The 57,671-nt window shown below is 71.2% G+C and carries 47 protein-coding genes and 1 tRNA gene (1 of these 48 running past the window's edge); 24 read left to right on the top strand and 24 right to left on the bottom strand.

Annotated features, from left to right (window positions below; translation table 11 throughout):
- The 3 genes from coaE to rpsA all read right to left on the bottom strand — a co-directional run.
- Positions 1–290, bottom strand: the start of a protein-coding gene (coaE, locus tag JL475_RS17630) for a dephospho-CoA kinase (protein ID WP_202278677.1). The gene continues 331 nt to the left of window position 1, outside the view; the window shows 290 of its 621 coding nt (coding positions 1–290); the start codon lies at positions 288–290; the stop codon falls past the left edge of the window.
- 50 nt (positions 291–340) lie between these two features.
- Complete coding sequence (locus JL475_RS17625) at positions 341–1,279, bottom strand: PAC2 family protein (RefSeq protein WP_202278676.1); 939 nt, start codon at positions 1,277–1,279, stop codon at positions 341–343.
- A 228-nt stretch (positions 1,280–1,507) separates the two neighbouring features.
- Positions 1,508–3,007 (bottom strand): 30S ribosomal protein S1, encoded by a 1,500-nt coding sequence (rpsA, locus tag JL475_RS17620; protein ID WP_202278675.1) that lies wholly within the window; start codon positions 3,005–3,007, stop codon positions 1,508–1,510.
- Between the two features lie 405 nt (positions 3,008–3,412).
- On the opposite strand from rpsA, the gene JL475_RS17615 reads away from it, so the two are divergent.
- On the top strand, positions 3,413–4,234 hold the full coding sequence (locus tag JL475_RS17615) for a class I SAM-dependent methyltransferase (RefSeq protein ID WP_237407432.1): 822 nt from the start codon (positions 3,413–3,415) through the stop codon (positions 4,232–4,234).
- 4 nt (positions 4,235–4,238) lie between these two features.
- Positions 4,239–6,800, top strand: a complete 2,562-nt coding sequence (gene hrpB / locus JL475_RS17610; protein WP_202278673.1) for an ATP-dependent helicase HrpB — start codon at positions 4,239–4,241, stop codon at positions 6,798–6,800.
- A gap of 63 nt (positions 6,801–6,863) precedes the next feature.
- On the opposite strand, the gene JL475_RS17605 is transcribed toward hrpB, so the two are convergent.
- Entirely contained in the window at positions 6,864–8,666 is a 1,803-nt protein-coding gene (locus JL475_RS17605) for a lytic transglycosylase domain-containing protein (RefSeq protein WP_202278672.1), read from the bottom strand.
- 275 nt (positions 8,667–8,941) lie between these two features.
- On the opposite strand from JL475_RS17605, the gene JL475_RS17600 reads away from it, so the two are divergent.
- Positions 8,942–9,802, top strand: a complete 861-nt coding sequence (locus JL475_RS17600) for a DUF4184 family protein (protein ID WP_202278671.1) — start codon at positions 8,942–8,944, stop codon at positions 9,800–9,802.
- Here the strand turns inward: JL475_RS17600 and JL475_RS17595 are convergent.
- Together JL475_RS17595 and polA are read right to left on the bottom strand one after the other, a co-directional pair.
- Positions 9,720–10,142, bottom strand: a complete 423-nt coding sequence (locus JL475_RS17595; RefSeq protein ID WP_202278670.1) for a hypothetical protein — start codon at positions 10,140–10,142, stop codon at positions 9,720–9,722. The genes JL475_RS17600 and JL475_RS17595 overlap by 83 nt on opposite strands.
- Positions 10,143–10,293: 151 nt before the next feature.
- A complete protein-coding gene (gene polA / locus JL475_RS17590; protein ID WP_202278669.1) occupies positions 10,294–13,020 on the bottom strand; it encodes a DNA polymerase I in 2,727 nt (908 codons plus the stop codon).
- A 183-nt stretch (positions 13,021–13,203) separates the two neighbouring features.
- Here polA and JL475_RS17585 point away from each other — a divergent pair, with 183 nt between their 5' ends.
- The 8 genes from JL475_RS17585 to JL475_RS17550 all read left to right on the top strand — a co-directional run bounded on the left by JL475_RS17585 (position 13,204) and on the right by JL475_RS17550 (position 23,068).
- Positions 13,204–15,513: an FdhF/YdeP family oxidoreductase gene (locus JL475_RS17585; protein ID WP_202278668.1), complete on the top strand. Its 2,310-nt coding sequence runs from the start codon at positions 13,204–13,206 to the stop codon at positions 15,511–15,513.
- An 86-nt stretch (positions 15,514–15,599) separates the two neighbouring features.
- Complete coding sequence (locus tag JL475_RS17580; protein ID WP_202278667.1) at positions 15,600–16,103, top strand: PaaI family thioesterase; 504 nt, start codon at positions 15,600–15,602, stop codon at positions 16,101–16,103.
- A gap of 121 nt (positions 16,104–16,224) precedes the next feature.
- Entirely contained in the window at positions 16,225–16,641 is a 417-nt protein-coding gene (locus JL475_RS17575; RefSeq protein ID WP_237407431.1) for a hypothetical protein, read from the top strand.
- A gap of 703 nt (positions 16,642–17,344) precedes the next feature.
- Complete coding sequence (locus JL475_RS17570; RefSeq protein WP_202278666.1) at positions 17,345–18,580, top strand: branched-chain amino acid ABC transporter substrate-binding protein; 1,236 nt, start codon at positions 17,345–17,347, stop codon at positions 18,578–18,580.
- Between the two features lie 108 nt (positions 18,581–18,688).
- Positions 18,689–19,621, top strand: a complete 933-nt coding sequence (locus JL475_RS17565; RefSeq protein ID WP_202278665.1) for a branched-chain amino acid ABC transporter permease — start codon at positions 18,689–18,691, stop codon at positions 19,619–19,621.
- A gap of 5 nt (positions 19,622–19,626) precedes the next feature.
- Positions 19,627–21,450 carry a branched-chain amino acid ABC transporter permease gene (locus JL475_RS17560; RefSeq protein WP_202278664.1) on the top strand — a complete coding sequence of 608 codons (1,824 nt, stop codon included), beginning with the start codon at positions 19,627–19,629 and terminating at the stop codon, positions 21,448–21,450.
- Between the two features lie 5 nt (positions 21,451–21,455).
- A complete protein-coding gene (locus JL475_RS17555) occupies positions 21,456–22,355 on the top strand; it encodes an ABC transporter ATP-binding protein (protein WP_202278663.1) in 900 nt (299 codons plus the stop codon).
- Positions 22,352–23,068, top strand: coding sequence for an ABC transporter ATP-binding protein (locus JL475_RS17550; protein ID WP_202278662.1), 717 nt, complete (start codon positions 22,352–22,354; stop codon positions 23,066–23,068). Before JL475_RS17555 ends, JL475_RS17550 begins: the two co-directional genes overlap by 4 nt.
- 76 nt (positions 23,069–23,144) lie before the next feature.
- Here JL475_RS17550 and JL475_RS17545 read toward each other — a convergent pair whose 3' ends face one another.
- Positions 23,145–23,801, bottom strand: coding sequence for an ANTAR domain-containing response regulator (locus JL475_RS17545; RefSeq protein ID WP_042166083.1), 657 nt, complete (start codon positions 23,799–23,801; stop codon positions 23,145–23,147).
- A 104-nt stretch (positions 23,802–23,905) separates the two neighbouring features.
- Between JL475_RS17545 and JL475_RS17540 the strand changes: the two genes are divergently transcribed.
- Together JL475_RS17540 and JL475_RS17535 are read left to right on the top strand one after the other, a co-directional pair.
- Positions 23,906–23,980: transfer RNA gene (locus JL475_RS17540), tRNA-Leu, on the top strand.
- A 106-nt stretch (positions 23,981–24,086) separates the two neighbouring features.
- Positions 24,087–24,872 carry a helix-turn-helix domain-containing protein gene (locus JL475_RS17535; RefSeq protein ID WP_202278661.1) on the top strand — a complete coding sequence of 262 codons (786 nt, stop codon included), beginning with the start codon at positions 24,087–24,089 and terminating at the stop codon, positions 24,870–24,872.
- A gap of 18 nt (positions 24,873–24,890) precedes the next feature.
- Here JL475_RS17535 and pyk read toward each other — a convergent pair whose 3' ends face one another.
- The 3 genes from pyk to JL475_RS17520 form a co-directional block, all read right to left on the bottom strand.
- The gene (pyk, locus tag JL475_RS17530) at positions 24,891–26,327 is read right to left on the bottom strand and encodes a pyruvate kinase (protein ID WP_202278660.1); all 1,437 of its coding nucleotides are present in this window, start codon (positions 26,325–26,327) and stop codon (positions 24,891–24,893) included.
- 209 nt (positions 26,328–26,536) lie between these two features.
- A complete protein-coding gene (gene pepN / locus JL475_RS17525; protein ID WP_202278659.1) occupies positions 26,537–29,050 on the bottom strand; it encodes an aminopeptidase N in 2,514 nt (837 codons plus the stop codon).
- 104 nt (positions 29,051–29,154) lie between these two features.
- A complete protein-coding gene (locus JL475_RS17520; RefSeq protein WP_202278658.1) occupies positions 29,155–29,517 on the bottom strand; it encodes a chorismate mutase in 363 nt (120 codons plus the stop codon).
- 134 nt (positions 29,518–29,651) lie between these two features.
- On the opposite strand from JL475_RS17520, the gene JL475_RS17515 reads away from it, so the two are divergent.
- The 3 genes from JL475_RS17515 to JL475_RS17505 all read left to right on the top strand — a co-directional run bounded on the left by JL475_RS17515 (position 29,652) and on the right by JL475_RS17505 (position 32,567).
- Positions 29,652–30,569: a hypothetical protein gene (locus JL475_RS17515; protein WP_202278657.1), complete on the top strand. Its 918-nt coding sequence runs from the start codon at positions 29,652–29,654 to the stop codon at positions 30,567–30,569.
- A gap of 166 nt (positions 30,570–30,735) precedes the next feature.
- On the top strand, positions 30,736–31,665 hold the full coding sequence (locus JL475_RS17510; protein ID WP_202278656.1) for a rhomboid family intramembrane serine protease: 930 nt from the start codon (positions 30,736–30,738) through the stop codon (positions 31,663–31,665).
- 53 nt (positions 31,666–31,718) lie between these two features.
- Positions 31,719–32,567: a chitosanase gene (locus JL475_RS17505; RefSeq protein WP_202278724.1), complete on the top strand. Its 849-nt coding sequence runs from the start codon at positions 31,719–31,721 to the stop codon at positions 32,565–32,567.
- Between the two features lie 161 nt (positions 32,568–32,728).
- On the opposite strand, the gene JL475_RS17500 is transcribed toward JL475_RS17505, so the two are convergent.
- The 3 genes from JL475_RS17500 to JL475_RS17490 all read right to left on the bottom strand — a co-directional run bounded on the left by JL475_RS17500 (position 32,729) and on the right by JL475_RS17490 (position 40,005).
- Entirely contained in the window at positions 32,729–34,192 is a 1,464-nt protein-coding gene (locus JL475_RS17500) for a glutamate synthase subunit beta (RefSeq protein ID WP_202278655.1), read from the bottom strand.
- Positions 34,185–38,738, bottom strand: coding sequence for a glutamate synthase large subunit (gene gltB, locus JL475_RS17495; RefSeq protein WP_237407429.1), 4,554 nt, complete (start codon positions 38,736–38,738; stop codon positions 34,185–34,187). Before gltB ends, JL475_RS17500 begins: the two co-directional genes overlap by 8 nt.
- Positions 38,739–39,273: 535 nt before the next feature.
- Positions 39,274–40,005 (bottom strand): VIT1/CCC1 transporter family protein, encoded by a 732-nt coding sequence (locus tag JL475_RS17490; RefSeq protein WP_202278653.1) that lies wholly within the window; start codon positions 40,003–40,005, stop codon positions 39,274–39,276.
- A 281-nt stretch (positions 40,006–40,286) separates the two neighbouring features.
- Here JL475_RS17490 and JL475_RS17485 point away from each other — a divergent pair, with 281 nt between their 5' ends.
- Genes JL475_RS17485 through JL475_RS17460 form a run of 6 tightly spaced genes read left to right on the top strand, consistent with a single transcriptional unit; the run spans position 40,287 to position 47,123 of the window.
- Positions 40,287–41,324, top strand: coding sequence for an ADP-ribosylglycohydrolase family protein (locus tag JL475_RS17485; protein ID WP_202278652.1), 1,038 nt, complete (start codon positions 40,287–40,289; stop codon positions 41,322–41,324).
- The gene (locus JL475_RS17480; protein ID WP_237407448.1) at positions 41,219–42,460 is read left to right on the top strand and encodes an ADP-ribosylglycohydrolase family protein; all 1,242 of its coding nucleotides are present in this window, start codon (positions 41,219–41,221) and stop codon (positions 42,458–42,460) included. Before JL475_RS17485 ends, JL475_RS17480 begins: the two co-directional genes overlap by 106 nt.
- A 7-nt stretch (positions 42,461–42,467) precedes the next feature.
- Positions 42,468–43,649, top strand: a complete 1,182-nt coding sequence (locus tag JL475_RS17475; protein ID WP_202278650.1) for an ADP-ribosylglycohydrolase family protein — start codon at positions 42,468–42,470, stop codon at positions 43,647–43,649.
- On the top strand, positions 43,637–45,055 hold the full coding sequence (locus JL475_RS17470) for an ADP-ribosylglycohydrolase family protein (RefSeq protein ID WP_202278649.1): 1,419 nt from the start codon (positions 43,637–43,639) through the stop codon (positions 45,053–45,055). The genes JL475_RS17475 and JL475_RS17470 overlap by 13 nt, the downstream gene beginning before the upstream one ends.
- Positions 45,052–46,260 (top strand): CaiB/BaiF CoA-transferase family protein, encoded by a 1,209-nt coding sequence (locus JL475_RS17465; protein WP_202278648.1) that lies wholly within the window; start codon positions 45,052–45,054, stop codon positions 46,258–46,260. The genes JL475_RS17470 and JL475_RS17465 overlap by 4 nt, the downstream gene beginning before the upstream one ends.
- A complete protein-coding gene (locus JL475_RS17460) occupies positions 46,257–47,123 on the top strand; it encodes a CoA ester lyase (RefSeq protein ID WP_307825078.1) in 867 nt (288 codons plus the stop codon). The genes JL475_RS17465 and JL475_RS17460 overlap by 4 nt, the downstream gene beginning before the upstream one ends.
- A gap of 76 nt (positions 47,124–47,199) precedes the next feature.
- Here JL475_RS17460 and lgt read toward each other — a convergent pair whose 3' ends face one another.
- The 11 genes from lgt to hisI all read right to left on the bottom strand — a co-directional run bounded on the left by lgt (position 47,200) and on the right by hisI (position 56,338).
- The gene (gene lgt / locus JL475_RS17455) at positions 47,200–48,252 is read right to left on the bottom strand and encodes a prolipoprotein diacylglyceryl transferase (RefSeq protein WP_202278647.1); all 1,053 of its coding nucleotides are present in this window, start codon (positions 48,250–48,252) and stop codon (positions 47,200–47,202) included.
- 77 nt (positions 48,253–48,329) lie between these two features.
- A complete protein-coding gene (locus JL475_RS17450) occupies positions 48,330–49,145 on the bottom strand; it encodes a thioredoxin domain-containing protein (RefSeq protein ID WP_202278646.1) in 816 nt (271 codons plus the stop codon).
- A gap of 137 nt (positions 49,146–49,282) precedes the next feature.
- On the bottom strand, positions 49,283–50,101 hold the full coding sequence (gene trpA / locus JL475_RS17445; RefSeq protein ID WP_202278645.1) for a tryptophan synthase subunit alpha: 819 nt from the start codon (positions 50,099–50,101) through the stop codon (positions 49,283–49,285).
- Positions 50,098–51,438, bottom strand: a complete 1,341-nt coding sequence (gene trpB / locus JL475_RS17440; RefSeq protein WP_202278644.1) for a tryptophan synthase subunit beta — start codon at positions 51,436–51,438, stop codon at positions 50,098–50,100. The genes trpA and trpB overlap by 4 nt, the downstream gene beginning before the upstream one ends.
- Before the next feature lie 58 nt (positions 51,439–51,496).
- Complete coding sequence (gene trpM / locus JL475_RS17435; protein ID WP_202278643.1) at positions 51,497–51,748, bottom strand: tryptophan biosynthesis modulator TrpM; 252 nt, start codon at positions 51,746–51,748, stop codon at positions 51,497–51,499.
- Positions 51,749–51,770: 22 nt separating this feature from the next.
- Positions 51,771–52,580 carry an indole-3-glycerol phosphate synthase TrpC gene (gene trpC, locus JL475_RS17430; protein WP_202278642.1) on the bottom strand — a complete coding sequence of 270 codons (810 nt, stop codon included), beginning with the start codon at positions 52,578–52,580 and terminating at the stop codon, positions 51,771–51,773.
- 180 nt (positions 52,581–52,760) lie between these two features.
- Complete coding sequence (locus JL475_RS17425; RefSeq protein ID WP_202278641.1) at positions 52,761–53,213, bottom strand: DUF2752 domain-containing protein; 453 nt, start codon at positions 53,211–53,213, stop codon at positions 52,761–52,763.
- Positions 53,214–53,294: 81 nt separating this feature from the next.
- Entirely contained in the window at positions 53,295–53,546 is a 252-nt protein-coding gene (locus JL475_RS17420; RefSeq protein ID WP_202278640.1) for an HGxxPAAW family protein, read from the bottom strand.
- 145 nt (positions 53,547–53,691) lie between these two features.
- Entirely contained in the window at positions 53,692–54,339 is a 648-nt protein-coding gene (locus JL475_RS17415; protein ID WP_202278639.1) for a TIGR02234 family membrane protein, read from the bottom strand.
- 62 nt (positions 54,340–54,401) lie between these two features.
- Complete coding sequence (locus JL475_RS17410; RefSeq protein ID WP_202278638.1) at positions 54,402–55,910, bottom strand: anthranilate synthase component I; 1,509 nt, start codon at positions 55,908–55,910, stop codon at positions 54,402–54,404.
- Between the two features lie 11 nt (positions 55,911–55,921).
- Complete coding sequence (gene hisI / locus JL475_RS17405) at positions 55,922–56,338, bottom strand: phosphoribosyl-AMP cyclohydrolase (RefSeq protein WP_202278637.1); 417 nt, start codon at positions 56,336–56,338, stop codon at positions 55,922–55,924.
- Positions 56,339–56,435: 97 nt separating this feature from the next.
- Between hisI and JL475_RS17400 the strand changes: the two genes are divergently transcribed.
- Positions 56,436–57,071: a TIGR03085 family metal-binding protein gene (locus tag JL475_RS17400; protein ID WP_202278636.1), complete on the top strand. Its 636-nt coding sequence runs from the start codon at positions 56,436–56,438 to the stop codon at positions 57,069–57,071.
- Between the two features lie 63 nt (positions 57,072–57,134).
- Entirely contained in the window at positions 57,135–57,533 is a 399-nt protein-coding gene (locus tag JL475_RS17395; RefSeq protein ID WP_202278635.1) for a VOC family protein, read from the top strand.
- The last annotated feature ends 138 nt before the right edge of the window (positions 57,534–57,671 follow it).

Below are 57,671 nucleotides of genomic sequence, written 5' to 3'. Positions count from 1 at the left end.
TCACGGGAGCGGGCGCCCACCAGGGGGTGGACGATCGCGTTGAGGACGGCGAGCTTCTCCGGGTCGGCGAAGACGATCGATCCCAGTCCCGGCCGGTCCAGGCTGCCGTCCTCGGCGAGTACCCCCTCGCCGAAGGACTTCACGACCGCCGTGAGTCCGGGTGTCCCCGGTGCGACGACCTCGCGCGCGATGCGGTCCGCGTCGATCAGTACGGCTCCGCACTCGACGAGCAGCCGCGACACCTCGCTCTTGCCGGCTCCGATCCCGCCGGTCAGGCCCACCGTCAGCATGACCCGAAGCTTAGGGCCTGCCACCGACGACGGCGGTGGCAGGTCCTGTCTCAGTTGTCGCCTTCGCGCTCCGCGAGGAACCGCTCGAACTCGAGCCCGATCTCGTCCGCCGAGGGGATCTCCACCGGCTCGGCGAGCATGTTGCCCCTGGTCTCGGCGCCCGCGGCGGCGTCGTACTGGTGCTCGAGGCCCTGGATGAGGGCCGTGAGCTCGTCGTCGCCCTCCCGGACCTGGCGGTCGATCTCGGTCTGCGTGCGGTGGGCGTCGGTGCGCAGGGAGTGCGCCACACCCGGCAGGACCAGGCCGGTCGCGGCCGTGATGGCCTCCAGGGCGGTCAGCGCCGCGTCCGGATAGGCGGAGCGGGCGATGTAGTGCGGCACGTGCGCGGCGACACCCAGCACGTCGTGCCCGGCCTGCATGAGCCGGTACTCGACGAGTCCCTCGGCACTGCCGGGCACCTGCGCTTCCTCGAAGGGGCCGGTGCGGCCGGGGACGAGGTCGGTGCGGTTGCCGTGCGGGGTGATGCCCACCGGTCGCGTGTGCGGGACGCCCATCGGAATGCCGTGGAAGTTCACCGACAGGCGGACGCCGAGCCGCTCCACGATCTGCCGCACCGCGGCGGCGAACCTCTCCCACTCGACGTCCGGTTCGGGCCCGGACAGCAGCAGGAACGGAGCCCCGGTGGCGTCCTGGACCAGCCGCACCTCGAGGGCGGGCACCTCGTAGTCGGTCCAGCGGTCGCGGGTGAAGGTCAGCAGCGGACGCCGGGCCCGGTAGTCGATGAGCCGGTCGTGGTCGAACCGGGCGACCACCTGGTGGGGCAGCGAGTCGAGCAGCCGCTCGGCGATCTGGTCGCCTGTCTCGCCCGCGTCGATGTACCCGTCGAAGTGGTAGAGCATGACAAGTCCGGCCGATTCCTGGGCGAGCGCCATGTCGACCACGGCCAGCCCCTTCGGCTCCCATGCGTACAAACCCTGCGGATCAAGCACCGTGACCGCTCCTCCTCGTGTTCCTAGTGGACAACGTGACGCGCGGCACCTGCATTCCCGGATGAGGACAACTCCCCGCGGGGCACGGGGCCGTGTCGGCACGCGGCTCCACCGTGACGAGCTCCCACCGGCCCGCGGGCGACGCCCGACCCCGAAGCGCAGCACTGAGGGGCCGCACCTCGAAAGGTGCGGCCCCTCAGTCACCGGCTAGAGCTCAGCGGCCGGATTTCAGCTCTGGCCGCCGGCCAGCTTCTCGCGCAGCGCGGCCAGCGCCTCGTCCGAGGCCAGGGCGCCGGAGTTGTCGCCGCCCTCGGAGGAGTACGAGCCGCCACCGGACGCGGCCGGAGCCGCACCCTCGGTGTCGCCACCCTCGGCAGCGGCCTTCTCGTCCGCCTCGCGGGACTTGATGACCTGCGCCTGGTGCTGCTCGAAGCGGGACTGCGCCTCGGCGTACTGGGTCTCCCACGCCTCGCGCTGAGCCTCGTAGCCCTCGAGCCAGTCGTTGGTCTCGGGGTCGAAGCCCTCGGGGTAGATGTAGTTGCCCTGGTCGTCGTAGGACGCGGCCATGCCGTACAGGGTCGGGTCGAACTCGACCGCCGTCGGGTCGGCGCCGAAGGCCTCGTTGGCCTGCTTCAGCGAGAGGCTGATGCGACGACGCTCGAGGTCGATGTCGATGACCTTGACGAAGATCTCGTCGTTGACCTGGACGACCTGCTCCGGGATCTCCACGTGGCGCTCGGCCAGCTCGGAGATGTGGACCAGACCCTCGATGCCCTCGTCCACGCGGACGAACGCACCGAACGGAACCAGCTTCGTGACCTTGCCGGGCACGACCTGGCCGATCTGGTGGGTGCGGGCGAACTGCTGCCACGGGTCTTCCTGGGTCGCCTTCAGCGACAGGGAGACACGCTCGCGGTCCATGTCGACGTCGAGCACCTCGACGGTGACTTCCTGACCGACCTCGACGACCTCGGAGGGGTGGTCGATGTGCTTCCAGGACAGCTCGGAGACGTGCACCAGGCCGTCGACGCCACCCAGGTCCACGAAGGCACCGAAGTTGACGATCGAGGAGACGACGCCGGAACGGACCTGACCCTTCTGGAGGGTGGTGAGGAACGTCTGGCGGACCTCGGACTGGGTCTGCTCCAGCCAGGCACGGCGGGACAGGACCACGTTGTTGCGGTTCTTGTCCAGCTCGATGATCTTCGCCTCGAGCTCCTTGCCCACGTAGGGCTGGAGGTCGCGGACGCGGCGCATCTCGACCAGGGAGGCCGGGAGGAAGCCGCGGAGGCCGATGTCGAGGATGAGACCACCCTTGACGACCTCGATGACGGTACCGGTGACGATGCCGTCCTCTTCCTTGATCTTCTCGATGGTGCCCCAGGCACGCTCGTACTGGGCGCGCTTCTTCGAGAGGATCAGGCGGCCTTCCTTGTCCTCCTTCTGGAGAACAAGGGCTTCGATCTCGTCACCGACGGCGACGACCTCGTTGGGGTCGACATCGTGCTTGATCGAGAGCTCGCGGCTCGGGATGACACCTTCGGTCTTGTAACCGATGTCGAGCAGGACCTCGTCCCGGTCGACCTTCACGATGACGCCGTCGACGATGTCGCCGTCGTTGAAGTACTTGATCGTCTCGTCGATCGCGGCGAGGAAGGCTTCCTCGTTACCGATGTCGTTGACCGCAACCTGCGGGGTGGTGGCGGTGGTCTCGGTGCTGCTCGTCATGTGGGAAAGGGCTCCGGTACGGACAGTGAGTCGTAGGTACTGCTACGCCGGAGCCCGTTTCGCTCTGCAGAAGCCGGACAGCAAAAGAAGCGCCGTTCCATCACCGGGTACACCGGTGGCGCCTCGAGAACCGAGGGGACATACAACAGATGCGAGCGCAGCCTGCTATGTCTGAGGTGCGCAGGCCCGCAGCGCAACTTGTAGCATACGGGGGCAGCCGGGCAGGGTCAATGCGCGAAGCCCCCCACCCGGGGCGGATCGCCGCATAACCGGCACAATTCCCCCTTCTGGGGGTAGCGCCGCACGCCAGACGCCGCCTCGAGGCCACACAAGACCCCACGCCACGCAGGACCTCGCGCGCCCCCTGTGGCGACAGCTGGGGCAACTGGACGGAAGAGTACGACGATGGAGCCGATCATCCAAGAGCCCGAAGCGTCCGAACCCGAGGCGACCCGACGGAACGCCGGCGTCACCGAGAGCTCCCGCGCCAACCGGGGCTGGTGGGACCGCAACGCGGACGAGTACCAGATCGAGCACGGCACGTTCCTGGGCGACGACCGCTTCGTGTGGTGCCCCGAGGGGCTGGACGAGGTGGAGGCCGAGCTGCTCGGCCCGCCGGAGGACCTGAAGGACCGCGACGTCCTGGAGCTCGGCGCCGGCGCGGCCCAGTGCTCACGCTGGCTGGCCGCGCAGGGCGCGCGTCCGGTGGCCCTGGACATCTCGCACCGGCAGTTGCAGCACGCGCTGCGCATCGGGGGCCCGTTCCCGCTGGTGTGCGCCGACGCGGGCGCCCTGCCGTTCGCGGACGGCTCCTTCGACCTGGCCTGCTCGGCGTACGGGGCGCTGCCCTTCGTCGCCGACCCGCGGCTGGTGCTGCGCGAGGTGCGCCGGGTGCTGCGGCCCGGGGGCCGGTTCGTCTTCTCCGTCACGCATCCGATCCGCTGGGCGTTCCCGGACGAGCCCGGCCCGGAGGGACTGAGCGTCTCCGGGTCCTACTTCGACCGCACGCCCTACGTCGAGCAGGACGAGCAGGGCCGCGCGGTGTACGTGGAGCACCACAGGACGCTGGGCGACCGCGTCCGCGACATCACCGCCTCGGGCTTTCGCCTGGTGGACCTGGTGGAGCCCCAGTGGCCGGAGTGGAACACCTCCGAGTGGGGCGGCTGGTCCCCGCTGCGCGGCCACCTGATCCCGGGCACGGCGATCTTCGTGTGCGTACGGGACTGAGTGCGTGATCCGTCACGACGCTCTCGACGCCCTCCCGGTGCGCGAGGCCCTTCCCGCGCTGACCGACGCCCTGGAGGCTCACGGCACCGCCGTTCTCGTCGCACCGCCCGGCACCGGCAAGACGACCCTCGTGCCGCTGGTGCTGGCCGGGCTGATCGGTGGCGGGCCCGCGCGGCGGGTGGTGGTCGCCGAGCCCCGGCGGATCGCGGCGCGGGCGGCGGCCCGGCGGATGGCCTGGCTGCTGGGCGAGAGGGTCGGTGGGTCCGTGGGTTTCACGGTGCGCGGGGAGCGGGTGGTCGGGCGCCGCACGCGCGTCGAGGTCGTCACGACCGGCGTGCTCCTGCAGCGGCTGCAGCGGGACCAGGAACTGACCGGGGTGGACGCGGTGGTGCTCGACGAGTGCCACGAGCGGCATCTGGACGCGGACACGGCGGCGGCGTTCCTGTGGGACGTGCGCGAGACCCTGCGGCCGGAGCTGCGGCTGGTGGCCGCGTCGGCGACGACCGACGCGGCGGGCTGGGCGCGGCTGCTGGGCGACGCGCCCGTGGTCGAGGCGCACGGCACGGCCCATCCGGTGGAGGTGGTGTGGGCCCCTCCCACGCGTCCGGTACGGCCGCCGCACGGCATGCGGGTCGACCCGGCGCTGCTGACGCATGTGGCGTCGGTGGTTCGGCGGGCGCTGGCCGAACGGGACGGTGACGTGCTGGTGTTCCTGCCCGGCGTGGGCGAGATCGCCCGGGTCGCCGCGCAGCTGGGGCAGCCGGGGCAACTGGGACAGCTGGGACAACTCGGAGCGGTCGAGGTGCTCCAGGTCCACGGGCGGGCGCCGGCATCGGTGCAGGACGCGGTGCTGGCACCCGGACAGCGGCGCCGGGTGGTGCTGGCGACCTCGGTGGCGGAGTCGTCGCTGACGGTTCCGGGGGTTCGGGTGGTCGTGGACGCGGGACTCGCGCGTGAGCCCCGCGTCGACCACGCGCGCGGGCTGAGCGCGCTGACGACGGTACGGGCCTCGCAGGCGGCGGGCAGGCAGCGGGCGGGGCGGGCCGGACGTGAGGCGCCGGGCGCGGTGTACCGGTGCTGGGCGGAGGCCGAGGACGCGCGGCTGCCCCGGTTCCCCGCTCCCGAGATCAAGGTGGCCGACCTGACGGCGTTCGCGCTGCAGGCGGCCTGCTGGGGCGACCCGGACGCCTCCGGGCTCGCGCTGCTCGATCCGCCGCCGCGCGGGGCGATGGCGGCGGCCGGGGCCGTCCTGACGGCGGTCGGGGCCGTCGGCGCCGACGGGCGGGCCACGGAGCGGGGCACGCGGCTGACCCGGCTGGGCCGGCATCCCCGGCTGGGGCGGGCGCTGCTGGACGCGGCGCCGACCGTGGGTCGCGCGCTCGCCGCCGAAGTGGTCGCGCTGATCGGCGAGGAGGCGCCGCGCGGCTACGGGGACGACCTCGCCGAGGCGCTGCGCGCCGCGCGGCGCGGGGACGACGCCTATGCGCAGCGGTGGCGGGCGGAGGCGCGCCGACTGCGGTCGCTCGCCTCGGAGGTCTCCCCGGAAGCCGTCCACGCCGCGCCGCCCGTGCCGACGGGCGCAGTGGAGGGCGGGGAGGGCGCCCGTGTCGGGCTGGTGGCCGCGCTCGCGTTTCCCGAGCGGATCGCCCGCGCGGAGGGCGGTTCGTATCTGATGGTGTCCGGGACGCGGGCCGAGACCGGCGAGGGCACCGGGCTGCGGGGCGCTCCCTGGATCGCGGTCGCCGCCGCCGACCGGCCGGTGGGGCGGGGGCACGCGCGCGTGCAGCTCGGCGCGGTCGTCGACGAGGAGACCGCGCGGTGGGCGGCCGGGGCCCTGCTGGAGACACGCGAGGAGGTGCACTGGGCCGACGGCGATGTCGTCGCCCGTCGTGTCGAGCGGCTGGGGGCGGTGGAGCTGGCGGTACGGCCCCGCACCGACGCGGAGCCCGCCCTCGTGCGGGCCGCACTGCTGGACGGACTGCGGCGGGAGGGGTTCGGGCTGCTGCGGTGGCCGACGGGAGCGGCCGTGCTGCGGCAGCGGCTGGCCTTTCTGCACGGCCGGCTCGGCGACCCCTGGCCCGATGTGTCCGACGACGCGCTCCACGCGCGTGTGGAGGAGTGGCTGGAGCCCGAGCTGAGCCGCGCCCGGCGCCGGGCCGATCTGGCGCGGATCGACGCCGGCCAGGCCCTCGGCCGGCTGCTGCCGTGGGCGTCCGGGCAGGCCGCCCGGCTGGACGAGCTGGCCCCCGAGCGGACCACCGTACCCAGTGGGTCCGCGATCCGGATCGACTACTCCGACGTCGGGCAGCCGGTGCTCGCGGTGAAACTCCAGGAGATGTTCGGGCTCCAGGAGACGCCGCGGGTGGCCGGGGTGCCCCTGCTGGTGCACCTGCTCTCCCCGGCCGGGCGGCCCGCCGCCGTCACCTCCGACCTCGCCTCCTTCTGGAAGGACGGATACAAGGGCGTACGGGCCGAACTGCGCGGCCGTTACCCCCGGCATCCGTGGCCCGAGGACCCGGCTGCCGCCGAGCCGACCCGGCACACCAACGCACGGCTCAGGCGGTGACCCGCTCCTGCTCCGCCTCCGGCCCGGACCCTGTGGGGACCGGGCCGGCAGGGGTACGGCCGGCTATGAGCCGGCGGTGGGGCCCGGAGAGGCCGTCTCGGCGGCGGCCACGGTCAGTTCGACCGTGAGGGTCGCGCCGCCCGCGGTGGTGACGCGGAGCAGGAAGGTGCCGGTGGTGTCGTCCGCGTGGAGCTGCGGCAGCGTCAGGAGGCCGTCCGCGTCCGTCTCCAGACCGCTCAGGGTGCGGACGGCCTTGCCGTCGCCGTCCTTGAAGTAGGGGCCCTCGTCGTTGACGGCCGGGTCGTCGGCCGACGTGATCAGCGTGGCGGTGGCCGCGACCTTGCCGGCCGGGGCGCCGTCGTGGGTGGCCCGGATCTCGACCCGGTGGGCGAACTCGCCGCCCGGGGTGCAGGTCAGTGCCTCGTCACCGGTGCGCACGACGGTGTCGGCGGTGCGCTCGGTGACGGTGGCCCGGTAGTCGAGGCCCGGGACGATGCGGCCGACGACGGTGGCGCGGACGGTGACGCGGCCCGTCTTCTCGCCCGCCCGGAGCGCGGGCGCCACGGCGACACCGGCACTGTCGGTGACGACGGTGGCCACGCTCTCGCCGCCGGTGAAGGTGGTGTCGGTGTCGCCGAGGACGGTGAAGCGGATCCGCACCTTCGCGACGGCCTTGCCGTCGTCCGTCTCCGCGCGAGCGCGGATCCTCTCGGTGAACGCGTCGCCCGCCCTCGCGGTGAGCTTGCCCGTGCCGGCGTTCTCCAGGTGGTCCACCGTGTCGGTGGGCGTGGGGCGGGTGCTGGGCGGCGGTGTCGTGCTCGGCGGTGCACTCGGCGTGCCCGGGGAGGTGGTCGGCGGCTCGGGGCTCGGGCTGCTGCTGCCGCCCGGTTCGTCGGGCCCGGTGCCGGGCTTCGGGGACGTGCCCGGGGTCGACGGGGTGGCGCCCGGCTGCGTCGGCGTTGTGGGCGGCTTCGGGGTTTTCGGGGTTTTCGGCGTCGACGGCGTTGTCGGGGAGGGGCGCGTGGTGTGGTCGTCGCTGCGGTCGCCGGGCAGGGCGCCGGTGCCGTCCGGGATCTCGTGCGTGCCCTTGCGGTAGTACTCCAGCCACGACAGGACGGTGTTCAGGTAGTCCGTCGACTGGTTGTAGCTGAGGATCGCCTTGTCGAGGTCCGCCCGGTCGGACAGGTCCCAGCCGAAGCGGCACAGGTAGTGGCCGGCGGCCAGGGCGGCGTCGTAGATGTTGTTGGGGTCCTTGCGGCCGTCGCCGTTGCCGTCGCGGCCCGCCCATGCCCAGGTGGACGGGATGAACTGCATGGGGCCGACGGCGTTGTCATAGGTGCTGTTGCCGTCGTACACGCCGTTGTCGGTGTCCCGGATGAGCGCGAAGCCGTTGCCGTCGAGCTGCGGGCCGATGATCGGGGAGAGGGTGGTGCCTTCGGCGTCGACGCGCCCGCCGCGGGCCTGACCGGACTCCACCTTGCCGATGGCGGCGAGCAGTTGCCAGGGCAGGTTGCAGCCGGGCTTGGACTCGCGCAGTGCCGCCTCGGCCTTCTTGTAGGCGTCGAGGACGGTCGCGGGTATGCCCGCCTCGGAAGCGCCCGGCGTGCGCGGGTCGGTGCTCGCGGACGGGGAGGGGTTGGGGCTGTTGAGCGGCGGCAGGTCCGTGTAGTAGGGCGAGTTGCCGGTCGCACCGGGGCCGTCGGCGCTTCCCTCGGGTGCCGTGGCGGCGTCCGAGGCGGCCCGTCCGCCCGGGTCGCCGATCGTCGCACCCGGGGCCTGGGACGCGGACAGGGCCGCCACCGCGGCCGCCGCCACGGCGGTGGTTGCCGCTCCCTTGCGCAGCCTCCTGCCGAAATGCGCCGCCATAGAGTGAACCCCTCCCCGCGGACACCGGAGCATCCGTCAACGTCTGTCACACTCGCCCGGTTGTGACGATTCAGTCCGCCCGCCGGTTGCACCTGGCACGGCGACTCTCGCGACCCTACGGCAACATCCTTTGCCCGCACACCCGTTCATGCCCGGTATTCACCGGTTGACCGCAATCGTCCCCACACGGGCACGGCCGACGGTGTCGCGCATACTGTGGTCCGCCGAGCACCGGGACCGACCAGCCCGGTCAACGAACCCTCCGAGGAGCCGAGTTGCCCTTCACGTTGAGCCATGCGGCGGCGGTCCTGCCCGCTGTGCGAACCGACGGGACCGGCCGGGGCTCCCTGGTGCCGGCCGTTCTCGTGGCGGGCAGCCTCGCCCCGGACCTGACCTACTACGCGGCCAGTGTCCTGTCCGGAGCAATGGAGTTCGGAGACTTCACCCACTCGTTCCCGGGCGTCCTCACCATGGATGTGTGCATCGCCTGGGCGCTGGTGGGTCTGTGGCTCCTGATCCGCGAACCGCTCGTGGCGCTGCTGCCGCGGCCCCGGCAGGGACGTACGGCCGCCCTGCTGCGCTGCGGCACGCCCCCCGCGCGCGTGCGGGCCTCCCTGGTGGCGCGCTGGTACGTCTCGGCCGTGCTCGGTGCGCTGACGCACGTGGTGTGGGACGCCTTCACGCACCTCGACCGGTGGGGGATGCGGGTCTTCCCCGTCCTGGGACGGGAGATCGCGGGCTCACCGCTGTACTGGTACCTGCAGTACGGCGGTTCGGCGGTGGCCACGGTGGTGCTCGTCGTGTTCCTGGCGCGGGCGCTGAAGCGAGCGGCGCCCCGGCCCGCGCCGACGGGGGTGCCGTCGCTGTCCCCGTCCGACCGGTGGGGGGCCGCCGCGCTGCTCGGCGGTTGTGCGCTGGTGGGGGCCGTGCATCGAGCCTCGCGGTGGTGGGACTACTGGGGTGCGACCGCGAAGCCGTGGGAGTTGATCCCCACGGTGTGTTTCGGGGCGGGCGCCGGGCTCGTGGTCGCGCTGCCGCTGTACGCCGTGGCGGTCAGGGCGCTGCGTCCGGCCCCGGCCACCGGGGACCTTGATGACGCCGGTACGGGGCGGCCGAGCCGTACGGCCGCACGCTGAGGGTCTCCCCTGCCGCCACGAACACGGTGACGATACGGACGGGGCGGGGGCGGGGCAGCAGGGTGAGGGCGAGCGCCAGATAGCTGCGGGGCAGCTCGGCCCACAGTCGCCACGGGGGCGGCTCGCCGACGCCGGGCGACGGGGCGGACGGTGCGACGGTGGCCCCGCGGCCGGTGCGCCGTCGGCCGGTGCGGCGCAACGCGGTCGTGAGGGGGGCGGGAGTACGGGCGGTACTTGCGGTGGCCGCGAAGACCGGAACCGGCGAGAACGCCTCGAGGGTGGGTCCGTCGGCGTCGGTCGGCGGGGGCCCCGCTCTGCGGTGAAGCATGCGTATACCCATGCCCCGCATCCTGGCTTCCGGCCCCCGCGACGGCCCGCCCGCGAGGTCCACGCGAGTGAGGCCCCTCAGGGCGACGGAGACAAGGACGGGGCCGTTACGGAGGCGCCCGCCGGGCGCCTCCGTGATGACCCACTGCCTCCGCCCGGCAGGGCTAGTGCGCCGCCGACTCCCAGTCCGGGCCCGCGCCGACCGAGACGCCCAGGGGGACGCGGAGCCGGACCGCGGCGGCCATCTCCCGGCGGATCAGCTCTTCCGCGGCCGGGCGCTCGCCGGGGGCGATCTCCAGGACGATTTCGTCGTGGACCTGGAGGAGCATCCGGGACTTGAGGTCCGCCTCGCGCAGCGCTCGGTCCACGTTCAGCATGGCGATCTTGACGATGTCCGCCGCCGTGCCCTGGATCGGCGCGTTCAGCGCCATGCGCTCGGCCGCCTCGCGGCGCTGGCGGTTGTCGCTGTTGAGGTCGGGCAGGTAGCGCCGGCGGCCGAAGAGGGTCGCCGTGTAACCCGTCGCCCGAGCCTCGTCGACCACGCGGCGCAGGTAGTCCCGCACCCCGCCGAACCGCTCGAAGTACGCGTCCATCAGGGCGCGGGCCTCGGCCGTCTTGATGTTCAGCTGCTGGGACAGACCGAAGTCGGACAGTCCGTACGCGAGGCCGTACGACATCGCCTTGATCTTGCGGCGCATCTCCGCGTCGACCGCGGACTGCTCGACCGCGAACACCTGCGCGGCGGCGGTGGTGTGCAGGTCCTCGCCGGAGGTGAACGCCTCGATGAGTCCGGCGTCCTCGGAGAGGTGGGCCATCACCCGCAGTTCGATCTGGCTGTAGTCCGCCGTCATCAGCGACTCGAAGCCTTCCCCGACGACGAACCCGCGACGGATCGCACGGCCCTCGTCGGTACGGACCGGGATGTTCTGCAGGTTCGGATCGGTCGACGACAGGCGGCCGGTGGCGGCGACCGTCTGGTTGAACGTGGTGTGGATGCGGCCGTCCGCGGCGATGGTCTTGATCAGCCCCTCGACGGTGACGCGCAGCTTCGCCTGTTCACGGTGCCGGAGCATGATCACCGGCAGCTCGTTGTCGGTCTGGCCCGCCAGCCAGGCCAGGGCGTCGGCGTCGGTGGTGTACCCGGTCTTGGTCTTCTTCGTCTTCGGCAGGCCGAGTTCCCCGAAGAGGACCTCCTGGAGCTGCTTGGGCGAGCCCAGGTTGAACTCGTGTCCCGCCGCCGCGTGCGCTTCCTGCACGGCCTGCTGCACGGCGCCCGCGAACATCTGCTCCATGCCCTCGAGGTGGGCCCGGTCCGCCGCGATGCCGTGCCGCTCCATGCGGGCCAGCAGGATGGACGTCGGCAGTTCCACGTCCCGCAGCAGATCCGCGGCGCCCACCTCCGTCAGGCGGCCTTCGAAGGCCTCGCCCAGGTCGAGGACCGCGCGGGCCTGCACCATCAGCGCCTCGGCCTCGGCGGTGTCGTCCGCGCCGAAGGCCAGTTGGCCGTCGGCCGCGGCGGCGGGCGCCAGCTCGCGGTGCAGGTACTCCAGGGACAGCGCGTCCAGGTCGAAGGAGCGGCGGCCCGGCTTGACCAGGTAGGCGGCGAGCGCGGTGTCCATGGCGACGCCCCGGATACTCCAGCCGTGCTCGGCGAAGACCCGCATCGCGCCCTTGGCGTTGTGGAACACCTTGGGCCGCTCCGCGTCGGCGAGCCATGCGGCGAACGCCTGCTCGTCGCCCTCGTCCAGCTCGGCCGGGTCGAACCAGGCGGCCGGTCCTGCGGCCGCGGCCAGGGCGATCTCGGCGACCGAGCCGGTCCCCAGCGCCCAGGTGTCGACCGTGGCGACGCCGAGGGGCGCGGTGCCGTGCTCGGCGAGCCAGCCGGCCAGCTCGCCCGCGCCCAGGACGGCGCCGTCCAGCTCCACCCCGTCCGCGACGACCGGGGCGGCTTCGGACTCCTGCGCGCCCGGGTCGACGGCGAAGAGCCGCTCCCGCAGCGACGGGTTCCTGATCTCCAGGGTGTCCAGGATCATCGCGACGGCCTTGCGGTCGTAGGCGGTCCGCTCCAGGTCGGCGACGTCCCTGCCCAGCTCGACCTGCCGCTCCAGCTCGGTGAGGCGGCGGTTGAGCTTGACCGACTCCAGGTGGTCGCGCAGGTTCTGCCCGGCCTTGCCCTTGACCTCGTCGACGCGCTCGACGAGGTCCGCGAAGGAACCGAACTGGTTGATCCACTTCGCGGCCGTCTTCTCGCCGACGCCGGGAATGCCGGGCAGGTTGTCGGACGGGTCGCCGCGCAGCGCCGCGAAGTCCGGGTACTGCGCGGGGGTCAGCCCGTACTTCTCGACCACCTTCTCCGGGGTGAACCGGGTCAGCTCGGAGACGCCCTTGGTCGGGTACAGCACCGTGGTGTGCTCGGAGACCAGCTGGAAGGAGTCCCGGTCGCCGGTGACGATCAGCACGTCGAAGCCCTCGGCCTCGGCACGGGTGGCGAGCGTGGCGATGACGTCGTCCGCCTCGAAGCCCTCGACGGCGAAGCGCGGGGCGCGCATCGCGTCGAGCAGCTCACCGATCAGCTCGACCTGTCCCTTGAACTCGTCCGGTGTCTTGGAGCGGTTCGCCTTGTACTCGGGGAACTCCGCCGACCGCCAGGTCTTGCGGGAGACGTCGAAGGCCACCGCGAAGTGGGTGGGCGCCTCGTCGCGCAGCGTGTTCGCCAGCATCGACGCGAAACCGTAGATCGCGTTCGTCGGCTGGCCCGTCGCGGTCGTGAAGTTCTCCGCGGGCAGCGCGAAGAACGCGCGGTAGGCCAGCGAATGCCCGTCCATGAGCATCAGTCGCGGACGGGCCTCGCCGGAGGTCTGGTCGGTCTTCTTCGCTGCTGTCTCTGCCACGCCCACGATCCTGCCACGCGCCACTGACACTCGGTCCCGCCCCCGTGCACCGGGACGCCCCGCGGCACCGGAACCGCCCGTACCGGCCCGAATCCTCCGGCCTCCGCCCGGCCCCGTCGTCGTCTCCGCCGCGTGCGAGGATCGGAGGCGTACGTCACACGTGTACGCGAAGAGGAGTGCGCGATGGCCACCAAGCCGCCCAAGGGTGATCCGGTCCAGGACGCGCCGCAGGTCACCGAGCCGAAACACGCGGCCGCGGGCCTCACGGCGATCGGCCACAGCCTGCGTATGGCGCACCGGCAGATGGGCGTGAGACGCACGGCGCTGACCCTGCTCAACGTCAACCAGAAGGACGGCTTCGACTGTCCGGGCTGCGCGTGGCCGGAGCCGGAGCACCGGCACACCGCGGAGTTCTGCGAGAACGGTGCGAAGGCCGTGGCCGAGGAGGCCACCCTGCGCCGGGTCACCCCCGAGTTCTTCGCCGCGCACCCCGTCGCCGACCTGGCCGGCCGCAGCGGCTACTGGCTGGGCCAGCAGGGCCGCCTGACCCACCCCGTGTACCTCCCCGAGGGCGGCGACCGCTACGAGCCCGTCACCTGGGAGCGTGCCTTCGACATCGTCGCCGAGGAGATCGCCGCCCTCGGCTCCCCCGACGAGGCCCTCTTCTACACCTCCGGACGCACCAGCAACGAGGCCGCCTTCCTCTACCAGCTCTTCGCGCGCGAGCTCGGCACCAACAACCTGCCCGACTGCTCGAACATGTGCCACGAGTCCTCCGGCTCCGCCCTGTCCGAGACGATCGGCGTCGGCAAGGGCAGCGTCCTGCTGGAGGACCTCCACAAGTCCGACCTGATCGTCGTCGCCGGACAGAACCCCGGCACCAACCACCCCCGCATGCTGTCCGCCCTGGAGAAGGCCAAGGCGAACGGCGCACGGATCATCACCGTCAACCCGCTGCCCGAGGCGGGCCTGGAGCGCTTCAAGAACCCGCAGACCCCCAAGGGCCTCACCACCGGCGCCGCCCTGACCGACCTGTTCCTGCAGATCCGCCTCGGCGGCGACCAGGCCCTCTTCCGCATCCTCAACAAGCTGATCGTCGACACGCCCGGCGCCGTCGACGAGGACTTCGTCCGCGAACACACGCACGGCTACGAGGAGTTCGCCGAGGCCGCCCGCGCCGCCGACTGGGACGCGACACTCGCCGCCACCGGCCTCACCCGCGAGGACATCGAGACGTGCCTGCGCATGGTCCTCGAATCGAAGAGCGTCATCGTGTGCTGGGCGATGGGCCTCACCCAGCACAAGCACTCCGTGCCCACGATCCGCGAGATCGTCAACTTCCTGCTGCTGCGCGGCAACATCGGCCGCCCCGGCGCGGGCGTCTGCCCGGTGCGCGGCCACTCCAACGTGCAGGGCGACCGCACCATGGGCATCTTCGAGAGGCCCGCACCGGAGTTCCTGGACGCCCTGGAGAAGGAGTTCGGCTTCGCGCCCCCGCGTGAGCACGGCTACGACGTCGTACGGGCCATCCGCGCGCTGCGCGACGGGAAGGCGAAGGTGTTCTTCGCCATGGGCGGCAACTTCGTCTCCGCCTCCCCCGACACGGAGGTCACCGAGGCCGCGATGCGCCGGGCCCGGCTGACCGTGCACGTGTCGACCAAGCTGAACCGCTCGCACGCCGTCACGGGCGCGCGCGCCCTGATCCTGCCGACCCTGGGCCGCACCGAACGCGATCTGCAGGACAGCGGCGAGCAGTTCGTGACGGTCGAGGACTCCATGGGCATGGTGCACGCCTCCCGCGGCCGCCTCGAACCGGCGAGCGGGCAGCTGCTGTCCGAACCGGCCATCGTGTGCCGGCTGGCCCGCCGGGTCCTCGGCGCGGACAGCAAGGTCCCGTGGGAGGAGTTCGAGAAGGACTACGCGACGATCCGCGACCGCATCGCACGCGTGATCCCCGGCTTCGAGGACTTCAACGCGCGCGTGGCGCACCCCGGAGGGTTCACCCTCCCCCACGCCCCGCGCGACGAACGGCGCTTCCCCACGGCCACCGGCAAGGCCAACTTCACCGCCGCGCCGGTGGAGTACCCCGAACTGCCCGAGGGGCGGCTGCTGCTGCAGACGCTGCGCTCGCACGACCAGTACAACACCACGATCTACGGCCTGGACGACCGCTACCGGGGCATCAGGAACGGCCGCCGCGTGGTGCTCGTCAACCCGCAGGACGCGCGGGAACTGCGGCTGGCGGACGGCTCGTACGTCGACCTGGTCAGCGAGTGGAAGACCAACGACAACAACGACAACGCCGACAACGCCATCGTGGAGCGCAGGGCGCCCGGTTTCCGCGTGGTGCACTACCCGACGGCCCGCGGCTGCGCCGCCGCGTACTACCCGGAGACCAACGTGCTGGTGCCGCTGGACGCGACCGCGGACACCAGCAACACCCCGGCCAGCAAGTCCGTCGTGGTCCGTCTGGAACAATCGGCGACCGACTGAGCGTTTGCTCAGCGGCCACCGCCGCAGTACGGCGGTGGCCGCAGTGCCGTATGCCGCAGCGATCACGACGAACGGAGCCGGGCCCCATGGGAGAGCAGCAGCACGTGAAGTTCCCGCAAGAGGTCATCGACGAGTACGCCGCGCTCGGCGTGGATCTGCAGGCACTCTTCTCCGCGGGCCATCTCGGTACGCGCATGGGCGTGCAGATCCTGGAGGCCTCGGCCGAGCGGGTCGTCGGGACGATGCCGGTGGAGGGCAACACCCAGCCCTACGGGCTGCTGCACGGCGGCGCCTCCGCGGTACTGGCCGAGACCCTGGGCTCGGTGGGGTCGATGCTGCACGGCGGCAGCTCCAAGATCGCCGTGGGTGTCGACCTCAACTGCACCCATCACCGTGGCGCCCGCTCCGGCCTGGTCACCGGTGTCGCCACCCCGGTGCACCGGGGGCGGTCCACGGCGACGTACGAGATCGTCATCAGCGACGAGGCCGACAAGCGGGTGTGCACCGCGCGCCTGACCTGTCTGCTGCGGGACGTGAACCCGGGCGACAACGCGGGCGACGCCGAGCGGGCGGCCGGCGTCGCGAACTGACCGGCGCGTGAGGGTGCGGGGGCGGCCGTACGGCCGCCCCCGCAGCCGTTTCCCGGCCCGGCCTCATCACGGCCCCGCACCGCCGTTGCCCGCGGGCGGCGGGCGCTCCACCGTTTCGGACATGGAGCGGGGAGGCGTCTTCCGGCCCGCGGGCCGGGCACTCGGCCCCCTGCTCACCGCGCCACCGCTCCTGACGGTCGTCCTGGCCACCGGCTGCGGCCCGTCCGGAGCCGGCCACACCGGCACCCCGCTCCCGCCCCCGCCGTCACCCTCGGCGACCTCCGCCGAGGACGTCTGCGTGCGCCTCGTCGCCCACTGGTCCCGCGAGGTACTGGAGGGCACCCCCTACGGCGACCACCAGTCGACGGGCCTGTCCGACGGCCCGTACGCCACCCTGCGCGAAGCGGTGGACGCCGCACGTCCCGTCAGAAAACGCCAAGTCCCGCGAGCCGCCCATGCGGTGATCGTCCGTCAGGTGCGCGAGGCCTGCGCCGAACGGTACCGCACCGGCGCACCGGACCCGGATCCCCGGCGATGAGCGGGGCGGCCCCGTGGAACCACGCCCACCACCCTCCCCGGCGCCCCGCTGAAACCGCAGGTCACGCCACCTGAAGCAGGGAAACGGAACCTCATATTCAATTCCGGAATCCGGGCGGAATCCGGTGCTACCGCCACTGTTACGGCGATACCCCGGCCATACACGACCTTTCCGCGATCCCCACCCCACGCACCCCTCTTTTCAGACAAAGATCCGGCCATCTTCCGCAAGATCACCGCCAGGCTTGCGCGCCACGGAGTGCAGAAACGTTTCACTGAACGTCGAGCCTCCCTTCCCGGTCGTAACTCTACGTATTACGTGTGCAATACAGGTATTCCGCTTCGCCCCTGGATCACGCCACGCACAGGACTTCCCCCAGGCCACACAGGTAGCCTGCAGCAACGAATTCGAGTAATCACCAAAACGGCTGATACACCTGAACGCCCCCCGCCGGGTCCTGCGGTTTCTCATGATGCGGACGGGGCAAAACGGCGAGAATTCCGCCGTTCCCCCCATCGAGTACCGCTCCGCAATACGCCGTGTCATAACAAGAGAGTCACAGCCTCGGCCAGACCCTCCTCCATATTCCCCACACCCGCTTAGAGTCACGGCCAGTCACCGCGCCGCCTGATTGTCACTTCGGCCCAGCGCTCGACTCGGCCGTTTCCACCGGGAAACAGCCGTCAGGGGAAAGGACTGGATCGTGCGTCAACGTTCGCTCATCGCCATCACCGCCACACTGGCGGCGGGAGCACTCACCCTCACCGCCTGCGGCTCACGCGACGACAACGGCGGCGGCAGCTCGGGCTCCGGCAGCGGTGGCACCACCGTGGTCATCGGCGTCGACGCGCCGCTGACCGGCGACCTGTCCGAGCTGGGCCTCGGCATCAAGAACTCCGTGGACCTCGCAACCAAGATCGCCAACAAGAAAAAGTTCGTCGAGGGCGTCACCTTCAAGATCGAAGCCCTCGACGACCAGGCACAGCCCTCCTCCGGCCAGCAGAACGCCACCAAGTTCGTCGCCAACGACCAAGTCCTCGGCGCAGTCGGCCCGCTGAACTCCTCCGTCGGCGAATCCATGCAGAAGGTCTTCGACGACGCCAAGCTCGTCCAGGTCTCACCCGCCAACACCAACCCCTCCCTCACCCAGGGCCCCGACTGGCAGAAGACCAAGACCCGCCCGTACAAGGCGTACTTCCGCACCGCGACCACGGACGCCATCCAGGGCCCGTTCGCCGCCCAGTACCTGTACAACGACTCCAAGAAGCGCAAGGTCTTCGTCATCGACGACAAGAAGACCTACGGCGCCGGCCTCGCCGCCACCTTCACCGCCGAGTTCAAGAAGCTCGGCGGCAAGGTCGTCGGCACCGAGCACATCGACCCCGAGACCAAGGACTTCTCCGCGGTCGCCACCAAGGTCAAGTCCTCCGGCGCCGACGTCGTCTACTACGGCGGCGAATACCCGCAGGCCGGCCCGCTCAGCAAGCAGATCAAGGCAGCCGGCGCCAAGATCCCGCTCGTCGGCGGCGACGGCATCTACAGCGCCGACTTCATCAAGCTCGCCGGCGCCAGCGGCACCGGCGACCTCGCCACCTCCGTCGGCGCCCCCGTCGAGGAACTCCCCTCCGCCAAGGAGTTCGTCGCCAACTACAAGGACGCGGGCTACAAGGAGGACTACGCGGCCTACGGCGGCTACAGCTACGACTCGGCCTGGGCCATCATCGAGGCCGTCAAGAAGGTAGTCGAGGACAACGACGGCAAGCTGCCCGACGACGCCCGCGAAAAGGTCACCGCCGCCATGCAGGACGTCTCCTTCGACGGAGTCACCGGCAAGGTCTCCTTCGACGAGTTCGGCGACGCCACCAACAAGCAGCTCACCGTCTACGCCGTCGAGAACGGCGACTGGAACGACGTCGAGTCCGGCACCTACACCGGCTGACCCAACCGCACCCACCGAGCCGCGCGGGGCGCCGCACCACAGGCGCCCCGCGCGTACTCACATCCGGCCCCATCCATCGAACTTTCCGAACGTCTCGGAGGACATGCGGTGAACGAACTGCCGCAGCAGCTGGTCAACGGCCTGCTACTGGGATCCATGTACGGGCTGGTCGCCCTCGGCTACACAATGGTCTACGGCATTGTCCAGCTCATCAACTTCGCCCACGGCGAGATCTTCATGACCGGCGCCTTCGGCGCACTCACGGTCTACGTCTACATCCTGCCCGACGGCACCTCCATGCTGATCGCCCTGCCCCTCATGCTCATCGGCGCCATGATCGTCGCCACCACCGTGGCCGTAGGGGCGGAACGGTTCGCCTACCGGCCCCTGCGCGGCGGCCCCCGCCTCGCCCCCCTCATCACCGCCATCGGACTCTCCCTCGCCCTCCAGCAAGCCGTATGGGCCTGGTACCCCGAAGCGAAATCCGCCCGCACCTTCCCCAACATCCCCGGCGGACCCTTCGAAATCGGCAACGTCACCATCCAGACCGGCGACATCTTCGTCCTCTGCGCCGCCCCCCTCAGCATGGCCATCCTCGGCTACTTCGTCATGCGCACCCGCACCGGACGCGGCATGCAGGCCACCGCCCAGGACCCCGACACCGCCAAGCTCATGGGCGTCAACACCGACCGCATCATCGTCGTCGCCTTCGCCCTCGGCGCCGTCTTCGCCGCCGTCGGCGGCGTCGCCTACGGCCTCAAGTACGGCCAGATCGACTTCCGCATGGGCTTCATCCTCGGACTCAAGGCCTTCACCGCCGCCGTCCTCGGCGGAATCGGCAACATCTACGGAGCCATGCTCGGCGGCCTCGTCCTCGGCATCGCCGAAGCCCTGTCCACCGCCTACATCTCCGACATCCCCGGCATGCAGCAGTTCGGCAGCCAGTCCTGGGCAAACGTCTGGGCCTTCGTACTCCTCATCCTCGTGCTCCTCTTCAGGCCCCAAGGCCTCCTCGGCGAGCGCGTCGCGGACAGGGCGTGACACCGATGACCACACAAACCACCACGCAGACCCCCGGCTCCCCCACCGCCGAACCCCCCAAGGGCCTCATCGGCATCCCGGAGAACACCGGCCGCGCCCTCGCCACCGCCGGCGGCGCCCTCACCGTCATCTCCACCTTCCTCGCCTGGACCTGGACCTCCGCCTTCCCCGGCGACCTCACCGTCTACGGCTACCCCGGCGGCCTCCAGGTCCTCGTCCTCATCGGCGGCGCCCTCGCCACCCTCCTCGGCCTCGCCTCCTACAACACCAAGGGCCTGCGCTGGCTCACCCCCGCAGGTGCCGACAGCGCCATCAAACTCGCCGCCACCGGCACCTTCGCCACCGCCTGGTACACGATCATCGCCATCAGCGCCACCCTCGGCGGAATCGTCCACCTCGAACCCGGCGCCTGGATCGCGGCCGTCGCCACCCTCACCGCACTCCTCGGCGCCTTCGCCCTCCCCTTCGAACGGCCCGAACCCGACCCCCACGACCCGGACGACACCGGCTGGGAACAGTTCCGCCACCACACGCGGCACGCCTTCACCACCCTGCGCGCAGCCGTCGCCAGCGGCCACACCCGGCCCGCCCGCCCCCTGCCCGCCTACGCCGAGACCCTCATCATCGTCGCCGCCCTCGCCGTCGGCCTGCTGGTCTTCACCTACGGCATCGGCACCTCCTACGACGAACTCTTCGTCGGCTTCCTCATCACCGCCGGCTTCGGCTTCGCCGCCCTCGCCAAAGCAGGACTGATCGACCGCGTCTCCGCACTCACCGCCAAACACCGCAACGTCACCCTGATCGGCGCCTTCGTCGCAGCCGCCGCCTTCCCCTTCACCCAGTCCGACGACCAGTACGCCACCATCGGCGTCTACATCCTGATCTTCGCCACCGTCGCCCTGGGCCTCAACATCGTCGTCGGCCTCGCCGGCCTCCTCGACCTCGGATACGTCGCCTTCCTCGGCGTCGGCGCCTACACCGCCGCCATGGTCTCCGGAAGCCCCTCCAGCCCCTTCGACATCCAACTCCCCTTCTGGGCCAGCGCCCTCCTCGGCGCAGCCGTCGCCATGGTCTTCGGCGTCCTCATCGGAGCCCCCACCCTCCGCCTCCGCGGCGACTACCTCGCCATCGTCACCCTCGGCTTCGGCGAGATCTTCCGCCTCACCGTCCTCAACACCGACGGCACCTCCGGACCCGACATCACCAACGGCTCCAACGGCATCTCCTCCATCCCCAACATCAACATCCTCGGCTTCGACTTCGGCCAGGAACACACCATCGCCGGCTTCACCATCGCCCGGTTCGCCAACTACTTCCTGCTGATGCTCCTCATCACGCTGATCGTCGTCGTCGTCTTCCGACGCAGCAGCGACTCCCGCATCGGCCGCGCCTGGGTCGCCGTCCGCGAAGACGAAACCGCCGCCCGCGCCATGGGCATCAACGGCTTCCGCGTCAAACTCATCGCCTTCGCCCTCGGCGCCACACTCGCCGGCCTCGCCGGCAGCGTCCAGGCCCACGTCACCTACACCGTCACCCCCGAGCAGTACATGTTCGCCCACGTCGTCCCGCCCAACAGCGCCTTCCTCCTCGCCGCAGTCGTCCTCGGCGGCATGGGCACCATCAGCGGACCCCTCGTCGGCGCCGCCCTGCTCTACCTCATCCCCGCCAAGCTCCAATTCCTCGGCGACTACCAGCTCATCGCCTTCGGCCTCGCACTCGTCCTCCTCATGCGCTTCCGGCCCGAAGGCCTCATCCCCAACCGACGTCGCCAGCTCGAATTCCACGCAGAGGCCGAAGCACCCACAGTCCTCAGCAAGGCAGGGGCCTGACCACCATGACCACCACCGACACCACCACCAAGAACACCCCCACCGGCGAAACCATCCTCGACGCCCGAGGCGTCACCATGCGCTTCGGCGGCCTCACCGCCGTCCGCGACGTCGACCTCACCGTCAACAGCGGCGAAATCGTCGGCCTCATCGGACCCAACGGAGCCGGCAAGACCACCTTCTTCAACTGCCTCACCGGCCTCTACATCCCCACCGAAGGCGAAGTCCGCTACAAGGACAAGATCCTTCCCCCCAAGTCCTTCAAGGTCACCGCCGCCGGCGTCGCCCGCACCTTCCAGAACATCCGCCTCTTCGGCAACATGACGGTCCTCGAAAACGTCCTCGTCGGCCGCCACACCCGCACCAAGGAAGGCCTCTGGTCCGCCCTCCTGCGCGGCCCCGGCTTCCACAAGGCCGAAGCCGCCTCCCGCCGAAGCGCCATGGAGTTCCTCGAGTTCGTCGGCCTCGCCGACAAGGCCGAACACCTCGCCCGCAACCTCCCCTACGGCGAACAACGCCGACTCGAAATCGCCCGCGCCCTCGCCAGCGAACCCGGACTCCTCCTCCTCGACGAGCCCACCGCCGGCATGAACCCCCAAGAAACACGCGAGACCGAAGAACTCGTCTTCGCCATCCGCGACAAGGGCATCGCCGTCCTCGTCATCGAGCACGACATGCGCTTCATCTTCAACCTCTGCGACCGCGTCGCCGTCCTCGTCCAAGGACAAAAACTCGTCGAAGGCGACGCAGCCACCGTCCAGGCCGACGAACGCGTCATCGCCGCCTACATCGGAGAACCCATCGCGAACGACCCCGGCGCCGAAGAAGCAGCCGAAGTCGAAGCCGCGGAAGCAGCCGCCGAGGCCACCACGGACGCCGCGCCCGGCAAGGAGAACGACCGATGACCGCACTGCTCGAAGTCGAAGACCTCAAAGTCGCCTACGGCAAGATCCAAGCCGTCAAGGGAATCTCCTTCAAGGTCGAAGCCGGCCAAGTCGTCACCCTCATCGGCACCAACGGCGCAGGCAAAACCACCACCCTGCGCACCCTCTCCGGCCTCCTCAAGCCGGTCGGCGGCCAGATCAAATTCAACGGCAAATCCCTCAAGAAGATCCCGGCACACGACATCGTCGCCCACGGCCTCGCCCACTCCCCCGAAGGCCGGCACATCTTCCCCCGCATGAGCATCGAGGACAACCTCCGCCTCGGCGCCTTCCTCCGCAGCGACAAAGCAAGCATCGAGAAAGACATCCAGCGCTCCTACGACCTCTTCCCCATCCTCGGAGAACGCCGCAAACAGGCCGCAGGAACCCTCTCCGGCGGAGAACAACAAATGCTCGCCATGGGCAGAGCACTCATGTCCCAGCCCAAACTCCTCATGCTCGACGAACCCTCCATGGGCCTCTCACCGATCATGATGCAGAAAATCATGGCCACCATCGCCGAACTCAAGGCCCAGGGCACCACCATCCTGCTCGTCGAACAGAACGCCCAAGCCGCCCTCTCCCTCGCCGACCACGGCCACGTCATGGAAGTCGGCAACATCGTCCTCTCCGGAACCGGACAGAAACTCCTCCACGACGAATCCGTCCGCAAGGCCTACCTCGGCGTCGACTGACCCCCACCCACAACGCAACACAGCACTGAGGCCCGGCTCCCCCTCGGGAACCGGGCCTCAAGCACACAACCAACCACTAACCCTTCGACGCCTTCTTCTCCGCCGCGTCATCGATGACCGCCTGCGCCACCTGCTGCATCGACATCCGACGGTCCATCGACGTCTTCTGGATCCACCGGAACGCCGCCGGCTCCGACAACCCGTACACCGTCTGCAACACCGACTTCGCCCGGTCCACCAGCTTCCGCGTCTCCAGCCGCAGACTCAGATCCGCGACCTCGCGCTCCAGCTCCCGCAACTCCGTGAACCGCGACACCGCCATCTCGATCGCCGGCACCACATCACTCTTCGAGAACGGCTTCACCAGATACGCCATCGCCCCCGCGTCCCGCGCCCGCTCCACCAGATCCCGCTGCGAGAACGCCGTCAGCATCAACACCGGCGCGATACTCTCCTCGGCGATCTTCTCCGCCGCCGAGATACCGTCCAGCTTCGGCATCTTCACATCGAGGATCACCAGATCCGGCCGGTGCTCCCGCGCCAGCTCCACCGCCCGCTCACCGTCACCGGCCTCACCGACGACGGTGTACCCCTCCTCCTCCAGCATCTCCTTGAGATCGAGCCGGATCAGCGCCTCGTCCTCGGCGATGACGACACGCGTCGTCATCGGAGGCACGTGCGACTTGTCGTCGTCGGACGCGTCTACTGGCTGGGGCGACTCGGGGACGCTCACGTGGGGGCTCCTTGGTGCGGGGCAGACCGGTACTGCTGACAAGAGCGTACCCAGCTGCGGTAAGGTGGGGGCACGGCGGGTGACCGCCAGCCTTCATTTCGCAGGCCCCCGTAGCCCAATTGGCAGCAGGCAATGGATTCAAAACCCATACAGTGTCGGTTCGAGTCCGACCGGGGGCACTTTTCCTTCGATTCCCAGGAACGCCTGAGAAGGTGGGCATACACCTTCGCGTGAACCTGCGTGATCCTCTGCGTGTCGTCGTCAGCAGCGCTCAACAGTGACCTCATGAGCCTCCATGACACTCAGGTACGACAGAGGGCCCTGACTCTGCTGCACGACGGCGCGAAGAACACGGACGTGGCCCGAGACCTGAACATCCCGGTGGGAACAATCAGCTACTGGAAGCACCTCGACCGCGCCAGGCGCGGAGAGTGCCCAGGCACCCACCAGTCGGTCTGTCCTCGCTGCGAGGGCGAACTGCACGTGACGGCGTACGCATACCTACTGGGGCTCTACCTCGGTGACGGACACATCATTCAGCACCGTGCCATGCGAACACCGAGTCTCTCCGTCACATGCGATGAGTCGTGGCCCGGCCTCATGGACGCCTGCGAAAACTCCATGCGCCTCGTCTTCCCCAACAACTCGGTCTGCCGGGTACGTCGAAAAGGCTGTCGAGAAGTCAAGATCTACTCGAAACACCTCTGGTGCCTCTTCCCCCAGCACGGCCCCGGCAAGAAGCACGAGCGGCCGATCGTCCTCGAGCCCTGGCAGCGGGCCATCGTCGAGGCTCACCCGTGGGAGTTCGTCCGCGGTCTCATTCACTCCGACGGGTGCCGGATCACCAACTGGACCACCCGCATGGTCGGCGGTGAGCGGAAACGCTACGAGTACCCCCGGTACTTCTTCACCAACAAGTCGGACGACATCCGGAGGCTGTACACCGACGCCCTGGACCGGCTCGGTGTCGAGTGGACGCACTGTACCCGGGGCGGCGTCCCCTTCAACGTCTCCGTCGCCAAGAAGGCCTCCGTCGCCCTGATGGACCGCCATGTGGGCCCCAAGCACTGAACCGGAACCCGGCGAAGGCTACTTGGGGCTGTCGTCCTCGCCGATGCGGTGGACTCGGACGAGGTTGGTCGAGCCGGGGACGCCGGGCGGGGAGCCGGCTGTGATGACGACCGTGTCGCCCTTCTCGCAGCGGGCGTACCGCAGGAGGAGTTCGTCGACCTGGTCGACCATGGCGTCGGTGGTGCCGACGTGGGGGCCGAGGAAGGTTTCGACGCCCCAGGTGAGGCTGAGTTGGGAGCGGGTGGCGGGGTCGGTGGTGAAGGCGAGGAGGGGGATGGGTGAGCGGTAGCGGGAGAGGCGGCGGGCGGTGTCGCCGGAGCGGGTGAAGGCGACGAGGAACGTGGCGCCGAGGAAGTCGCCGATTTCCGCTGCCGCGCGGGCCAGGGCGCCGCCTTGGGTGCGGGGTTTGTTGCGTTCGGTGAGGGGTGGGAGGCCTTTGGCGAGGAGGTCTTCTTCGGCTGCTTCGATGATGCGGGCCATGGTGCGGACGGTGTGGATGGCGTGTTTGCCGACGCTGGTTTCGCCGGAGAGCATGACGGCGTCGGTGCCGTCGAGGACGGCGTTGGCGACGTCGGAGGCTTCGGCGCGGGTGGGGCGGGCGTTGTCGATCATCGAGTCGAGCATTTGGGTGGCGACGATGACCGGTTTGGCGTTGCGTTTGGCGAGTTTGATGGCGCGTTTTTGAACGATGGGGACTTGTTCGAGTGGCATTTCGACGCCGAGGTCTCCGCGGGCGATCATGACGGCGTCGAATGCGGCGACGATGTCGTCGATGTTCTCGACGGCTTGGGGTTTTTCGATTTTGGCGATGACGGGGAGGTGGCGGCCTTCTTCTTCCATGATGCGGTGGACGTCTTTGATGTCGCGTCCGCTGCGTACGAAGGAGAGGGCGATGGTGTCGAAGCCGGTGCGCAGGGCCCAGCGGAGGTCGTCTTCGTCTTTTTTGGAGAGGGCGGGGACGGAGACGGCGACGCCGGGGAGGTTGAGGCCTTTGTGGTCGGAGACCATGCCGCCTTCGATGACGGTGGTGTGGACGCGGGGGCCGTCGATGCCGGTGACTTCGAGGGTGACTTTGCCGTCGTCGATGAGGATGCGTTCGCCGGGGGTGACGTCGTCTGCGAGGCCGGCGTGGGTGGTGCCGCTGGTGTGGCGGTCGCCTTGGGCGCCGTCTTCGACGGTGATGGTGAAGGTGTCGCCGTGTTCGAGGAGTACGGGGCCTTCGGTGAAGTGGCCGAGTCTGATTTTCGGGCCTTGGAGGTCGGCGAGGAGGCCGACGCTGCGGCCGGTTTCGTCGGCGGCTTTTCGTACGTGGTGGTAGCGCTCCTCGTGCTCGGCGTGGGTGCCGTGGCTGAGGTTGAGTCGGGCGACGTCCATTCCGGCGTCGACCAGGTCTTTGATCTGGTCGTATGTGTCGGTGGCGGGCCCTAGCGTGCAGACGATTTTGGCTCGGCGCATGGTGTGAGCCTAGAGCTTACCGATGGGTAGTGATGAGGTCGTATGTGACCGTTCGGCGGACTGCGTATGAATGGTTATGGACAAGAGTTGAATTGTGCGACCGGGTGCTCGTACGAGCATTCTTGGCTGCCGTTCATATGTCGGTCATGAGTTCGCATAATCGGGGGTGCCGTGAGGTGCGGTACCCCCGACAGCGAAGCGTCCGCAATTCACGCCTGGCGTACGCGCAGTGCTCGGGCCAGGTCGTCGAGCTGGTCGACGAGTTTGCGGCGGAGGGCGGGGGTCGGGTCGGCCTTGCGGAGGCATTTCTCGCCGAGGCGGAGGGTTTCGGGGTCGACGGCGTGGGCGGGGAAGGCCCAGTGGCCGGCGGCTTCGGCGATGGCGGGGCCGCGGCGGGCGGCGAGGGCGACGGCGTCCTTGTAGTAGCGGGCGACGTAGGGGTGTACGAGGTCGGCTTGTTCGGGTTGCCAGAAGCCCTGGGCGGTGGCGGTGAACAGGTAGTTGGACAGGTCGTCGGTGTGGAACATGGCGTCCCAGGCGCGGGCCTTGGCGTCTTCGTGGGGCAGGGCGGCGCGGCAGCGGGCGGCGCCTTCCTGGCCGGTGGCGCTGGGGTCGTGGGCGAGTTCGGCGGCGATGGCGGTTTCGTCGGTGGCGTCGAGGACGGCGAGGCGGGTGAGGATGCGCCAGCGGAGTTCGGGGTCGAGTTCGGGGCCGCCGGGGACGGTGCCGTCGGCGAGCCAGGCGGCGATGGTGTGGGGGTGGGCGGCGGTGTCGATGCGGTGGCGTACGGCGATGAGGCGCAGGTCGGGGTGGTCGCCGTCCTCGGTGCGGCGGATGAGGTCGCGGCACAGGTCGGTGAGGGTGGTGAGGGCGGCGGGGCGTTGTTCGGGGGTGAGGTAGCGGTCGGCGATGTGGGTGGTGGCGAAGGCGAGGGCGCCTTGGACGAGGGCGAGGTCGGTTTCGTGGGGGAGGTGGGTGCGGGCGATGTCGAGGTAGGCGGTGGCGGGGAGGTCGCCGTCGCGGACGGCGTCGCGCAGGGCGTTCCAGACGACGGCGCGGGTGAGGGGGTCGGGCAGTCCGGACAGGCGGGTCTGGATGGTCCGGAAGGACTGGTCGTCGAAGCGGATCTTGGCGTAGGTGAGGTCGCCGTCGTTGAGGACAAAAAGGGCGGGGCGTGGGCCCGGGGCGCTGATGGTGGTGTCGCCGTGGGTGGGGAGGTCGGCTTCCAGGCGGGTGCGGGGGGTGAGGCCGCGTGTGTCGTCGAGGTCGTGGTCGTAGAGGCCGAGGGTGATGCGGTGGGGGCGGCTGTCGCCGTCCGCGTGGCGGATGGTGAGGTGCCAGTGTCCGTTGTCGGTGTGGAGTTGGGGGGTGAGGGTGTCGACGCCGGTGGTGCGGAGCCAGGCGTCGGCCCAGGCGTGGACGTCGCGGTCGGTGGCGGAGGCGAGGGAGTCGATGAAGTCGGCGAGGGTGGCGTTGGCGAATTTGTGCCGGCTGATGTGGGTGTTGATGCCGGCGAGGAAGTCTTTTTCGCCGAGCCAGGTGACGAGTTGGCGTAGTGCGGAGGCGCCCTTGGCGTAGGAGATGCCGTCGAAGTTGAGGAGGGCGGAGGCGGTGTCCTGGACGTTTTCGGGGGCGACGGGGTGGGTGGAGGGGCGTTGGTCGGCGTCGTAGCCCCAGGGTTTGCGGGTGATGCCGAAGTCGGTCCAGGTGTCGGCGAAGCGGGTGGCTTCGGCGGTGGTCTGGTAGCCCATGTATTCGGCGAAGGACTCGTTGAGCCAGATGTCGTCCCACCAGGTGAGGGTGACGAGGTCGCCGAACCACATGTGGGCCATTTCGTGGGCGATGACCATGGCGCGGGTCTGGCGTTGGGTGTCGGTGACGGCGGAGCGGAAGACGAATTCGTCGCGGAAGGTGACGAGTCCGGGGTTTTCCATGGCGCCGGCGTTGAATTCGGGGACGAATGCCTGGTCGTAGGAGTCGAAGGGGTAGGGTTCCTGGAATTTTTCGTGGTAGCGGTCGAAGCAGGCGCGGGTGATGTCGAGGAGTTCGTCGGCGTCGGCGTCGAGGTGGGGTGCGAGGGAGCGGCGGCAGTGGAGGGCGAAGGGCAGGCCGCGGTGTTCGGTGCGTACGGTGTGCCAGGGGCCTGCGGCGACGGCGACGAGGTAGGTGGAGATGAGGGGGGTGGGGGCTGCTTTCCAGCGGCCTTGGCCGAGGTGTCGGGTGATGCCGTTGGCGAGGACGGTCCAGTTGTGGGGGGCGGTGACGGTCACGTCGAAGACGGCTTTGAGGTCGGGTTGGTCGAAGGCGGCGAAGACGCGTTGGACGTCGTCCATGAAGAGCTGGGTGTAGACGTAGGTCTCGCCGTCGGCGGGGTCGGTGAAGCGGTGCATGCCTTCGCCGGTGCGGGAGTAGTGCATGGTGGCGTCGACGCGTAGTTCGTGTTCGCCGGGGGTGAGGCCCTTGAGTGGCAGTCGGTTGCCGTCGAGGGTCTCGGGGTCGAGGGGGTGTCCGTCGAGGGTGACGGAGCGCAGCTCGGCGGGCTTGACTTCGACGAAGGTGTCCGTGTCGTCCTGGTCGGTGAGGACGGTGAAGCGGATCAGGGTGTGGGAGTCGAAGGTGTCGTCACCGGTGGTGAGATCGAGTTCGATCGTGTAGCGGTGGACGTCGAGGAGCTGTGCTCGGTTGTGCGCTTCGTCGCGCGTCAGTACGGACATGCAGGCCATGCTGCCCGATGCCCTCGGTGTGGCACAGAGGCGGATCGGTACGCGGCGTATGTCCGGTGTTGTGGGGGCTCCCCGATGCGCGCCTCTGCGGGTTTTCGGGGGTGTCAGTCGGTGGTGGGTGTGGAGTCGTCGGTGGTGTTCCTGGTGGTGGTGTCGGCGATGTGTTCGTGGTGGCGGATGACCTCGGCGATGATGAAGTTGAGGAATTTCTCGGCGAAGGCCGGGTCGAGTTTGGCGTTCTCGGCGAGGGTGCGCAGTCGGGTGATCTGTCGGCTTTCGCGGGCGGGGTCGGCGGGTGGCAGGTGGTGGCGGGCCTTGAGGCGGCCGACCTGCTGGGTGCATTTGAAGCGTTCGGCGAGCATGTGGACGACGGCGGCGTCGATGTTGTCGATGCTGTCGCGCAACCGGGCGAGTTCTTCGCGGACTGCGGGGTCGGTGTCTTTGGTTCCGGTGTTGCTGGTGGTCATGGGGTGGCAGCCTACGGGGCGGTGGTGGGTGGGGGGTGTGGTGTTCGGGGTGTGGACGGTTGTGGTCGGTCGGGGGCGGTTGTGGGGGCGGGGTCGTAGGGTGGAATCGGTTTTTGGCGTCTTGGGGGTGAGGCGTGGCGAACGGCGGGCCGGTGGAGCACGGTTTTCCGCATCTGGAGACGGTGCGGTCGGCTGTCACGGCGGTGTACCGGCGTTTGTCGTACGACACGGTGCGGTCGTTCTCGACCAGTGTGGCTCCGGTGGATGTGGCGTTCGGCGACCTGGATGATCTTCATCTGGGGGCGCAGCGGGTGGCGCGGGAGTTGGTGCGGCACTACCGGTTGCCGGATGCGCGGTTGGTCGTCGGTTTTCGTGAGATGCGGCATGCGGCGAATGTCGAGCTCGCGGCCGGTCCGGAGTACTTCGTGGAGTTGAATGATCGGTTCCGGACGCATCGGCGGGATATCGGGGCGGCGCTGGCGCATGAGGTGATGCACGTGTATCTGCATCGTCTGGGGTTGTCGTTTCCCGGTACGCGGGACAACGAGATCCTGACGGACACGGCGGCGACGTATCTGGGGGCGGGGTGGCTGCTGCTGGACGCGTTCCGGGAGGACGGGGTGTCGTCGCAGAAGCTGGGGTATCTCACGCCGGAGGAGTTCGGGTATGTGCTGGCGAAGCGGTCGCTGGTGTTCGGTGAGGATCCGTCGGTGTGGTTCACCAGTGCGCAGGCTTATGCGGCGTATGTGAGGGGGATGGAGTTGGCGCGGCGGGACGGGCAGCGGCCGCCGTTGACGGCGGCCGGCTGGGTGGGGCGCCGGCGGTACGCGCGGGACCGCCGGCAGGCTCGGGAGCAGCTGCAGGGTCGCGTCGGGGTCGCGTCGGCTCCGGGGGGTGTGCCGTACAGCTTCACGTCGGGCGGTGACGGTGAGGGGGCGTTGCGGGTGTCGTTTCCGTGTCCGACCTGTCATCAGCGGATCAGGGTGGCGGTGCGGGGGCGGGTGCGGGTGCGGTGCGGGTTGTGCCGGACGGTGCTGGAGTGCGACACGTAGGGGTGGGTGTCCGGGGTGGGTGTCCGTGGTTCTCCGGGGTGCGGGCCGTGGCGCGTGGTCCGGGCGTTTCGACCCCGCTTCCGCGTGACTGCACCGGTGTTCGATACTTTTGTTCGCCGCCGTCCCCGCCGGCTCGTCCGTCCCGTCCCTCACTAGGAGCCGGCTCGTGGATTCCGAGTCCACCGTCACCACCTGTTACCGCCATCCCAAGGTGGAGTGTCACGTCAGCTGTGTGCGCTGCGAGCGGTACATCTGTCCGGACTGCATGCGGGAGGCGGCCGTGGGCCACCAGTGTCCCGAGTGCGTGAGGGAGGGCGTGCGGTCGATGCGGCAGGCCCGCACCGTGGTGGGTGGCCGGGTCTCGGCGGTGCCGGTGGTGACGTACGCGCTGATCGTCGTCAATGTGCTGGCCTATCTGGCGGAGGTGGCGCTGCCGGGGGTCGTGGACCGGTTCGCGATGCTGGGCGCGGGGCTGGTCGGGCCGGACGGCGGGCACTATGTGTGGGTGGAGGGCGGGTACTTCGGGGCCTTCCGTCCGGAGGGTGTGGCTGGCGGGGAGTGGTACCGGCTGCTGACCGGCGCGTTCCTGCATCTGCCGCCCACCGGGGGGACGTTCGGCGTCCTGCACATCGTGATGAACATGGTGGTGCTGTGGAATCTGGGACGGGCCGTCGAGCCGATGCTGGGCCGGGTCCACCATCTCGCCCTGTATCTGCTGTCGGCGCTGGGGGGTTCGGTGCTGGTGCTGCTGCTCGCCCCGCAGGACGTGGTGGTCGGGGCGTCCGGGGCGATCTTCGGGCTGGGGGCCGCGTACTACGTCATGGCGCGTCGGATCGGTGCCGACATGAGCGGGGTCAACCGGTTCATGGCGGGGTTGTTGCTGTGGCTGGTGGTCTCCGCGGTGTTCACGTCGTGGGAGGGGCACCTGGGTGGGCTGCTGGCGGGTGGTGCGGTGGCGGTGGCCTTCGCGTACGTGCCCAGGGGCAGGCATCGTGCGTTGTTGCAGGCGGGGGCGTGTCTGGTGCTGTTCGCGCTGCTCGTCGTCCTGGCGGCGGTCAAGGTGGCGGATCTGACGGGTGGAGGTGTTTTCCGGTGAGGCGTCCGGCGCTGCTGGTCGCGGCCGTGCCCGTGGTGGCGACGGCCGTGTACATGCTGGTGCCCGGGGGGTCGGACGGTGCGGCTCCCGGCAGCGGTCCGGCCGTGTCCGCCTCGCCGAACGCACGCGAGCAGGCCAAGGAGCGTGCCGAGTCGGAGTCGGCCGAGGACGACGCGCTGGTGGCGAGCCGGCCGCCGGGTCTGGCCGAGCCGGCGAAGAAGGAGCTCGCCCAGCAGCTCGTGGCGAGTGCCGAGAACTCGACGCTGCGCTGGCGTGAGACCTACGGCATCATCGAGGACGTCGGGGACGGTGTCGGCTACACGGCCGGCATCGTCGGTTTCACCACCGGCACCCACGACCTGCTCGCCCTCGTGGAGGGCTACACGAAGGATCATCCGGACAACGGGCTGGCGGAGTTCCTGCCCGCGCTGCGTGAGGTGGACGGCACGGACTCGCACGAGGGTCTGGACCCGGGCTTCACGAAGGCCTGGCGGGCGGAGTCGGAGAAGTCCGCGTTCCGCGCGGCCCAGGAGGCGGAGCGCGACCGGGTCTACTTCGATCCGGCGGTGCGCATGGCCAAGCTGGACGGTCTCGGCACGCTCGGCCAGTTCGTGTACTACGACGCGATGGTCCGGCGGGGCCCCGACACCGGCCCGGACGGTTTCTACGGCATACGGGAGCGGGCCATGCGCAAGGCCGAGACGCCGGGGCGGGGCGGCGACGAGGAAACGTTTCTGGAGGCGTTCCTCGAGGTGCGTCGCGCGGCGATGCTCGCGAGGAAGCCGGGCGCCGACACGTCCCGGGTGGACACCGTTCAGCGCCGGTTCCTGCGGGAGGGGAACCTGGAGCTGGCGACGCCGCTGACGTGGCAGGTGAACGGGAGCACCTTCCGGATCCCCTGACCGGGATGCGGCGGCGCCTGCCCGGTTTCGTCCTGGTCGGGGACGGAGGGCAGGCGCCACCTGGTGTTCCGTACGCCGTTGTACGGGACCTCCGTGGGGGACCCGTCAGGTCCTTTGTGCGGTGCGGTCCGCCACCGGGTGGTGGCGGACGGGGCGGTCCGTCACACCGTCAGTGAGCGGTCCGTGGGGCGGATCGGTGCGGGCAGGTCGCTCGCGCCGGTGAGGTGGCGGTCGCAGCCGCGCGCGGCGGAGCGGCCCTCGGCGATCGCCCACACGATGAGGGACTGGCCGCGGCCGGCGTCACCGGCGACGAAGACACCCGGCACGCTGGTCTGGAATTCTGCGTCGCGGGCGATGTTACCGCGTTCGTCGAGGTCCAGGCCGAACTGCTCGACGAGGCCGTTGTCCCGGTCGGTGCCGGTGAAGCCCATGGCGAGGGTGACCAGCTGGGCCGGGATCGCCCGCTCGGTGCCGGGCTTGTGGGTGAGCTCGCCGTCGACGAATTCGACTTCGGTCAGGTGCAGCCACTGCACGTTGCCGTCCGCGTCGCCCTCGAAGTGGGTGGTGGAGACGGAGTAGACCCGCTCGCCGCCCTCCTCGTGCGCGGAGGTGACCTTGTAGAGCATGGGGAAGGTCGGCCACGGCTGGGAGAGCGGGTTCCGTTCCTCGCCCGGGCGGGGCATGATCTCCAGCTGGGTGACGGAGGCGGCGCCCTGGCGGTGGGCGGTGCCCACGCAGTCGGCGCCGGTGTCGCCGCCGCCGATGACGACGACGTGCTTGCCCTCGGCGGAGATCGGCGGGGTGACGTGGTCGCCCTCCTGCACCTTGTTGGCCAGCGGCAGGTATTCCATGGCCTGGTGGATGCCGCTCAGTTCGCGGCCCGGTACCGGCAGGTCGCGTGCCGTGGTCGCGCCGACGGCGAGGACGACGGCGTCGTACCGCTTGCGCAGTGCGGTGGCCGGCATGTCACGGCCGATCTCGATGCCCGTGCGGAACTTGGTGCCCTCCGCGCGCATCTGCTCGATACGGCGGTTGATGTGCCGCTTCTCCATCTTGAACTCGGGGATGCCGTAGCGCAGGAGGCCGCCGACGCGGTCGGCCCGTTCGTACACGGCGACGGTGTGGCCGGCCCGGGTCAGCTGCTGGGCGGCGGCCAGGCCGGCGGGGCCGGAGCCGACGACCGCGACGGTCTTGCCGGAGTGGCGTTCGGGGATGCGCGGGGCGACGTCGCCGGTCTCCCACGCCTTGTCGATGATCGAGACCTCGACGTTCTTGATGGTGACGGGCGGCTGGTTGATGCCGAGGACGCACGCCGATTCGCACGGGGCGGGGCACAGGCGGCCGGTGAACTCCGGGAAGTTGTTGGTGGCGTGCAGGCGCTCGGAGGCCGCCTGCCAGTCCTCGCGGTAGGCGTAGTCGTTCCACTCGGGGATGAGGTTGCCCAGCGGGCAGCCGTTGTGGCAGAACGGGATGCCGCAGTCCATGCAGCGGCCGGCCTGCTTGCTGATGATCGGCAGCAGGGAGCCGGGGACGTGGACCTCGTTCCAGTCCTTGACGCGTTCGGTGACCGGGCGGGAGGTGGCGACCTCGCGCCCGTGGTTCAAGAAGCCCTTCGGGTCAGCCATGGGTCGCCGCCTCCATCATCTTCTGGTGGGTGTCGGACTCGGAGAGTCCGGCTCGCTCGGCGGCGTCCTTGGCGGCGAGCACTGCCTGGTACGTACGGGGGGTGATCTTGCTGAAGCGGGCTGCGCCCGCGCCGGGGCTGTCCCACTCGGCGAGCAGCTTGGCGGCGACGGTGGAGCCCGTCTCCTCCTGGTGCCGGCGCACCACGTCGTGCAGCCGGGCGCGGTCGGTGTCGTCGAGTTCGTGGACGGCGTCCAGGTTGCCGGCGTTGACGTTGTCCCGGTCGAGGTCGATGACGTAGGCGACGCCGCCGGACATGCCGGCCGCGAAGTTGCGGCCGGTCTCGCCGAGGACGACCGCGTGGCCGCCGGTCATGTATTCGCAGCCGTGGTCGCCCACGCCCTCGGAGACGACCAGCGCGCCGGAGTTGCGCACGCAGAACCGTTCGCCGACCTTGCCGCGCAGGAACATCTCGCCGCCGGTGGCGCCGTAGGCGAGGGTGTTGCCGGCGATGACGCTGTACTCGGCGAGGTGGTCGGCGCCGCGGTCGGGGCGGACGACGAGGCGGCCGCCGGAGAGGCCCTTGCCGACGTAGTCGTTGGCGTCGCCCTCCAGGCGCAGGGTGATGCCGCGGGGGACGAAGGCGCCGAAGGACTGGCCGGCGGAGCCGGTGAAGGTGATGTCGATGGTGTCGTCGGGCAGGCCGGCGCCGCCGAACTTCTTCGTCACCTCGTGGCCGAGCATGGTGCCGACGGTGCGGTTGATGTTGCGGATGGCGACCTGGGCGCGGACCGGCTGGGCGTCGGGGGCGCCGTCGGCGGCGAGCGCGTCGGCGGCGAGCTTGATCAGCTCGTTGTCGAGGGCCTTCGCCAGTCCGTGGTCCTGGGGGACGGCCTGGTGGCGGACGGCGCCGTCGGGCAGGTCCGGGACGTGGAGCAGCGGGGCCAGTTCCAGGCCCTGCGCCTTCCAGTGGTCGACGGCGCGGGTCACGTCGAGGACCTCGGCGTGGCCGACGGCTTCCTCGAGGGAGCGGAAGCCGAGTTCGGCGAGGAGTTCGCGGACCTCTTCGGCGATGAACCGGAAGAAGTTCACGACGTGCTCGGCCTTGCCGGCGAACCTCTCGCGCAGCACCGGGTTCTGGGTGGCGATGCCGACCGGGCAGGTGTCCAGGTGGCAGACGCGCATCATGACGCAGCCGGAGACGACCAGGGGTGCGGTGGCGAAGCCGAACTCCTCGGCGCCGAGGAGGGCGGCGACGACGACGTCGCGGCCGGTCTTGAGCTGGCCGTCGGTCTGGACGACGATCCGGTCGCGCAGGCCGTTGAGCAGGAGTGTCTGCTGGGTCTCGGCGAGGCCGAGTTCCCAGGGGCCGCCGGCGTGCTTGAGCGAGGTCAGCGGGGAGGCGCCGGTGCCGCCGTCGTGGCCGGAGATGAGCACGACGTCGGCGTGGGCCTTGGAGACGCCCGCGGCGACGGTGCCGACGCCGACCTCGGAGACCAGCTTGACGTGGATGCGCGCCCGGGGGTTGGCGTTCTTCAGGTCGTGGATGAGCTGGGCGAGGTCCTCGATGGAGTAGATGTCGTGGTGCGGCGGCGGGGAGATGAGGCCCACGCCGGGTGTCGAGTGCCGGGTCTTCGCGATCCACGGGTAGACCTTGGGGCCGGGCAGCTGGCCGCCCTCGCCGGGCTTGGCGCCCTGGGCCATCTTGATCTGGATGTCGTCGGCGTTGACCAGGTATTCGGAGGTCACTCCGAAGCGGCCGGAGGCGACCTGCTTGATGGAGGAGCGGCGGGCCGGGTCGTACAGGCGCTCGGGGTCCTCGCCGCCCTCGCCGGTGTTGGACTTGCCTCCGAGCTGGTTCATGGCGACGGCGAGGGTCTCGTGCGCCTCCTGGGAGATGGAGCCGTACGACATGGCGCCGGTGGAGAACCGCTTGACGATCTCGGAGGCCGGCTCGACCTCGTCGAGGGGGACGGGCCTGCGGTCGGAGGTGAAGCCGAACAGGCCGCGCAGCGTCATCAGGCGTTCGGACTGCTCGTTGACGCGGTCGGTGTACTGCTTGAAGACGTCGTAGCGGCCGGAGCGCGTGGAGTGCTGGAGGCGGAAGACGGTCTCCGGGTCGAACAGGTGCGGTTCTCCCTCGCGGCGCCACTGGTACTCGCCGCCGATGTCGAGAGCGCGGTGGGCGGGGGCGATGCCGGAGGCGGGGTACGCCTTGGCGTGGCGGGCGGCGACCTCCTGGGCGACGACGTCGATGCCGATGCCGCCGATCTTGGTGGCGGTGCCGTGGAAGTACTTCTCGACGAACCGCTCGTCGAGGCCGACGGCTTCGAAGACCTGGGCGCCGCGGTAGGAGGCGACGGTGGAGATGCCCATCTTGGACATGACCTTCAGTACGCCCTTGCCGAGGGCGTGGATGAGGTTGCGGATGGCCTTCTCGGGCTCGCCGTCGACGGCTTGCAGGAAGGTGCCCGCGCGGACGAGGTCCTCGACGGACTCCATCGCCAGGTACGGGTTGACTGCGGCGGCGCCGAAGCCGATGAGGAGGGCCACGTGGTGGACCTCGCGGACGTCTCCGGCCTCGACCAGGAGGCCCACCCGGGTGCGCTGCCTGGTGCGGATGAGGTGGTGGTGGACGGCCGCGGTGAGCAGCAGCGACGGGATCGGCGCGTGCTCGGCGTCGGAGTGCCGGTCGGACAGGACGATCAGGCGGGCGCCGTTGCCGATGGCGGCGTCGGCCTCGGCGCAGATCTCCTCGATGCGGGCGGCCAGGGTGTCGCCGCCGCCGGAGACCCGGTAGAGACCGGAGAGGGTGGCGGCCTTGAAGCCGGGCAGGTCGCCGTCGGCGTTGACGTGGATGAGCTTGGCCAGTTCGTCGTTGTCGATGACCGGGAAGGGCAGGACGACGGAGCGGCAGGAGGCGGCCGTCGGCTCGAGCAGGTTGCCCTGGGGGCCCAGGGAGCTGCGCAGGGAGGTGACCAGTTCTTCGCGGATCGCGTCCAGCGGCGGGTTGGTGACCTGTGCGAACAGCTGGGTGAAGTAGTCGAAGAGCAGCCGGGGGCGGTCGGAGAGCGCGGCGATCGGCGAGTCGGTGCCCATGGAGCCGATCGGTTCGGCGCCGGCCTTGGCCATCGGGGCGAGCAGGACGCGCAGTTCCTCCTCGGTGTAGCCGAAGGTCTGCTGGCGTCGGGTGACCGAGGCGTGGGTGTGCACGATGTGCTCGCGCTCGGGCAGGTCGGACAGTTCGATCTCGCCGGCTTCCAGCCACTGGGCGTAGGGGTGCTCGGCGGCGAGGGCGGCCTTGATCTCGTCGTCCTCGATGACGCGGTGCTCGGCGGTGTCCACCAGGAACATGCGGCCGGGCTGCAGGCGGCCCTTGCGGACGACCTTCGCCGGGTCGACGTCGAGGACGCCGACCTCGGAGCCGAGGACGACCAGACCGTCGTCGGTGACCCAGTAGCGGCCGGGGCGCAGGCCGTTGCGGTCGAGTACGGCGCCGACCTGGGTGCCGTCGGTGAAGGTGACGCAGGCGGGGCCGTCCCAGGGCTCCATCATCGTGGAGTGGTACTGGTAGAAGGCGCGCCGGGCCGGCTCCATCGAGGCGTGGTTCTCCCACGCCTCCGGGATCATCATCAGCACGGAGTGCGGCAGCGAACGCCCGCCGAGGTGCAGCAGTTCGAGGACCTCGTCGAAGGAGGCGGAGTCGGAGGCGTCGGGGGTGCACACCGGGAAGATGCGCTCGAGGTCCTTCTCGGGACCGAACAGGTCGGAGACCAGCTGGGACTCGCGGGCGCGCATCCAGTTGCGGTTGCCCTTGACGGTGTTGATCTCACCGTTGTGGGCGACGAAGCGGTAGGGGTGCGCGAGCGGCCACGAGGGGAAGGTGTTCGTGGAGAACCGGGAGTGCACGAGCGCGATCGCGGAGCCGAAGCGACGGTCCGACAGGTCCGGGAAGAAGGGCTCCAGCTGGCCGGTGGTGAGCATGCCCTTGTAGACGATGGTCCGCGCGGACAGCGACGGGAAGTAGACGTCGGCCTCGCGCTCGGCGCGCTTGCGCAGCGCGAAGGCCGTGCGGTCGAGGTCGATGCCGGTCGACGCGTGGTCCATGACGAAGATCTGGCGGAAGGCGGGCATCGTGGAACGGGCGGTGGCGCCGAGCAGTTCGGGTGCGACGGGCACCTCGCGCCAGCCGAGGACGGTCAGGCCCTCGTCGCGGGCGATCTCCTCGATGCGGGCGGCGGCCTCGTCGGCCGCTTCGGGGGGGAGGAAGGCGGTGCCGACGGCGTAGGCGCCGGCCGTGGGCAGTTCGAAGCCGGCCACCTCGCGGAAGAAGGCGTCCGGGATCTGGGAGAGGATGCCCGCGCCGTCGCCGGAGTCGGGCTCGGAGCCGGTGGCGCCGCGGTGCTCCAGGTTGCGCAGGACGGTGAGTGCCTGCTCCACCAGGGTGTGGGACGCCTCGCCGGTGAGGGTGGCGACGAAGCCCACGCCGCAGGCGTCGTGCTCGTCGCGGGGGTCGTACAGGCCCTGGGGGGCGGGTCGGGCGTCCATGAAGGACCGGTTCTGGCCTTGCGCGGAATGCTGGCACGGCTGACGCGGCATACGCATCGGCTCTCCTCGTCGTCGTCATGTGGCGTGTGGCAAGTGCCGAGGGACGACGCTGGCCCTCTGCGTGACTGCGAAATTTCGTGCAGATTACACGATGGGTGAGGTCCCGGAAAGGGGGATATTTCATTCCATTGCGCAAAAACCTTGCAGGTCACGGCGGGGTTCCGCGCCTGGCGGTGGAGGCTGTGGGGACCGGGGCGGGCAGATCGGTGTCCGCCGGTCCGAAGACGAGGGAGGGCGTCTTCGCCCCTCCTCGCGGGTGCGTCACGGGCTTCGTTACCCGCAGCGCTTTCGGCTCATGCCCCGTCGTCACACGGTCGAAACCAACGAGTAACGGCTACTTGTGCGGTCCGTCGCACGAAAGCGGAGCCGGATCACCGGACGGCCCGGTCGGATCACGCGGCTCGCGTGATCCGACCGGGCCGTCCGAACCTGATCACCCGAACCGGGTCATCCGTCCGGGTCGGGTGGAGCCGGGTCATCCGACGGCGGTTCCGAACAGCGTGCCCAGGGTGTAGGTCACGCCGGCCGCCGCGCCGCCGAGGGCGAGCTGCCGCAGACCGCTGAACCACCAGGTCCGCGCGGTCACCTTGGCCACCAGCGCGCCACACAGGAAGAGTCCCAGCAGGGCCACCAGCACGGCCGGCCACAGGCTGCTCGCGCCGAGCAGATAGGGCAGCACGGGCAGCAGCGCGCCCAGCGCGAAGGCGCCGAAGCTGGAGACGGCGGCCACGGTGGGCGAGGGCAGGTCGCCGGGGTCGATCCCCAGTTCCTCACGGGCGTGGATCTCCAGCGCCTGCTCGGGGTCCTTCGACAGCTGCCGGGCCACCTCGCGGGCGAGTTCCGGCTCGACACCGCGGGACTCGTAGAGGGCGGCGAGTTCGGCCTCCTCGTCCTGGGGGTGCTTGCGCAGTTCGCGCCGTTCGACGTCCAGTTCGGCCTCGACGAGGTCGCGCTGGGAGGCGACGGAGGTGTACTCGCCTGCGGCCATGGAGAAGGCGCCGGCCGCCAGGCCCGCGAGGCCGGTGATGACGATGGTCTGCTGACCGACCGAGCCGCCGGCGACGCCGGTGATCAGCGCGAGGTTGGAGACCAGTCCGTCCATCGCGCCGAACACGGCGGGGCGCAGCCAGCCGCCGTTCACGTCACGGTGGGTGTGGTTGTCGCGGTGCGCCTCGTGCAGCGTCGCCTCGGTCTCGATGAGTGCCATGCGGTCCCCCAGGGAGTTCACCAGCGTCTGCGAACAGACGCAACTTTAGACATGTTCTACTTTTTTACAACGCTCAAGATACTCCCCTTGATTCCCCTCCGCCAGCAAGGAAAGGCTGGGCTAACCTGCGGTTTTGCGGATTCTGCACGTCTGTGCGGAGGGCCGCGCAGACGTCGACCGGGTGACGCTGAGGCGTGTGAGGCTGCGCCGCACCCCTCACCGGGGACAGTTCCGCAAAGGGCTTCGCGCCTCTCGGGGCGCCCCTGAGAGGAGAGCCGCGTATGGCATCGATCGCCTGCATCCCCTCCGCCCCGGCGCCCGAGGGCTCCGGCGGGCTCCGCGAGCGGGCACGCGGCGCGCTGCTCGGCCTGGCCGTCGGCGACGCGCTGGGCGCCCCGGCCGAGAACATGCGGCCCTCCGAGATCCGCGCCCGGTGGGGCCGTATCACCGGGTACGTCGCGGAGCACCCCGCGGGCACGGACGACACCGAGTACGCGATCCTCACCGGCCTGCTGCTGGCCCGGCACGGCTCCGCGCTCACCCCGGAGCAGGTGGGGACGGCCTGGCACGAGTGGATCGCGGACCGCTGCGAGGGGTCCTTCCGCGGCGCGGGCTTCAGCGAGCGCGGCACCCTGGAGAACCTCCGCCGGGGGCTGGCCGCCCCCCTCTCCGCCCAGCACCGCCATCCCTGGAGCGACGGGCTGGCGATGCGGGCGGCCCCGCACGGCGTCTTCGCGGCCGGCCGCCCCGCCGAGGCGGCCCGGCTGGCGGCCGTCGACGGCTCGGTCAGTCACGACGGCGAGGGCATCTACGGCGGCCAGGCGGTCGCGGCGGGCGTGGCGGCGGCGATGGCGGGAGCACCGGTGGTCACCGTCGTCGCCGCCGCGCTGGCCCTGGTGCCGGAGGACTCCTGGACCGCCCGTTCCCTGCGCCGCGCCGTCACCGCCGCCCACCTGGGCGAACGCGCGGTCCGCTCCGCCGTCGTGGTCGGTGGCTACCCCTGGACCGACCTGGCCCCCGAAGCCGTCGCCCTCGCCTTCGGCGCGTACGCGGCGGCGGACGGCGACTTCGAACAAGCGGTGCTGACGGCCGTCAACATGGGCCGCGACGCCGACACCACGGCGGCCGTGGCGGGCGCCCTCGCGGGGGCGACCCGGGGTGTTCACGCGATCCCGGAGGCCTGGGCCGCAGCCATCGGCCCGGCCCGCGGCAGCTGTCTGCCCGCGATGGCCGGCCACCACGTCCTGGACATCGCGGACCTGCTCACCCCGGGCGCTTTCGTCCTGGCAGCGGACAACGACATGGAGGCCCCGGCATGACCCCACCCCCCGCCCCGCCGCCGCGGACGCGCATCGAGGGCCTGCTGCTCGGCCTCGCCGCCGGTGACGCCGCCGGCTGGCCCGCCGCACGGCACCGGGCCGCCCGGATGCCCGAGTGGACCCGGCGGCTCACCCGGGAGCTGGACGCCTTCGCCGAGCAGAACGCGACCACCACCCTCCCCGTGCCGATCGCCCTCAACCAGCCCCCGGAGCCCTTGCGGCTCGGCCCCTCCGACGACGCCGAGTGGGCGGCGTTCGCGGCCGAGGCGGTCCTGTTGGCCGGCCACGACAGCCTCCTGGGGGACCTGAGCCGGGAACGCCGTACCCGGGCCGCCATCGACCTGACCTGGAACGCCGTGGCCGGCGAGGTCGCCGCGGCGGCCGCCCGCGCCCCCGAGATCGAGTCGGCCGTACTCCCCCTGCGCGCCCGTATCTCCGTACGGGCCGGGCTCGGCAACCTCGCCACGGGTCTGCGCCCGCCCGCCACCGGCCACGACAACCCGCACTACTTCGACGACGCGGCCTGCGTACGGGCCTGCGTCCTGGCCGTCGCCCACGCCGGAGACCCCGCACGCGCCGCGGCGCTCGCCGAGTTCGACGCCCGCTACACCCAGGACGGCGACGGGGTGCACGGCGCCCGCGCGATGGCCGCCGCCGTCGCCCGCGCGCTGGCCGGAGCGGACGTGGCGGCGTGTGTGGCCGCCGCGGTCGCCGAGCTGCCCGAGGAGACGGAGGTCGGCCGCAACGCCCGGCACGCCCTGCGGCTCGCCGCGGACAGCGACGGCGTCTTCGCCCTCGTACCGCTCCTGGAACACCAGATCGTCGACCACGTCTACAGCTACGGTGTCGCCGCCGCCGAAACCGTCCCCGTCGCTCTCGCCCTGGCCACCGCCGCACGCGGCCGGATCGCGGAGGCGGTCCCCGCCGCGGCCTGCCTGTCCCGGGTCGCGGACTCCGCCCCCGCCCTCGTGGGCGCCCTGACCGGCGCGCTGGGCGGCAGCGCGGCGATCCCCGGATCGTGGCGGGAGAGCTGCCGCACCCTCTCCGGCTGCGCGCTCCCCCGGTTCACCGGCACCGACCTGGTGGAACTCGCCGGGCTCCTGGAAGCCGCACAACCACCCCCGTCAGGGGGATGATTCGGACATGACGCTCACAGAGGACGATAAGCGGGGCCGGGGTGCGCCCCTGGACGAGCGGATCACCGGCGCGCTGGTGGGAGCCGCCGTCGGTGACGCGCTCGGCGGCCCCGTCGAGGGGTACTCCCCCGAGCAGATCGCCGAACGCCACGGTGGCCGCGTCCACGGTGTCGTCGGCCCCTGGAACGGCGACGCCTGGCGCACCGCCCGGCCCATCGCCCCGTACCACAAGGGCGACGGACACGTCACCGACGACACCCTCATGACGCACGCCCTGGTCCGGGTGTACACGCGGGTCCGGGACCATCTGGACGCCCATGCCGTCGCCGACCATCTGGTGCCGGACCTGATGGGCACCCCGCGCTGGATCCCGGAACTGGAGGCGGAGGCGCTCCCGCTCCAGCGGATCTTCCTCGCGGAGAAGTGGCTGGTGGCCCAGATCCACTACGGCCATGTCGACCCGCGCGAGGCGGGCGTCGGCAACATCGTCAACTGCGGTGCCGCGATGTACATGGCCCCCGTCGGCCTGGTCAACGCGGCCAACCCGGCGGGCGCGTACGCCGAGGCGCTGGACGTCGCGGGGGCCCACCAGTCGTCGTACGGCCGGGAGGCGGCGGGGGTGCTCGCTGCGGCCGTGGCGGCGGCGTGCGTGCCGGGGGCGAGTGCGGACTCGGTCGTCGACGCGTGCCTGTCGCTGGCGAAGGACGGCACCCGGGAGGCGATCGAACGGGTCTGCGAAGAGGCGTCCCGGCACCCGGACTTCGAGTCCGCGCTGTGCCCGCTGCGGGAGGCGGTGGCCCCGTACGACACCGTGGGCCCCGACTACCGTTCCCCCTCGCTGGGCGCCCGCCGGCCGTCCCGGCTGCACGCCGTCGAGGAACTTCCCGTCGCGCTGGGCATGGTGGTGGTGGCCCGCGGCGACTTCCGGCAGGCGGTGCTGGGCGCGGTGAACTACGGCCGGGACTGCGACTCCATCGCCACGATGGCCGGGGCGGTGACCGGCGCCCTCGGCTCTGCGGTCCCCGAGGACTGGGCGAAGACCGTGGCGGACGCCAGCCGTCTCGACCTCTGGGCGCCCGCGGCCGCGCTGACCGCGGTGACCGGCGAGGTCTTCGCGCGCGACGTCTCCCGACGCCGGGCGCACGAACGGGCGTTCGTCGAGTTGGGAGGCCCGGCGTGCTCCGACTGACCTGGGTCCAGCCGGAGGACCTGATCGGCCACGAGCTGCGCCAGGCGGCCCAGGACGGCAGGGCGCCCTCGGCCGTCGCGGCCCGCTGGCGCGCGGCGGGCGGCCCTGAGGCCCCGCTCCGCGCCGGCGCCTCCCTGCGTCCGGCGTCCCGCTACCTCAGGCTGCTGGCCGGGGACCTCCTGGACGAACTGGCCGACCTGCCCAGCAGCCTGGCGGACGACGAGCCGACGGACCTCGCCGCGATCAAGTCCCTGTGCCCCGACTGGCCCTCCCCCGCCGGCACCGGCGCGCCGACTCCGGGCCACGGCGACGAGGGTCCCCGCCGTACCGGCCGCCTCGAAGCCGCCTGGCTCGGCCGGGCCGTCGGCTGCCTGCTCGGCAAACCCGTGGAGAAGCTCCCCCTCGACGGCATCCGCCTGCTCGCCCGGGCCACCGGGAACTGGCCCCTGAACGACTACTTCACCGCCCGCGGAGTCCCCGGGGAACTGGCCGCCCGGTACCCCTGGAACCGTCGCTCCGCGGCCACGTCCCTCGCCGAGAACATCGACGGCATGCCCGAGGACGACGACCTCGACTACCCCCTCCTCAACCTGCTGCTGCTCCAGCGGTACGGCAGGGACTTCACCACCGCGGACGTGGCCCGGCTCTGGCTGGACGAACTCCCGGCGGGCCGCGCCTTCACCGCCGAACGCATCGCCTACCGCAACCTCCTGAGCGGCCTGGAGCCCCCGCGCACCGCCCGGTACCGCAATCCGTTCCGCGAGTGGATCGGCGCCCTGATCCGCGCCGACGTGCACGGCTGGACCAATCCGGGGGACCCGGCGGGCGCGGCGGAACAGGCCCATCGCGACGCGACCCTCACCCACACCGCCAACGGCGTCTACGCCGCGATGTTCGCCGCGGCCGTCATCGCCACCGCCGCCGCGGGCCACGCCGCCGACACCGGCGGCGGCACCGGCGGCCGGGACGTCCATGCCTGTCTGCGGGCCGGTCTCGCCGTCGTACCGCCCCGCTCCCGGCTCGCCCGCGCCGTGCGCCACGCCGTGCGGCTGGCGCACGAGCACGACGACTTCGCAGACGTCGTCGACGCGATCCACGCCCGGCACGCGGACGTCCACTGGGTGCACGCCGTGCCCAACACCGCGCTGATCGCCGCCGCCCTCACCCACGCGGACGGCGACTTCACCGGCGCGATCTGCCGCGTCGTGTCCGGTGGCCTCGACACGGACTCGGGCGGCGCGACCGCCGGCGGCATCGCCGCCCTCCTCGCCGGCTCCCCCACCGCGCTCCCCGAACGCTGGACGGCCCCGCTGAAGAACCGGCTGGCCACCTCCGTCGGCACCTTCGACGGCATCGGCTTCGACACCCTGGCCCGTCTGACCCACCTGGAGGCCTCCCGCCCATGACCCGGCCCACCGCCCCCGCCGCTCCCCCGCTGACCGGCCTGCGCGTCCTGGACCTCGCCACCCTCTTCGCCGGGCCCCTCGCCGCGACCCTGCTCGGCGACTTCGGCGCCGAAGTCGTCAAGGTCGAGCACCCGGGGAAACCGGACCCCTCCCGCGGCCACGGACCGTCGAAGGACGGCGTGGGACTGTGGTGGAAGATGCTCGGCCGCAACAAACGGACCATCACCCTCGACCTGTCCACGCCCGGCGGCCGGGCGACCCTGCTGCGCCTCGCCGGGACAGCCGACGTGGTCATCGAGAACTTCCGGCCGGGCACCCTGGAGAAGTGGGACCTGGGCTGGCCCGAACTGTCCGCCGCCAACCCCCGGCTGGTCCTGGCCCGGGTCACCGGCTTCGGCCAGTTCGGCCCGTACGCCCACCGCCCCGGCTTCGGCACCCTCGCCGAGGCGATGAGCGGCTTCGCCGCCATCACCGGTGAACCGGACGCGCCCCCGACGCTGCCGCCGTTCGGGCTGGCCGACTCCATCGCGGGCCTGACCACGGCGTACGCGGTGCTGACCGCGCTCGCCGGGCGCGAGCACACCGGCGAGGGCCAGGTCGTCGACATGGCCCTCATCGAACCGATCCTCACCGCACTCGGCCCGCAGCCGACCTGGTACGACCAGCTCGGCCACGTCCAGCCCCGCACCGGAAACCGCTCCCAGAACAACGCCCCGCGCGGCACCTACCTCACCGCCGACGGCACCTGGGTCGCCGTCTCCACCTCGGCCCAGTCGGTCGCCGAGCGGGTGATGCGGCTGGTGGGACGGCCCGAACTGATCGACGAACCGTGGTTCGCCACCGGCGCCGGCCGGGCCCGGCACGCGGACGCGCTGGACGAGGCCGTGGGCGGATGGATCGCCCGCCGCACCCGCACCGACGTGCTCGCTGCCTTCGAGAAGGCCGAAGCCGCGGTGGCCCCCGTCCAGGACGTACGGGACGTGATGACCGACCCGCAGTACCAGGCCCTGGACACCATCACCACGGTCGACGATCCGGAGCTGGGCCCGCTGCGCATGCAGAACGTCCTCTTCCGGCTCTCCCGCACCCCCGGCGCGATCCGCTGGGCGGGCCGCCCGCACGGCGCGGACACCGAGGAGGTCCTGACCGAACTGGGGCTCACCCCGGCCGAGCTGACGGCACTGCGCGCGGAGGGCGCACTGTGACGGGGGCGGCGCCCGGGGCCGTGCCGGAGACGACGGCGAAAGCCCCGCTGACCTGGCTCTACGCCCCCGGCGACCGGCCGCGGGTGGTGGCGAAGGCCCTCGGCTGCGGGGCCGACGTGGTGGTGATCGACCTGGAGGACGCGGTCGCCCCCGACCGCAAGGCGTACGCCCGTGCCGCCACCGCCGAGTTGCTGCGCGACCCGCAGCCGGTCCCGGTCCACGTCCGCGTCAACGCCCTGGCCGGCCCCTGGGGCGAGACCGACCTCGCCGCCGTAGCCCCGGCCCCGGGCCTGGCCGGTCTCCGGCTGCCCAAGGTGTCCTCCCCCGCCGACGTCGTACGGGCCGCGCAGCGTGCCGCGTCCGCCCGCGGCGGCGCGCTCCCCCTGTACGCGCTGCTGGAGACGGCCCTCGGCATCGAACGGGCGCACGCCGTGGCCACCGCCCACCCGTCCCTGCGCGGCATCTCGATCGGCGAGGCGGACCTACGGGCCGACCTGGGCGTACGGGACGACGCGGGCCTCGACTGGTCCCGTTCCCGTGTGGTCGTCGCCGCGCGGGCGGCGGGTCTGGCCCCGCCGGCCCAGTCCGTCCACCCGGACACCCGCGACCTGGACGGCCTCCTCGCCTCCTGCCTCCGTGGCCGCGACCTGGGCTTCACGGGCCGCGCCGCCATCCACCCCCGGCAGCTGCCGGTCATCGAGCGCGCCTATCTGCCGACGGAGCAAGAGATCGAACGGGCGGAGCGGATCGTCAAGGCGGCGGTCGGCGAACGGGGCGCCCAGGCCCTCCCCGACGGCTGCTTCATCGACGCGGCGGTGGTGGCGGCCGCCCGGTGCGTCCTGTCCCTGGCCCGCCGGGTCTGAGGGCCACACACGCCGTGGGGCGCCCGGAGGTTCCGGGCGCCCCACGGCGTCGTTGTCGCAGAAGGTCGGCGGGCCGTCAGTTCTTTTTCGCCGACCCGGCCCCGTCCTTGGAACGGGCGTCCCCGGAATCCGCCTCGGCCTCGGCGCCGCCCGCGGTCTTGGCGTCTTCCTTGCTCTTGGCGCTCTTGGCGTCTTCCTCGGCCTTGGCGTCTTCGCCCGCCCCGGTGTCCTCCGCCGGCTCGGCGTCGTCCTTCGCCTCCGGGGAGTCCGCCTCGTCCTTCCCGCCGGTCCCGGTCCCGCCGGAGGCGGCAGCCGCGCCCGGCTCCACCACGTCCTCGCGTCCCGGCCGCTTCTTCGCCGACACCACGATGTAGACCACCGCGAGCACGAACACGATCATCGCGGTCCAGTTGTTCAACCGCAGACCCAGGATGTCGTGGGCCTCGTCGACGCGCATGTACTCGATCCAGAACCGGCCCGCGCAGTACGCCGCGACGTACAGCGCGAACGCCCGCCCGTGCCCGAGTTTGAAGCGACGGTCCGCCCAGATGACCAGCAGGGCGACACCCACGCACCACAGCGACTCGTACAGGAACGTCGGGTGGTAGTACCCCGGTACCCGGCCGCCCTCCGTGGACGTGATGTGCAGGGCCCAGGGAAGATCCGTCTCCCGCCCGTACAGCTCCTGGTTGAACCAGTTGCCCCAGCGTCCGATCGCCTGCGCCAGCGCCAGCCCGGGGGCCACGGCGTCGGCGTACGGCGGCAGGGCGATGCCACGGCGCCGGCAGCCGATCCAGGCGCCCAGGGCGCCCAGGGCGACGGCTCCCCAGATGCCCAGGCCGCCCTCCCAGATCTTGAAGGCGTCGACCCAGTCGCGGCCCTCTCCGAAGTAGAGCTGGTAATCGGTGACGACGTGGTAGAGACGACCACCGACCAGGCCGAACGGGATCGCCCAGAACGCGATGTCCCAGGCGGTGCCCTTCTGGCCACCGCGCGCCACCCACCGGCGGTCGACGATCCAGAGGGCGACGAAGAGGCCGACGAGGATACTGAAGGCATAGCCGCGCAGCGGGATGGGGCCCAGGTGCAGCACCCCGGTCGACGGGCTGGGAATGTAGGCAAGTTCCATGGCAGGGTCGACGCTACCGTGCCGGACCGGTCCCACGGCGGGCGGCCCGGCTACGGCTCCATAACGGGAGGGCACACCTACTGCCCCTGATCGGCCTTCTGGCCCTGATCGGCCTTCTGGCCCTGATCGGCCTTCCGGACCATCTTCTTCAGCTTCGCCGGCGTCATCGTCCGGTCCTGGTAGATGTTCTTGTCGCCGAGCAGGACGGTCGGTGTGCCCGAGAAGCGGCCCTTCTGGAAGGCCTCCTGGGACTTTCCGACCCAGCTGTTGTGCGTGCCGTCCTCCACACAGCCGCGGAAGGCGGGCGTGTCGAGGCCGTCGACCTTGCCTGCCAGCTCGATGAGCTTGCCGTTGTCGGCGAAGGCGTCGTCCGTCTCCTGGGGCTGGTTGTCGAACAGCACGTCGTGGTACTCGGCGAACTTGCCGGCGTCCTGGGCGCAGGCGGCCGCGTTGGCGGAGTTGCGGGAGCCGGTGCCGCCCATGTTGCCGTCGATGAGCGTGACCAGGTGGTACTCGATCTTCAGCTGGCCGGACTCGGTCAGCTCGTGCAGGGTCGGGCGGTACGCCAGCTCGAAGGACTTGCAGGCGGGGCAGCGGAAGTCCTCCCACACGGTGAGCGTGGACTTGGCGTTCTCCTTGCCGACCGGGATGGCGAGGCCGTCCTTGCCGAGGGCCCCCGAGGGCGCCACCACCGGCCCGGCCTCCTCATTCCCGTCGTCCTTTCCGGCGTTGGCGGCGACGACTCCGATCACCGCCGCGAGCGCCAGGACACAGACCACGCTCGCACCCACGATCAGGGTGCGGCGCCGCTTGTCCGCCGTCTTCTGCTTCTCGCGCTCGACCGCCAGCCGCTCCCGGGCGGTGCGCTTTCCCTCACGATTCTTCTCGCTCACACCCCGCAGAACGAACCGGGGAGGCGCACCGCGCCTCCCCGGCCTCAGGTCCACCCGTACGAGGGACCCGTATGACTATCTGCTGAGGGCCTGCGGATGACCGGCCACCCGTGGTGCCCGGTCCGGAAGCGGCGCGGTCACGCCTGTCCGCGCACGCCCTTGGCGAGTTCACCGGCGAGCGCCCGGACTGCCTGGACCCCGGCGGCCGGGTCGGGGGCGTCCAGCATCCGCTTGACGAAGGCGGAGCCGACGATCACACCGTCGGCGAAGCGGGCGACCTCGGCGGCCTGGGTCGTGTCGGAGACGCCGATCCCGACGCACACCGGCAGGTCGGCGCGGCTCGCCCGGGCGCGTGCCACGAGTTCCTCGGCCTGCGTGCCGACCGACTCACGGGTGCCGGTGACCCCCATGAGGGACGCGGCGTAGACGAAGCCGCTGCCCGCCGCGGTGATCTCGGCGAGCCGCTCGTCCTTGCTGCTGGGCGCGACGACGAAGACGGTGGCGAGCCCGTGCTTGTCGGCGTGTTCCCGCCACAGCGCCGACTCCTGGACGGGCAGGTCGGGCAGGATGCACCCGGCACCGCCCGCCTCGGCGAGTTCGGCGGCGAACCGCTCGACGCCGTAGCGGTCGACGGGGTTCCAGTACGTCATGACGAGGATCGGCTTCCCGGTGGCCCGGTGCGCCTCCCGGACCGTGCGCAGCGCGTCGGCGATCCGGACGCCGCCGCGCAGGGCGATGTCGTCGGCGGTCTGGATGACGGGCCCGTCGAGGACGGGGTCGCTGTGCGGCAGGCCCACCTCCACGACGTCGGCGCCGCCGTCGATGACGGCCTTGACGGCGTCGATGCCGCCGTCGACGGTCGGGAACCCGGCCGGGAGGTAGGCGATGAGGGCGGCCCGGCCCTCGGACTTGGCCGCGGCGAGGGTGTCGCTCAGCAGCTGTACGTTCCCGCTCACTTGGCGTCCCTCTCGATCTCGGCGGTGTCGGTGTCGGCGTCGGCGGCCACGGTCTTGTCCGTAGTGGCAACGGTGGCCGTGGTGGCTGCTGCCGTGCCGGTGGCGGCGGGGTCGGTGTCGTACAGCCCGAAGTAGCGGGCTGCGGTGTCCATGTCCTTGTCGCCCCGGCCGGACAGGTTGACCACGATCAGCCCGTCCTCGCCGAGTTCCCTGCCGACCTCCAGGGCGCCGGCCAGCGCGTGGGCGCTCTCGATGGCCGGGATGATGCCCTCGGTGCGCGACAGCAGCCGCAGCGCCTGCATGGCGGCGTCGTCGGTGACCGCGCGGTACTCGCCGCGGCCGGAGTCCTTGAGGTAGGCGTGCTCGGGTCCGATGCCCGGGTAGTCGAGCCCTGCCGAGATGGAGTACGGCTCGGTGATCTGGCCCTCGTCGTCCTGGAGGACGTAGGAACGCGAACCGTGCAGGATGCCGGGCTCGCCCGCGGTGAGGGTGGCCGCGTGCTCGCCGCTCTCGATGCCGTGGCCCGCGGGTTCGCAGCCGATCAGCCGTACCGAGGCGTCCGGGATGAAGGCGTGGAAGAGTCCGATGGCGTTGGAGCCGCCGCCGACGCAGGCGACGGCGGCGTCGGGCAGCCGTCCGGCGCGCTCCAGGAGCTGGCGGCGGGTCTCGACGCCGATGACGCGGTGGAAGTCGCGCACCAGGCCGGGGAAGGGGTGGGGTCCGGCGACGGTGCCGAAGAGGTAGTGCGTGGTGTCGACGTTGGCGACCCAGTCGCGGAACGCCTCGTTGATGGCGTCCTTGAGGGTGCGGCTGCCGGACTTCACGGCGATGACCTCGGCGCCGAGCATGCGCATCCGGGCCACGTTGAGGGCCTGGCGCCGGGTGTCGATCTCGCCCATGTAGACGGTGCAGTCGAGGCCGAACAGGGCGCAGGCGGTGGCGGTGGCGACGCCGTGCTGGCCGGCGCCGGTCTCGGCGATGACCCGGGTCTTGCCCATGCGCCGGGTGAGCAGGGCCTGGCCCAGCACGTTGTTGATCTTGTGGGAGCCGGTGTGGTTGAGGTCCTCACGCTTGAGGAAGACCCGGGCGCCACCGGCGTGTTCGGCGAAGCGCGGCACCTCGGTGAGGGCGCTCGGGCGGCCGGTGTAGTTCACCAGCAGGTCGTCGAGTTCGCGGGCGAACTCCGGGTCGGCCTTGGCCTTGTCGTACTCGACGGCGACCTCGTCCACGGCGGCGACGAGCGCCTCCGGGATGAACTTGCCGCCGAACGCCCCGAAGTAGCCTTCGGCGCTGGGGATCCGACCCTCGGGGTCGGGGATGAAGAACTGGCTGGGCATGCGGAAACCTCACGGTGAGCGTTGTTCTCGGTCACTGATCGCCGTGGGGGCGGGGGTGTCAGGCCACTGCGGGCCGTGTGCGGCTCGTCGCGTCCGCGCGACGGAGCCGCACGTGGTCAGGAACGGTCCCGCGCCCCTGGGAGGGGCGCTGCCATCGCATGCCGTTGACCTGCCCGGGCTCGTCACCGATCACGTACCGGACCCGGCGCCCGTGGACCCGGCGCGCGGGCGCGCGGCAGCCGCGCGGGCGGCAGCCGCGGGCCAGGCGCGCGTACGGGTCCCTGGCGGTCAGGGTGATCGGGAGTGTCATCGGAGCCAAGCCTACCGGGGGGTCAGCCGCGGCCGTGCCGCAGCGCCGGGTGCTCGCCCGCCGCCACCAGGTCGGCGACCGCCGTCTTCGGGTCGCGGCCGGTGACCAGGGACTCGCCGACCAGGACCGCGTCGGCTCCGGCGTTGGCGTAGGCGATCAGGTCGTGCGGGCCCCGGACGCCGGACTCGGCGACCTTGACGAGGTGGTCCGGGAGCTCGGGGGCGATCCGCTCGAAGGTGCCGCGGTCGACCTCGAGGGTCTTGAGGTTGCGCGCGTTGATGCCGATGACCTTGGCGCCCGCGTCGATCGCGCGCTCGGCCTCCTCCTCGTCGTGCGCCTCGACGAGCGGGGTGAGTCCGATGGACTCGGCACGCTCGATCAGCGACTCCAGGGCCGGCTGGTCGAGGGCGGCGACGATGAGCAGCGCGAGGTCGGCGCCGTGCGCCCGCGCCTCCCAGAGCTGGTACGAGGTGACGATGAAGTCCTTGCGCAGGATGGGGATGTCCACGCGCGCACGGACCGCCTCCAGGTCGGCCAGCGAGCCGCCGAAGCGGCGCTGTTCGGTGAGGACGGAGATGACGGCCGCGCCGCCCGCCTCGTAGTCGGCGGCGAGTCCGGCCGGGTCGGCGATCGCGGCGAGCGCGCCCTTGGACGGGCTGGAGCGCTTGACCTCGCAGATCACCTTGACGCCCTCGCCCCGCAGGGCGGCCGCGCCGTCCTTGGCCGCGGGGGCCTTGGCCACGCGCTCCTTGAGCTCGTCGAGGCTCACCCGAGCCTGCCGCTCCGCGAGGTCGGCACGGACTCCGTCGATGATCTCGTCGAGCACACTCACGCGAGAGGCCCCCTTCCAGACGGTCCGTCTTCAGTGCGTTCGTTTCCGTCCCGGGGCGTCCCCGCCCTCATGGTCGGGTCGCCGGACGAAACCGGTGGTCATTGCGATGGTATCCGTAATGGGGCGTACCCCTCGCATCCGGTGGATGCCGGTCCCACTGGCTGGACGTCCAGCGGTTGATCAAGGGTGCAGCCAGCCACCGAACGGCAGGTTCCGGACGACCGTGAAGACCAGCACCAGCGCCCCCAGGGACCACAGGAGCGCGGGTGGGGGGTCGATGCGCAGGGGCTTGCCGCGCGCCGCGCGGGCCACCCAGGCGGTCCAGAGCACGGCGAGGGCCGCGTAGCCGAGGACCGCGGGCGCGTTGGCCTGGAGGGCCGTCAGGAGGTCGCCGTGGACGACGGCGTGGGCGCTGCGCAGCCCGCCGCAGCCGGGGCAGTACAGGCCGGTGAAGCGCAGCAGCGGGCAGGCGGGGTAGTGGCCGGGTTCGTTGGGGTCCACCGCTCCGACGTAGGCGAAGGCTCCGGCGACGGCGGCGAGTGCTCCGACGGGGAGGGCCAGGCGCGCGGCCCTGCCGCGGGATACGCGGGGCGTGCCGGGGGTGCGGGGGCTGACGGCGTTCACAGGGTGCATTGTGCCCCGCGCGTACGCGTCAGGGGCGGTCGCGGCACCCGTGTGCCGACCGCCCCTGTTCCGGAGGAGTGCCCCCGGCGTTCAGCTCTGGGCGCGGGCCGGCTCGCGGTCGCCGCCGGCCTGGTTCAGGGGGTGGGCGTGCTGCGGCTTGCCCATGCCCATCTTGCTCATGATCCCGCCGACGGCCCCGCCGAGCAGCGCGATGCCGATGCCCGCCCAGAAGCCGACCGGCGAGCTCACCACCATGAACAGGCTCGCGACGCAGAAACCGATGAAGGCGATGATGACACCGGTCCAGGCGGCCGGGGTGTGACCGTGGCTGCTGCCCGCCATTGCTTGCTCCTCGTTGCTGTGTACTTGTCTGAGCAGGACGCTCGGACTCATTGTCCCGCACCCGCGCGCGTGCCGTCAGTGGGGGTGCTCCTCCGTGCGGCGAACATACCTTCCGGCGCTCGACCGGGGCGCGGTGCGGCCCGGTTCAGGTACCGGTCGGGTCCTCCCCGCGGTCGAGGGCCTTCCACAGCTCCTCGGGCCGGTCGGGATCGGCGGCGGCCGCGCGGCGTGGCCGGGGGGCACCGCCGCGCTCGTAGCGGCCGGACATCGCGGGCCACAGCCTGCCGTAGCGCAGGGCGAGCGCGCCGGCCAGCAGGAGCAGCAGGCCGCCCACGGCTGCGACGTAGGGCCAGGCCGTGTGGCTGAGGGCCGCCACCGTGGCGGAGGTGTCGCCGGAGACCTCGGCGGCCTTGTCGTCGAGCGCGGAGCTGTCGGAGGCGCCGAGCAGGGCGGCCGTGACGATGCCCGCGCCGGACAGGGTGAGCAGCGCGGCGACGGCGAGGCGGCCGGTCCGCCGGACGGCGAAGACGGCGACGAGCGCGGCCAGACCCACCACGGCGAGGGCGGCGGGGACGCCGGTGACGTCGCTGCCGTTGGCGGTCAGGGGAAAGGCGCCGCCGGCCACCGCGGCGGTGCCCTGGGACCACTGCTGCCGGGTGGCGAGCAGGGTCACGGCCGCGCCCAGGGCCCCGCACAGCAGGGCGACGGCGAGACTGAGGCGGCCGGTGCGGGCGGAACCGGCGGCCTCAGAACGAGGGGAACGGGGGGGAGGTGCAGCAGTCACGTACTCCACTATCGCGTGACCCGTGCGCGAACCGTCACCCGGGGCTCGTCCCGGGTCCGCCGCGCACCGTCTCACACCGTGCCCAGCCGGTTCGCCGTGTGCACGGCTCGCAGCACCGCGGCCGCCTTGTTGCGGCACTCGACGTCCTCGGCCACCGGGTCGGAGTCGGCGACGATCCCGGCGCCCGCCTGGACGTACGCGGTGCCCCCGCGCAGCAGCGCGGTGCGGATCGCGATGGCGGTGTCGGAGTCGCCCGCGAAGTCCAGGTAGCCGACGCAGCCGCCGTACAGCCCGCGCCGGGACGGCTCGAGTTCGTCGATGATCTGCATGGCCCGGGGCTTGGGCGCACCGGAGAGGGTGCCGGCCGGGAAGCAGGCGGTGAGCACGTCGAAGGCGGAACGGCCGGCCGCGACCCGGCCGGTGACCGTCGAGACGATGTGCATGACGTGCGAGTACCGCTCGACGGACATGAAGTCGACGACCTCGACGGAACCGGGCTCGCAGACCCGTCCGAGGTCGTTGCGGCCCAGGTCGACGAGCATGAGGTGCTCGGCGCGCTCCTTGGGGTCGGCGAGCAGTTCCTCCGCGAGGGCCTGGTCCTCCTGCGGGGTGGCGCCGCGGGGCCGGGTGCCGGCGATGGGGTGGACCATCGCCTGTCCGTCGTCGACCTTCACGAGTGCTTCGGGGGACGATCCGACCACGTCGAAGGCCTCGCCGTCCCCGTGGGGGAACCGGAACAGGTACATGTAGGGCGAAGGGTTGGTGGCCCGCAGCACCCGGTAGACGTCCAGGGCACTCGCCGTGCACGGGGTCTCGAACCGCTGGGAGGGGACGACCTGGAAGGCCTCCCCCGCGCGGATGCGTTCCTTGATGTCCTCGACGGCCGCGCGGAAGTCGGGGCCGCCCCACAGCGCGGTGTGGTCGGGGAGTTCGGAGGGCGGGAGGACGGCCGGGGGCTGGGCCACCGCGCGGGTGAGGTCGGCCTCCATGGCGTCCAGGCGGGCCACGGCGTCGGCGTGGGCCTCGTCGACGCCGGTGTCCAGGTCGTTGTGGTTGATCGCGTTGGCGATCAGCCAGACGGAGCCCTCCCAGTGGTCCATGACGGCGAGGTCGCTGGTGAGCAGCATGGTCAGTTCGGGCAGTCGCAGATCGTCCCGTTCTCCGGGGCCGATCTTCTCCAGCCTGCGCACGATGTCGTAGCCGAGGTAGCCGACCAGGCCGCCGGTGAAGGGCGGCAGACCGAGGTCGTGGGCGAGGTCGCGCGGGGTGTGCAGGGTTTCGAGCGTGGCGCGCAGCGCGGCGAGCGGGTCGCCCTCGGCCGGCACTCCGACGGGCGGGGTGCCCTCCCAGTGCGCCTGTCCGGCGCGCTCGGTGAGGGTGGCGGCGCTGCGGACGCCGACGAAGGAGTACCGGGACCAGGACCTGCCGTTCTCCGCGGACTCGAGCAGGAAGGTGCCGGGGCGCTCGGCGGCGAGCTTGCGGTAGAGGCCCACGGGGGTGTCGCCGTCGGCGAGGAGCTTGCGGGTCACCGGGATGACCCGGCGGTCGGTGGCGAGCTTGCGGAACGTCTCGAGGTCCATGCCGGCCGACCCTACTGATCCGAGACGGGCACGCCGGCACCGGCGCCGTCCGGGCGGGTGTCGGTGAGCAGCACGTCGGCGTCGAAGCAGGTGCGGGCGCCGGTGTGGCAGGCGGCGCCGACCTGGTCGACCTTGACCAGGAGGGTGTCGGCGTCGCAGTCCAGGGCGACGGACTTCACGTGCTGGACGTGTCCGGAAGTGTCCCCCTTGACCCAGTACTCCTGGCGGCTGCGCGACCAGTAGGTGCAGCGGCCGGTGGTCAGCGTGCGGTGCAGCGCCTCGTCGTCCATCCAGCCCAACATCAGTACCTCCTGGGTGTCGTACTGCTGGGCGATGGCGGGCAGGAGGCCGTCGGGGCTGCGCTTGAGCCGTGCGGCGATCTGCGGATCGAGGCGGCTGGTCCGGGACGTACTGGTCATGGGGACCATTGTGCCGCGCGGGACGGGTGCACCCGGGTTCCGTCCACCGACTGGAAAGGGACGGGGACGGGTGGGCGGACCGGGCGGGTCACCGTAGGCTGACCACATGTCGACCCATGCCAAGCGTGAACGACTTCTCCTGGCCGATCTGCTGGAGACGGCGGGCCCGGAGGCCCCCACTCTCTGCGAGGGGTGGCGCGCCCGTGATCTCGCCGCGCACGTGGTGGTGCGCGAGCGCCGCCCCGACGCCGCCGGCGGCATCCTGGTCAAGCAGCTCGCACCGCGCCTGGAGCGGGTGATGGCGGAGTTCACCGCCAAGCCGTACGAGGAGCTGGTCCAGCTGATCCGTACCGGCCCGCCGCGCTTCTCGCCCTTCAACCTCAAGCAGGTCGACGAGCTGTCGAACATCGTCGAGTTCTACGTCCACACGGAGGATCTGCGCCGCGCCCAGCCCGACTGGACGCCGCGTGAGCTGGACCCGGTGTTCCAGGACGCCCTGTGGTCCCGGCTGGAGCGCAGCGCCCGGCTGCTGGGCCGCGGCGTCCCCACGGGCCTGGTGCTGCGCCGTCCGGACGGCCGGACCGCGGTGGCCCACCGCGGCACGCCCGTGGTCACGGTGACCGGCGAGCCGTCGGAGCTGGTGCTGTTCTCCTACGGGCGGCACGGCGCCGCCAAGGTCGAGCTGGAGGGCGACGCGGACGCGATCGCGAAGCTCAACGAGTCCAAGCAACTCGGGATCTGAGACTTCGTTTCCCTGGAGATCTGACAGATCTGAGGCACCTGAGAGATCGGAAGAAGAAGTCCCATGATCAAGGTCGCCATGACCAGCGTGTACGTCGACGACGTCGCGAAGGCGCACGCGTTCTACACCGATGTGCTCGGCTTCGAGACCCGTACCCGGATGGACCTGGGCGGCGGCACGCTGTTCATCACGGTCGGGGCTCCCGGGGGCGCCCAGCGGGACCTGGAGCTGCTGCTGGAGCCCGGCCAGGGGCCCATCGCGGAGCCGTACCGCAGGGCGGTGCGTGAGGCGGGTCTGCCCGCCATGGTGTTCTCCGTGGCGGACCTCCGCGCGGAGTACGAGCGGTTGCGCGGCGAGGGCGTGATCTTCGTGCAGGAGCCGCAGGAGCAGGGCCCGGTGGTCACCGCCCTCCTGGACGACACGGTGGGCAACCTGGTCCAGCTCTCCCAGCCCAAGGAGTGAGCGCCGGCGGCGCACGCGTTTGCCCCTACGGCAGTCGGCCCCGGCCCCCTCTAGAGGGGGCCGGGGCCGACTGCAAGCACCTCGTCGCGCAGCGGCAGCGGATGGCCGACGCCCGTGAGGAGCTGCGCACCGAGCTCA

Origin of the sequence: Streptomyces sp. M2CJ-2 (assembly GCF_016757295.1) — a bacterium.
In the GTDB taxonomy this organism is placed as follows: Bacteria; Actinomycetota; Actinomycetes; order Streptomycetales; family Streptomycetaceae; genus Streptomyces.
Note: the sequence above shows the minus strand (reverse complement) of the source record. Positions and strands in the feature narration are given on the sequence as shown.

What these genes read in the sequence shown, in the direction of transcription:
- rpsA (WP_202278675.1), bottom strand. Translation starts at nt 3,007, where the DNA reads ATGACGAGCAGCACCGAGACCACCGCCACCACCCCGCAGGTTGCGGTC.
- JL475_RS17615 (WP_237407432.1), top strand. Translation starts at nt 3,413, where the DNA reads ATGGAGCCGATCATCCAAGAGCCCGAAGCGTCCGAACCCGAGGCGACC.
- JL475_RS17605 (WP_202278672.1), bottom strand. Translation starts at nt 8,666, where the DNA reads ATGGCGGCGCATTTCGGCAGGAGGCTGCGCAAGGGAGCGGCAACCACC.
- JL475_RS17595 (WP_202278670.1), bottom strand. Translation starts at nt 10,142, where the DNA reads ATGGGTATACGCATGCTTCACCGCAGAGCGGGGCCCCCGCCGACCGAC.
- JL475_RS17585 (WP_202278668.1), top strand. Translation starts at nt 13,204, where the DNA reads ATGGCCACCAAGCCGCCCAAGGGTGATCCGGTCCAGGACGCGCCGCAG.
- JL475_RS17580 (WP_202278667.1), top strand. Translation starts at nt 15,600, where the DNA reads ATGGGAGAGCAGCAGCACGTGAAGTTCCCGCAAGAGGTCATCGACGAG.
- JL475_RS17575 (WP_237407431.1), top strand. Translation starts at nt 16,225, where the DNA reads ATGGAGCGGGGAGGCGTCTTCCGGCCCGCGGGCCGGGCACTCGGCCCC.
- JL475_RS17560 (WP_202278664.1), top strand. Translation starts at nt 19,627, where the DNA reads ATGACCACACAAACCACCACGCAGACCCCCGGCTCCCCCACCGCCGAA.
- JL475_RS17555 (WP_202278663.1), top strand. Translation starts at nt 21,456, where the DNA reads ATGACCACCACCGACACCACCACCAAGAACACCCCCACCGGCGAAACC.
- JL475_RS17550 (WP_202278662.1), top strand. Translation starts at nt 22,352, where the DNA reads ATGACCGCACTGCTCGAAGTCGAAGACCTCAAAGTCGCCTACGGCAAG.
- JL475_RS17535 (WP_202278661.1), top strand. Translation starts at nt 24,087, where the DNA reads ATGAGCCTCCATGACACTCAGGTACGACAGAGGGCCCTGACTCTGCTG.
- pyk (WP_202278660.1), bottom strand. Translation starts at nt 26,327, where the DNA reads ATGCGCCGAGCCAAAATCGTCTGCACGCTAGGGCCCGCCACCGACACA.
- pepN (WP_202278659.1), bottom strand. Translation starts at nt 29,050, where the DNA reads ATGGCCTGCATGTCCGTACTGACGCGCGACGAAGCGCACAACCGAGCA.
- JL475_RS17520 (WP_202278658.1), bottom strand. Translation starts at nt 29,517, where the DNA reads ATGACCACCAGCAACACCGGAACCAAAGACACCGACCCCGCAGTCCGC.
- JL475_RS17505 (WP_202278724.1), top strand. Translation starts at nt 31,719, where the DNA reads ATGCTGGTGCCCGGGGGGTCGGACGGTGCGGCTCCCGGCAGCGGTCCG.
- JL475_RS17500 (WP_202278655.1), bottom strand. Translation starts at nt 34,192, where the DNA reads ATGGCTGACCCGAAGGGCTTCTTGAACCACGGGCGCGAGGTCGCCACC.
- gltB (WP_237407429.1), bottom strand. Translation starts at nt 38,738, where the DNA reads ATGGACGCCCGACCCGCCCCCCAGGGCCTGTACGACCCCCGCGACGAG.
- JL475_RS17490 (WP_202278653.1), bottom strand. Translation starts at nt 40,005, where the DNA reads ATGGCACTCATCGAGACCGAGGCGACGCTGCACGAGGCGCACCGCGAC.
- JL475_RS17485 (WP_202278652.1), top strand. Translation starts at nt 40,287, where the DNA reads ATGGCATCGATCGCCTGCATCCCCTCCGCCCCGGCGCCCGAGGGCTCC.
- JL475_RS17475 (WP_202278650.1), top strand. Translation starts at nt 42,468, where the DNA reads ATGACGCTCACAGAGGACGATAAGCGGGGCCGGGGTGCGCCCCTGGAC.
- JL475_RS17465 (WP_202278648.1), top strand. Translation starts at nt 45,052, where the DNA reads ATGACCCGGCCCACCGCCCCCGCCGCTCCCCCGCTGACCGGCCTGCGC.
- lgt (WP_202278647.1), bottom strand. Translation starts at nt 48,252, where the DNA reads ATGGAACTTGCCTACATTCCCAGCCCGTCGACCGGGGTGCTGCACCTG.
- trpB (WP_202278644.1), bottom strand. Translation starts at nt 51,438, where the DNA reads ATGCCCAGCCAGTTCTTCATCCCCGACCCCGAGGGTCGGATCCCCAGC.
- trpM (WP_202278643.1), bottom strand. Translation starts at nt 51,748, where the DNA reads ATGACACTCCCGATCACCCTGACCGCCAGGGACCCGTACGCGCGCCTG.
- JL475_RS17425 (WP_202278641.1), bottom strand. Translation starts at nt 53,213, where the DNA reads ATGCACCCTGTGAACGCCGTCAGCCCCCGCACCCCCGGCACGCCCCGC.
- JL475_RS17420 (WP_202278640.1), bottom strand. Translation starts at nt 53,546, where the DNA reads ATGGCGGGCAGCAGCCACGGTCACACCCCGGCCGCCTGGACCGGTGTC.
- JL475_RS17410 (WP_202278638.1), bottom strand. Translation starts at nt 55,910, where the DNA reads ATGGACCTCGAGACGTTCCGCAAGCTCGCCACCGACCGCCGGGTCATC.
- hisI (WP_202278637.1), bottom strand. Translation starts at nt 56,338, where the DNA reads ATGGTCCCCATGACCAGTACGTCCCGGACCAGCCGCCTCGATCCGCAG.
- JL475_RS17400 (WP_202278636.1), top strand. Translation starts at nt 56,436, where the DNA reads ATGTCGACCCATGCCAAGCGTGAACGACTTCTCCTGGCCGATCTGCTG.
- JL475_RS17395 (WP_202278635.1), top strand. Translation starts at nt 57,135, where the DNA reads ATGATCAAGGTCGCCATGACCAGCGTGTACGTCGACGACGTCGCGAAG.